Raw genomic sequence first — 57671 nt, forward strand, 5'->3', positions numbered from 1 at the left:
GTTCATTTTTGCCCCATCTGAGCCTCTTGCGTCGCGCCCGAAGCAATGACGGGTGATTGATATTGAACACGACCACACGCGCATGGCGGGAAAGGCTCACGCAGCGCGACCGCAGCGGGCAGGCTCGACAGTCTTTGCTGCTCGCGTGGAAGTGTTGGAAAGAGCCCCGTTGCAGCTTGCCTTTGGGACGCAGGATCTTGCCGGTTGGACAACGCACCAAGTTGTGCTTGGCATCGAGCTTGAAGCGCCTCGTCGGTATCACCTTGCCAGGCAACTGTTCGGTTTTTGCCGGCACAATGGCTTCGATCTTACGGTCCTCGAGCGCCCGGAAAACCTTGGCATACGCATAGCCCGCATCCATGGTCGCCGTCTTGATATCGACGCCGGTTGTAGCGGCGATTGCATCTAGCCGAGCCTCGATCGCCATTCCTTCGTTCTCCTCGCCTGTCGCGACCTCGACATCAAGAACAACGCCCGCCAGATCGTCGACCGCTGTGTGCTGCTTGTAGGCAGGCTCCAGACGACGATTGCGGCTGCTGGTGGCCATGGTCGCATCGGGATCGGTTGTGCAGATCTTTTTGTGTTTGCCGCTCTGACGATCCTTCCATTCGAACTCGGATAGGTCGGCTGCTTCGACATCGGCGATATGGCGCACCGCCAAGGCGTCCCAACTCACGTTCGCGCGGATTAACGAGGCGTCGATGTGAACGATCTCGCCGGCCGCAATCTTAGCTGCGATGCATGCCTTAACCGTGCGTTTGAAGATGTTGCGGAAGCGCTCAGCGCCCCAGCGCTGGCGAATGCGCGTCAGCGACGAGTGGTCGGGCAGCACCTCGTGCAGACCATAGCCTACGAACCAACGGATCGCCAGGTTGACCTGCGCCTCGCGCAGCAGCCGTCGGTCATGGATGATTCCCAGCAGAAAGCCGGCAAGCATAAGCCGAACAGCCACTTCCGGGTCGATCCCCGGGCGTCCGTTATCTGTGCAGTAGAGATCGGCGACCTCGTCACGCAGCCACGAGAGGTCCAACACGCGATCGACGCGAGCGAGGATGTGGTCGTCTGGAACGAGCTGTCGCAACGAACCGGTGATGAACAGCTCCAGCTGATCGCGCTCTTTCCGACCCAGCATCCTGCCCACCTCGCAGATCAAAGAGAACCGGCGGGATCAGTGAATCGACGACCGCAGACTTCTTCAACGACCCCAATGCAGGTCTGCACCACGGTCTGCGGATAGACCGATCGCCTCGGGAAAGCCCTTGAAACCCATCGACCACCGCGATCAGGATATTGTTGACGCCATGCGTCTTCAGGTCGTTGATGACCTTGAGTCAGAAATTGGCGCCTTCGGTCTGCTCAATCCACAGGCCCAGAACCTCCTTCTCGCCGTCCGGATTGAGCGCCAGCGTGACATAGACGGCCTTGTTCTTAACCATGCCTTCATCGCGAATCTTGACCCGCAGCGCGTCGAAAAACACCACCGGTTAGACCGGGTCGAGCGGGCGGCTTTGCCATTCCCGGACTTCGTCGAGAACCGCGTCGGTCACCCAGCTGATCAAATCCGGCGAGACTTCGGCCGCATAAAGATCAGATAAATGCCCCTTGATCTCGCGCACCGTCATGCCGCGCGCGTAGAGGCTCAGGATTTTGTCGTCGAAGCCGTCGAAACGGGTCTGGCCCTTGGCGATCAATAGCGGCTCGAAGCTGCCGGCCCGGTCGCGTGGCACAGCTATGTCGATCTCGCCGTCCGCGGTCAGGAGTGTTCGCGCTGGTCCCTTTGCGGCTATTGCCGCTGCCGCGGCCGGCCAGTTCCCCCTTCTCGTAGCCAAGATGATCGCTCAGCATCTCGCTCGGCTCATCCCAGCCCGAAATCAGTTCTTCGCCGTCGACTAGATAGATCGACCTCGGCTAGGAAGTGCGTCGCGATCCCAGCCGAGACGAATGTCGCTGAACGATGGCCGTGGATGATGCGGTCACCAAAGCGAGACCCCTTCTCATATCGTCACTAAGCAGTTCCAGGCTCGTTCATTTACTAGTCGGCGCCGCGGTTGCTTGGACAAGAACCGCCATATTTCCAGGCTCGTGCTGGTTCCTCCACATTTTGCTGTGTGCGCGCGGAATTTCGGCCCACGTGAAGACTTCGGACAGACAGGGATCTATGCGCCGTTCAAAAACAAGGCGATTCGCTTCCCACGCTTGATATGGATTCGCGTAGTGGCTGCCCTGGATTCTTTTCTGCCGCATCCAGATAAAGCGCGCATCCATGGTGAAGTTGTAACCTGAGGTCCCACCACAGAAAACAACCATTCCGCCTCGTTTCACGACTAAGCAACTAACTGGAAATGTCGTTTCTCCTGGGTGCTCGAAGACAATGTCTACGTCGTTGCCCTTTCCTGTGATCTCCCAAATGGCTCTCCCAAACCGGCGCACCTCTTTCATGTAATCACTGTAAATGGCATTCTTTCCGATATCAGGAAGCCGCCCCCAACACTCGAAATCCTTTCGATTTATTACACCCTTGGCTCCCAAAGAGTTCACATACTCACGCTTCGACTCGTGAGAAACGACGCCGATCGCATTGGCCGCCGCCACGGTGACAAGTTGAACTGCCATCGAGCCAAGCCCACCAGACGCTCCCCACACTAATACGTTTTGACCTGGTCGCAGGGCGTGTGGGTGATGACCAAACAACATCCTGTATGCAGTGGCCAGCGTGCCCATATAGCAGGCGCTCCCTTCCCAACTTAGGTGCGTTGGCCGAGGTAGTAACTGACGCGATTGAACGCGTGCGAATTGCGCAAACGATCCGTCCGGAGTTTCATATCCCCAAATCCTCTGAGAAGGCGAGAACATGGGATCGCCGCCATTGCACTCGACATCATCGCCGTCGTCCTGATGACAATGGAGAACTACTTCGTCACCAACCCTCCATCTTTTCACGCGATCTCCGACCGCCCAAACAATTCCCGCAGCATCGGAACCGGCTATGTGATGAGCATGCCGATGCATGTCGAAGGGCGAGACCGGCAGCCCGAGAGCCGCCCATACACCATTGTAGTTCACGCCAGCAGCCATAATCATGACCAAGGCGTCGTCTGGTCCTACCGCCGGCGTATCAAGCACCTCCACTTGCATTGCGGTCTGCGGATCGCCGTGCCGCTCCCGGCGTATGACCCAAGCATACATTTGCTTTGGTACATGACCCAATGGCGGAATTTCCCCGATCTCGTAAAGATCCTTTGCGACTACCCCGACGTAGTTCGCCACGGCCGGGTAGGAGCCGCTGTGTTGACTGATTCCGCTCACGTGTACCTCGATACAAATTAAAATGGACAGCCGCACCGATGAGTCCGGCTAGTCACGCTCGACTCCTCGCACCCACGTCAGGCGACCGCGCCTGATCACTCGGATGGTTGCACGTCACAGCCGCAGCACAATGCCGAGATCGCCCTCAGCGGTTCAAGCTCCGGATATGAAAACAGCCGCGAGCGCTTGCCCGCAACATGTTCATGAGCCCGTGCGACAGCGCAACGACTGTTTATTGGCCTCCGAAGCCCAACATTTATCGGCGAGAGGCCAAAGCAACCGAATTCGGTTTTCAGACGAACGGCGCTCCCTGCAATCCAATGCAAATTCTATCGGCGAGCGCTTCCGTATCTAGGGATACGAGTAATACGCAACTGTGACTTTCGCACATCTCGATCAGGACCATCCATCCTCCGACTCTGGGCGAGTTGCATTTTCCTGAGAATTTCGGAAATGCCATCTCAGAGGAGAAGAATAGAACAAAATTGATGGGAGTCTGCTCCCGTTTCTGGTAGGAAGCAAAACAACCGCTTCGCCTTGCATATTCGCTCAAATCTTCTTAAGACTGGAAAGTTGGAGCTAAATGGCTCCTGCCACTACTGCGTTCACCTGAGGAAATTACCTCGTCGTTTCGCTGAGTGCGACAAACTTATGTATCAAAGCACTCTCCCACCAGGATCAGCCATATGTTACTGTCAAGCAGTTCGCGAACATTGTTTGGCGAAGCACACCATATGCCGTTCCGCTGGCGTGTCGCGAACCTAACGCGTGCGCTGGTGTGCGACTCCTTGCTCATGGCTTAAGCAAATGACCGGTCGCCATGGTCAATCCGAGAAACAGCGCGACGTCCGCGTACCGGGCGCATCGTCGGCGAGGTCGACGTGTCGTTCACTGCACCTTCGGATCGTCAATCTTTTTTCCACGCATGGCGTATGCGCAGCACAAAAAGCCTCATACCATTGTACCATCAGCTTCCGCCCATAACGTCAGAATGACGATCAGCCGTGGCATGTTGGCCATCAGCTTCGCCGCATCTGAGAGCGAACCGCGGATCCGTCAACAGATAGGGGCGACGATGGCTTTCGTCAGGGGCGCCAGCTTCTTGGGCGTGACGGTGAGAGCAAATCACGTGCCGCTGGACACGGTACACATTCAATGGCGCATGGCGGGATCCTTGCGATCATCTCCACGCGATCACGATATCAATGGTGCCAGCGAGGTCGTTTTGAGCTACAAAAGCCTTGAACGGGTCGCGCTCGACGGCGTCATAGGACCTTCGTTTCGTCGGCCAAGTCCACCGAATATTTGAGGTTGCTTGCATGGTGTCACCGCGGTAACGGCAAGGTTGTATCAGCACTTGCAGAGCACAACGAGGAGATGAGAAGATTTACCGAGAACTGGGAGGTTCGAGGGACATCGACCGTCTGCGCGCGACGGGGCCGCGAGTATGTCTCTTTAGATTTTTTAAAGCGCAATCACAGGACGAGATTGCTGTCAGGCAGCGGCCGCCAGCTTGCAGAATTGTGTACGGTTCAGATGATCGTTCACTCGCCGCTGCGACGAGTAGATGCCGCCCGCGTAGCAATGCAGACGCACCGTCATCATCATCCGCGGCTCGAAGAGCGGCTGGCCGAGTGCGCTGAGGTAGCGCGGAAATTGCCACAAGATCAAGCCCCTCCCGCACCAGACCATCCGCGACAATGGTCGTTAGCCTGCACGCCGGGCGGCGGAAGCTGCGCATCGTCAACCTTCCAGGCAAAAATCCGTGCTCATAGCTCCGCAAGCAATCAGACTCGCCCGAACTGACCAGCGACTACCTGGGCAGGCTCCTAGTTGTCTGTGATTCTCAGCGCTGGCCGTCGGGTATCCGCACCCGGAGGTCGCCCACCGCGTGGGTTATCCGGATCTGGCAGGCAAGCCTCGAATTTGATTCTGCCGCTGATGCGAAATTCAAAAGCTCCTCGAAAACGGATTAACTATGGCCAAATGTCTACCTCACGTTTTGCGAGTAGACTGAGCAGCAGAGCTGGTCTCTGGTAATCGACAGGTCGTGCTCACGGTCGATCATCGCTTTGCGCTCAGCAATCCGCCTTGGTGAGCGCACCTTCTAATAAATCGTTCTCCAGCGTCAGCTCTCCAATTTTGGCGTGCAGCGACTTCATGCCAATGGCGGATAGCGCCGCCGCCGCGCTGTTGCTCCACGGACCGAACACATCGGCGGCCCCGCCCTCAAGTTGGGCTTTCCACGACGTGATCTGATTGGGATGCACGTCGAACTGCTCCGCCAATTGAACCAGCAATTCGATCGCCCTTCACGGCGGCCAGCGCCACCTTCGCGTTGAAAGCCGGTGTGTGGTTCCGGCGTGCTCGTCTCGTCATCGTCTCTCCTGATTTGCAGCCAATCTTGCCCGCCGTCAGACAGAACTCCAGTTATCGCCCTGTTCAGATTTCCGGAGCCGGCTCTCCTTGCGCTATCGGCGATGAGCTGCGTCATGAGCTAGTTATGAGGATAGTACGGCATTAACAAGGATCGAGACACTACCTACTTTCGGTGAGGAATATTGCATTCTCTATTTGAGAAAGGGGTGTTGGATGTATCAGCATTCAACGACTGCAGCGTTGACATTGAGCGATAGCGCGATCGATGGGGTGCGGCTTCCGGCGGATGACGTTGCCTGGCCGGTTCGACGATCCCGGAACCGCTGTCGAGCACCCTCTTTCACCAACCGCATGGGCAGGAAGGCCTGCCACGCACTCCCTGCCACTATCACCACCGCTTTCATCGACGACACGAAGGATTTGGAGATGCCCTGATGTGAAGCTCGCCGCAGCGTTCAAATCATTCGCGAGACTCCCAACGTCCTACCGGCAATCGTCAGACCCCGAACGCTTGCAATCTCAAAACACCCGCTCAACGGCTTGGGCACTTTTCACGAACGACTGCTTACACCTGCGTGAACTGATTGAGCGGCTGTTTAAGACCGAGGTTCTCCCTTAATGTTTGTCCGGAGTACCCGGATCTGAATTTCCCGCGTAGCCGCAATTCGGGGACGACGAGCTCAACAAAATCTTTGAGTCCGTCGGGAAAGGTTGCCGGCAACACGTTAAATCCGTCAGCCGCATGTTGATCAAATGCATCCACCATTGCGTTGGCAATTTCGTCCGGTGTTCCAACAACCATGAGGTGTCCAAGGCTGTCCGATGCCAAGCGGATCAGTTGTCTCCAGGTGAATTTGTGGCGTGCCGCGAGGTCGAGGAGGAGGTTCTGACGACCCTTGGCGAAATTCGTCTCCGGCAACGCCTCTGGGACCTGTGCGTCGAGATTCGTTGAACGCAGGTCGATAACAGACCCTAGCAACCGATTGGCCGTCCCAATTTGTACATCGATGTGGGTATACGATTGTAGTCTGTGAAGCTTCTCAGACGCTTCCTGCTTGGTCCTCCCAACGATCGGGACAATGCCCGGCATGACCAGCACCTGATCGTCCTTCCGCCCAAGTGCGCGCGCTTTCTCTTTGAGAGTTGCGTAGTATCGTCTACCGTTCTCTAAACAAGGTTCGGCCGTGAAAATGACCTCGCCGACCTCCGCAGCGAGCGCTATTCCGGCATCGGATGAACCGGCCTGAACCAAAACGGGATAGCCTTGCGGCGGCCGTGCGATGTTGAGTGGCCCCCTGACTGATAAGTAGTCCCCTCGGTGGGCAAGCACATGCAGCTTCGTGGTGTCAGCGAAAATACCACTTTGCTTGTCACGAATGAAAGCGTCGTCTTCCCACGTATCCCAAAGACCCTTAACAACTTCTACGAATTCTCTCGCTCGAGCATAGCGCGTGCCATAATCTGGAAGTTCCTTTTCGCCGAAATTTGCGGCTTCGCCCTTGAATCCCGAGGTGACAATGTTCCAGCCCGCACGTCCCCGCGATAAGTGGTCAAGTGAGGCGAACATGCGTGCAAGATGATACGGTTGGTGGTACGTCGTCGTCGCTGTCGCGACAAGGCCGATGTGTTGTGTTCTCGATGAAAGCGCCGACAACATCGTGATTGGCTCGAACCCCGCGCTCCGGCTTACACGAGCTATGGTTGCATGATCCTCATATATGACGCTTGGGCTATCGGGGAGAAATACGAAGTGAAATGCCGCCCCTTCGGCAAGTGCTGCAAGATGGGCATAATAGTCGATATCAACTGCGCCATTCGGTGGCACGCTCGGATCGAGCCATGCACCCTCGTGATATCCCAGCGACCAGAGCATCACTCCGAGCTTCATTTCACTATCGCGCCGCATGTCGTACCTCCTTTGAATTGGACGATCCTCGCGCACCGGTTAGACTGGTGGGTCGAGTTCATTGGCGTCACAGAGCGGCGTCCCTCAATGCTCAACTTCTGTAGCCACCAGAGATCCCAACGAGCGTGCCTTCCGACAAAGTCGCTCCGACACACATCCTCTGACGCCACGGTTTAAAGGGGCTCCGATCAAAGATTTTCCAAAGATTGTCAAACCTCCCCTTTCGACTTTCGAGAGAGACTGTCGCAGAAGGCATCGCCGCGCTGCGCGATCGCTTCAAAGAGAAAGTACAGGTTGCGTTTGGAGCAGGCCTAAGCGCGCAGGATTTCTGCAGGTAGCGGGCGAGCGCATCGATCAGAGCCATTGGCGAGAACAGATTGTGGTCGATGCTGCATTCCGAACTCCTTCCAGGTAACTTTTGACCCGCCTGACCGTTGTATAGCGGGTAGGTGACATGGTTCTGTATCTAGATCAATTACTAGCGCTGGTAGTTGACCGGCCGCGAATTGTGCTTCTTGAGCCGGTGGCCGGCAACGTTTTTCATCACCCGCACATCGGTGGCGGTGTCGAGCGCATCAGACACAAGCCTTGCGGTCCGCTAGTCGTTGTTCGCAAAACTCACCGCCTGCTGGGTACCTGCAGCGAATTCGCGAGATTCGCACTGCGTACGACGTCCTACTTATTTTCGACGAGGTCGTCACCGCGTTCGGCAGGTGCGGTGCGCTAAAGCATTAGAAGGAAATTTACAACACCTTCATGGCAGCCGGTCTTCCTGAGTACACGCCGGAATTTCCCACGATATACGTATTCTATACGTATTCTGCGCACCTGGTCGCTTGCGCAGCCGGTATAGCTGCACTCGGTATTCTGCTGCGCGACAGACTTATAGCCCACGTGAGCTCGTTAGCGCCCTACTTCGAAGTGGCTGTGCACAGCCTCAGGGGCACCAAGCATGTCAAGGATATTCGCAACTATGGAGCGACAAACAGGGTGAGAGCGGCGCGTCAATCAACATGAGACGAGGCGGCCGAGTAAGGCGATGTTTGACGCTGGCCGCCGGTTTGGCAAGCTTTGATTGATGCTGCGCGACAATCAAGCAGCATTGCTGGCGTCAATGACCGCTCTGTCGAGCTCGGATGGAGTTGAGTGGACACGTGGCCGACCTGGGCCGCGCCTGCGATCGAGGACAACTCTCGACATTCATCTCGAGGATCGTGGCGTGGTGCACCAGGCGATCGATGGCCGCCAGCGTCATTGCTTGGTCGGGGAAGAGGCGCCCCCACACGCCGAACGGCTGATTGGCCGTGATCAGTAGCGAGCGATGCTCGTAGCGCTAAGCGATCAGCTCGAACACTACGCTGGTCTCCGCCTGATCCTTGCTCACATATGTGATGTCGTCGAGGATCAGGAGGTCATAGCGGTCAAGTTTGGTGATCGCGGACTCCAGCGCCAGTCACGCCGCGCCACCTGCATGCGCTGCAACAGATCGGTGGTGCGCGTGAAGAGAACACGCCAGCCGTCCTTGACGAGCCAGGCCGATCGCTGCCCCGAGACGGGTCTTGCCTCCGCCAGGTGGACCAAACAGCAGCAGATTGGCCCCGTTCTTCAACCAAACGTCGCCGGTGGCGAGCGCCATTACCTGCGCCTTTGACAACATCGGCACACTCCCGACGTCGAACATGGTGAGCGTCTTGCCGGCCGGTAGCCGTGCTTCCGCCATGTGTCGCTCGATGCGACGGCGGCACGATCCGCGGCCTCGTGCTCGGCAAGGGCCGCGAGAAGCGGGCAGCGGGCCAACCTTACTTGTCCGACTGCGCGGCGAGCGTCGGCCAGATTGCCTTGACGCCGGGCAGTCGCAGCTCATTGAGCAGCAACTCGACGCGCGCGGCATCGATGGAGGTCGCTATACCGATCATGCCGCTTCTCCCTCGTTCGAGCGAGCTGACACCATGCCGACGGAGGCCAATTCGTCGTAGACATCGAGCCGCACCAGCTTGACGGCGACAGTCGGGATCGAGGTCTTCTCAGGTCGGAAGCGATCGCGCAGCGAGGCAAGATCGGGTAACCGTCCGGCATCGAGATCAGTCGCGATCACCTCGGCAAGCTCGGCTTCGCAGGCACGCTCGTGGGCCAGCGCCAGAAGCTCGACCGTCACCTGCAGGCGCGCCGATCGTCACCGTGTTCCCGCAAGATCTCGAACAGACGTTTGTACGCCGTACGCGGGAAGAGCTGGTCGCGATAAACGAGGCTGGCGAGCGCCATCGACTTGCGCCACAGGGCATGGATGACGTGCCGGTAATCAACGACATGCCCGCCCTGGCTCTCCGATACAGACCGGCCGCGCCGCAGCGTACCGACCGACGTGACGCCGAGGAAGCATTCGAGCCGATCGTCGAAGATACGCACGCGCAGGCGATGTCCGATCAGTCTTGAAGGAACAGTGTAGAACACGCGCCGCAGGATGAAGCCGCCTGACGACGTCACCGGGATCACTTTTTCCTCGAAGTCGGTCGTGCGGCCCGTCGGCAGCGGCGCCAGCGCCTCCTTCTCGAGCGCGATCCGCTTGGCGAGGTTTGCGTTGCGCCGGCCGACAATTCGTCGACAAAAGCCCAGTAGGCATCGAGACCGGCGAAGTAGCGTGCGCCGGGCAGCAGCAGTGCATACTTGAGCGCTCGTTTGAGATCACCGTGCGCACTCTCGATCGCGCCGTTCTCGTGCGCGATGCCCGCATTGTTGCGCGTTGGCTTCATACCGTAGTGGCCCATTAGCGCGGCGTAGCGCTGTGTCGGATCCTCGCGCGCGTCGGCCGCGAGATTACGGAACGCCCCCGACAGGCTGTCGCTGCGATGCTCCCGCGGCACACCGCCGAGCGCCCACAGGGCGTTCTGCAAGCCCTTGGCCAGGGCAACGAAGCTTTCGCTGCCGAGCACGACATGCGCATGCTCGAAGCCCGAGAACGCCAGCCGGAAGTGATAGAGCCGGTGCTGGAGCGCCTCACTCGCGATGCTAATGCCGAGCGCGCTTGTGTCGGTGAAGTCGGACAGACCGAGACGGCCAGGCTCGTGCTCCTGGCGGAAGATCACGTCTTGTTCGGGGCCGTTGAGCGCCCGCCAGGCATTGATGCGCCGCTCCAGCGTGCGTCAGATGTTGGGGTGAGGTCGGGATGGCGTCAGCGCAGTTCGTTAAGTACGCCGATCACGCGAATGCCGGGCGCAGCCTTCAGGATTGGGATGATATCGGCGTCCCAGTAGGGGCGCGAGCGGATCAGGCCGTCGTCGGCCCCTCGGCGCCTTCTTCTGTGATGGCAGGCGCGAGTCGTCTTCTTGGCCGCGGCGGCCTCGGGGGACAGTGTCAGTTGGTAGTTCATGTACAGCCTCATCTGGTGGTCGGTTATGTGAAGGCCAGGCAAGGCATCGATTCCCTCTTGTCGAGACGAATCAACAGCTTGCACCAGCAGCACCCGGCCGCCAGACGAGTCCGAAAAGCGCGTCGCGGATGGGGCCGGTCCTCCGGTCGGGCTACACCCTCCGTTCGGTTCGGCCCCATCGGCGCAGTCTCACCCTGATTGGGTTCTTCCGCACATTTGGTGCAGCATGAGCGATCGGGGTTGGATAGGTTGCCCGGTCGCTCTCAAGCAGCCAGGAGGACGCGTCGACGCAATAGCGGGTAGCTTGCCCGGCCATACATTTGTCGTTTGATGGCTTTGATCCTGCTGATCTGGCCTTCGACCGGACTGGTTGTCCAGGAGGTAGTTATTGCCGCTCGGACCGCGTCGATGTCGCGCGCGATGCCGTTGGCGAAGCTCTTGAGCTCGCTGTTGGCTGCTTGTGTGATCCATTCATCGAGCTCGGCGATGTCGTTGCCACTGAGAAGGGACACAAACCGCTTCGCCAGATCGGCCGCCGTGGCGAGTTCCGGAGCTTGCGCAAATAGATGGCCGAGGAACAGCCTGGCTTCAGCATCGATCTGATCCGGATCCTGGCTCAAGTACCAAGCACAGCGACGATGCGTGGGAGCTTTCCAGGTCGGGTGCGGTTGTGCTGTTCCTCCCGCGTCTGCATGTGCACGCCTGTCAGCGGCCCATCGCGCGACGGTCACCCGACTTCCACTATAACCCCGTTGCTGAAGCTCCCGCCAAAGCTGCTGGCCCACCTGGCAGCCGGAGGCCCACCGCGCTTCGAGCCATGCCGCGAAGGGCGCGAGAAGATGTGAAGGTCGGTGAGGACGCGAATGCTCCGGTTCGCCGCCAGCGGCCAGCCAGCGCTGAACAGTGCGCCTGTTGACGCCGAGCAGTTGGGCGATCCTGAATGTCGGGCAACCTTGCTGGCGTAGGCGACAGATTTCATCCCAGCGTTCGCGTCGCGCAGGCCTTTCGATCCGCCCGCAACTGTGCAAGGCCGGGCGGCGGCGCGGAACTGCCGGTCTTCGCTCGTTGCGCGGACGCCATGATTTGCACGGCGGCGGCTACGTTGTGACGATGGCGGCCGACCGCGTGGCGCAGGGCCTCACCCAGACTGTTGAGCAGGTGCCAGGTGCCAGCGGTCCGCCACCTGCACCGCGTCGGGGACGCCGCAGCGTGCGCCATCAGCATAAAGTCCCGCACGATCGCGGGCGACGACCTTGATCTCCGGCCAGCGCTTCAGCCAGCGCGCAACACTGCCGGCGTTACGATCGGGAAGCAGATCGAGCACGCAATTGCGCTCCAGATCGCAGATGATCGTTCCATATCGCTGGCCACGACGCCAAGCCCAATCGTCGATGCCGACGACGGTCGGGGCAACGAAATCCGGCAAGGGAGCCGACTGAATCATTCGGAGCAAGGTGTCGCCGCTGACCGGCATGGCCAGTTTGCGCGACAGGCGAGAGCCGGGCTCACCGCCGACCGCAAAGCCGATCGCCAGCTGGCTCTCGCCGAGGCGGGTTGTGCGTCTTGCTTTCGGCCGCACCGTTGCCGGTAGCCGCTCAGTGAATATCCGACGCGGGCATTGCGGATTCGCGCATCGAAAGCGTCGCGCCTGAAGCCGGATTTCGACAACCCGATCCTGCCATGGCAGATCGGCTAAGCGTCGCTCGTAATGGCTGTGGACGCGACCCGTCTGGCCGCCGCAACAGGGGCAGAGCGAGGCCGCTGACTTCGGCCGAGCCACGAGCACCACCCTGTCGGTCTGGGGAAGGATCTGGACAATCGAAAGCTCGGGGGAAACCTGTGAGCGGAAGGCATGGAGCAAGGCGAATCACGGACGTCGACTGCGATTCCGAACTTATGCCCTTATTCGCAGTGTTCGTGAAGCCAGCACCCTGCACCAAATGTGCGGAAGAACCCCTGATTGTCGCTGAGTTCTCACCCTGATCGCCGCCGCCCATCGCAACTGCGGGCTAGCAGCCGGACTCTCCTTTGAGGCAGTGCCCGGCGAACCGGCACGGCGCCCGTTGAAGTTGCCATAGCATCCTGGCGCAAGGGCTTTTACGTTCGCTAAGGGGGCGACACCATCCAGCTTGCGCCCCGTTCATTACTGAGAAACACGCGATCGATCGGCTCGTCAACGCCTTGGGCAGCGCTCGTGGAAACCGGTTGAGGTTTGCACCATGAATATCGACCATCAGATTTCCGGAAAGGCAGTGTCCGGCCGTAGCGGCCGCGCCTCGAACGTAACAACTCAGCCACTGGCCGCGTGACCGAGCACTTGGCGCTAACAGCGAATGCCTTCGAAGTCGACGCCGCTGTGCACCGCCTTCCCCCGCCTCCATTGACAGCCCGCCTTTAATCAGCCGCTCGGGCGCCGGTGCCTGCACCACCGCCTGCTCATTTGCCGGCAGGCATATTTGGGGCGATGCGTCACCAGCACCCTGAACTGTCCCGGATCACGCCGAGCCGCTGCGAATTCTCTTCATCGATCACGAGAGCTGGGTCCACGACCCGTATTTCCAGTTCTTCACCGGCGAAGGGTTCTTCCAGCACGCTTTCCCGCACGAGCGCTCGGACCTCAGCCACTGGCGCAAGCGGCTCGGCGACAAGCTGGAGCTGCTGCTGGCCGAGAGCCTGCGGGTGGCGCATGAGGCGGGTGCATTGCGCAGAAGACCTCAAGCGGGTCACGGTCGGTCGAGTAGCCCCGGGGAATTGCACCCCGAGGCTCTCACGAAACCGGACGTGAACCTCTCGATTCATCCGGCTTCTATCTTCCGGCCGCAGGTCGAATGCCGACTCGCCACAAATAGAGTAGGTTCGGATCGCGCTGTGCGAGCCGTCCCAACCAATATACTGAGGCGACTTTCCGGCCTTTCAACCGCTTGTATTTCCGCCTCGTCCAACGGGCGAGCGCGTCGTTAACGTGACGAAGGACGTTGACACATTCCGTCCGGTAGAACCGTCCGTAATAGTTCAGCCATCCTTGCACGACAGGATCAATCAGCTTGGCGAGTTCTTCAAGACTCCAGTGGTTTCGCGTTGAACCCAGTCGCCATGAGCGAATGGTTTGTCGGATTCCTTTGGCAGCCTTGTTGCTGATTGCCGGGAGGAAGTTGAGGAACTTCTCGCCCTTTCGATCGCGAGCGCTGCGCGGCTGGAAGGTGTAGCCAAGGAAGTCGAACGAGATGTGTTCGCATTCCTTTCTCCGTTTATTATCCTTGCAGTAGACGATCCGGGTTTTCTCCGGGTGGAGCTCCAGACCGCATTCCGCAAGACGTGTCCGGATCGCCTCCATCACGGTTCGAGCCTCGCTTTCAGTTCTGCAATGGACTATCGCATCGTCAGCGTATCTTTCGAAACACAAACAAGGGAAGGTCCGCTGCATCCAGTGATCGAATGCATAGTGCAGAACCAAATTTGCGAGCAGCGGTGAAACCACTGAACCCTGAGGGGTTCCGCGTGTTCTCTCCACAAGGATTCCGTCTTCTTTCTCCACGGGAGCTTGCAGCCACCGCTTTACGTAGAGACAGATCCAGCTCAGTTCCGTATGGTGGGCGACGGCCTTTTCGATCAGGTGCCAAGGGATCGAGTCGAAGAACGACTTGATATCAAGGTCGATAACCCAGTCGAATTTCCAGCAACGCTTTCGCGCTGTCCCCACTGCGTCAAGCGCCGAACGGCCGGGCCGATAGCCGTAGGAGTCGGGATGGAATATTCGTTCCATCGTCGGCTCCATAACCATCTTTGCAACCGTCTGAGCCACGCGGTCAGCTATAGAGGGCACGGTTGCGTCGAACTGCACTTCAGCCCCGTCAGGATTTGGGTTCGGCTGAGATAACCCATCCCTTCCATGTACTTCGTGGTCAGCGATTTGCTGTCCTCAAGGTCAGAGAGGTCTCTGGCGTAGAGACTTTGAGCCTGCGCCACGCCGAGATCGGATCGCTTGCTGTCCCACGCGACTGGACGGACTGGGCGCTTCCAGGTGCTCGGAGCGAGCCTATCAATGGCCAGCAGCCGTTGCTCATTGACGCCCTTGGTCTGCTTGCGCTTGCCGAATTCGCCTCTTCGTTGAAGCACAAGAAATGAGGCTTGACCAATGACTCAGCTTCTGAATCACTCGGACATCAATTCGATTCGGTCCGCAAATGAAGAAGCCTTCTTCCGCGGCCCTGCGAAAGCGCCGCCATCAGCTCTTGCGTGCCCTGCCGCCGATCGAGCAGATTGTGCGCGGGTCGCTCATCGAGACCTACAAGCGCTGCGGCCGACCCAGCTGCCACTGCGTCGACGGACCGGGACACGGCCCCAAGCGTTACCTGTCCACAATCGCTCGAACCGGCGAACGCCCGCGGCTCGGCTATGTGCCGAATGGCGCGTATCCTCAGGTGGCCGAGTTTCTCGCCAACTACCGCAAGCTCCAGGAGATGCTCAACGAGATTTGCGCGATCAATGCCGAGCTTCTGCGTCGCCGCGAAAGTCTCGATTAGATGGATCCGGCGGTCGCAGCCCTCGACTTTGCCGAGGCGGGCGCCATCATCGCCAACATGATCGACTCCTATCTCGCTGCAGGCGCTCCGCCGCCCGATGTGGAAGGACCCGATCATGATCAATCCCAAGATTGCCGATCATCATCTCGCGCGGCAGGCCTGCATCTACATCCGTCAGTCGACGATGGGGCAAGTCCGCTTCAATCAAGAGAGCACAGAGCGCCAGTACAACTTGGCGGACCAAGCGAGGTCGCTCGGGTGGACTCCGGAGCAGATCCGGATCCTCGACCGGGATCTCGGTCACTCCGGCGAGCAGGCGACCAATCGCGACGACTTCAAGACGCTGGTCAGCGATGTGGCAATGGGCCAAGTCGGCGCGATCTTCTCTCTGGAAGCCTCGCGCCTGGCCCGCTCGAACAAGGATTGGCATCGCTTGCTGGAGCTGTGCGCGGTGACACGCACATTGGTGTTCGACGGCGATGGCTGCTACGATCCGGCGGACTTCAACGACAGCCTTGTGCTTGGCATGAAGGGTACGTTTGCTCAGGCAGAGCTGCACATCATTCGCGCGCGCCTCCACGGAGGCAAACTCAACAAGGCGCAGAAAGGTGAATTGCACTTCCCTCTGCCGGTCGGTTTGGTATTCGACGGCGATAGGATCACCCTCGACCCCGATCAGGAAGTGCAAGGCGCGGTTCGAACAGTCTTCGAACTATTTGAACAAGAGAGCAGCGCCTACGGCGTAGTTAAACGGTTCAATGAACTCGGCCTTGTCTTTCCACGCCGAGCCTATGGCGGCGTCTGGGACGGCAAGCTGATCTGGGGACGACTTACGCATTCACGCGTGCTCGGTGTCCTTGCCAATCCATCTTACGCCGGCACTTACGTGTTTGGCCGATATCAATCTTGCAAGCAGGTTGGCCCTACCGGTGAGATTCAAACTCAGTTGCGCCGCATGCCACAAGATGAGTGGCGTGTTGTCATTCCCGATCACCATGCTGGTTATATTACCTGGGATCGATTCCTTACCAACCGCGAACACTTGGCGGCGAACAGGACCAATAGCGAAGTTATCGCCGGACCCGCTCGAGAGGGACTTTGTTTGCTGCAAGGTTTATTGCTTTGTGGCGCTTGCGGACGGCGTCTAAATGTGCGCTACGCCGGCAATGGCGGTCTTTACCCGATCTATGAATGCAATTGGAGGCGTCGGGAGGCACTGGCGCCGCAGCACTGCATGTCTCTGCCATCAAAACCGCTTGATCACGCCATTGCAGAGCGCCTGTTGACCGCCGTCACGCCACTGACGGTTGAACTGGCGTTGCAAGCGCTGACAAGCTTGGAGGAGCGCGATAGGTCAATTGCTGCGCAATGGCAACGAAGGATAGACCGGGCCCGTTATGATTGCGACTTGGCAGAACGGCGCTATGAAGAAGCAGACCCCAGCAATCGGTTGGTTGCCAGTACGCTCGAGAAGCGCTGGAACGATGCAATGGAACGGCTTCTCGAGCTCGAGACTGAATTGGCCAATTTTGAGCGCCAGAACCTGCGTAGCATCACAACCGAACAGAGGCAGCAAATACTGCAGCTTGGCAGGGACTTCCCCCGACTGTGGAAGGCTTCAAGCACTTCAGCTCGTGACCGCAAGCGCATGCTCCGCCTGTTGATACGCGACATCACCGTAGCTAAGGGTCCAGAACCCAAACTGCTGCGATTGCAAATTCGCTGGCAAGGTGGGGCTACTGAGACAATTGAGGTCCGGCAGCGGCCGAACCGCCCCGAAGCAGTTCGTTATCCCGATGAGTTCGTTGCCAAAATCCGCGCGCTGGCGGAACTACATGATGATCATGAAATCGTCGCGCAACTCAAAAGCAATGGCCAGACAAGCTCGACCGGCAGGCCGTTCACCGTCAGCATGATTCGATGGATCCGCTACAAGCATCGTATCACTGGCCCATCTCTTCCCGCCGGAACGTTGAACGTCAGCCAGGTTTGTGAGAGATTTGGCGTCAGCCTGTGGGTCGTCCATTACTGGATCGAACGTGGTATAGTCTCGGCGCTGCAACGCAAGCCGAATGCGCCATATGCAATCACCATCGACGATTACGTCGACCGGCGTCTCCGAAAATGGGTTGCGACTTCAAGCCATCTTGACCCACCATCCCCAACGCAAACTGTATGAGGTGTATTATGCCCGGCGCGTCGGTATTCCTAACGGACGCTTCCCTCCATTAGCCTTGGGAATTTCCACGAGACGGACGGGAGGCGGAAAGTATGTCCCCGACGACATTCGATTCCAGATCTTGTAGAGGTTTCTCTTCAAGTCCTTTTCGAATTCCTCGATGGAGACCCCGTCCACACCCGCTGACCCGCGGTTCGCTTTCACCTGTTTCCAAGCTTCCCAAACGAGATGTTTGGGGATCTGATACGACTTTGCCTCAGCCATCGGCTCCTCCCGTTTCCGGTTGGCCTGTGACTTTGGCTGGAAGATCGGGTCCCTTCGCTCCGCCCGTATTACCGGGCCTCATCCGTCATTCCGCTCCCAGCGTCTCGATCATCGCGGACGATGTCAGATCCGTGCTGTCACACTGCGCGACAACAACCGTCCGATGCAACAAAAAGTCTATCGTGATCTCCGGCGAAGCGCGTTTGGTCTCAACTCTTCCCCGATGCGCACATCTCGTGTCTCTGCCTCACGCGCCGAGCCAGCAGATCGGGCCTTGCGATCTCAAACAATCCCCATAGCGTAAAATCGCGCATAGCCTCCCGCGCCTTCGTTCAATCCGGCTTCAATGAGGTCGCGTCATAAGCGCCTGCCGCGCCCTCGCGTGAGCGCGACCTCACAGAACCCTCCAGATTCCTTGCAAATCTGATTCGTGATTCTGTGGTCGCCAAGGACTTCGGACGAGGGAGCGATGCGACCCAAGGAACGACGAGAGACAGGGCAGACCGATCTGCTGCGCTCGCGGCTGGACGCGATCATCGACATGAACCATGCGCTGGTGAAGCTGGCGCGGACGATCGACTGGTCGTTCCTGGAGCAGCAGTTCGGCGCGGTCTACGAGGACAAGCCGGGCCGGCCGCCGCTGCCGACTCGTCTGATGGCCGGATTGGCCATTCTCAAGCACACCTACGACCTCTCCGACGAGGTGTTGTGCGAACGCTGGCTGGAGAACCCCTATTACCAGTTCTTCTGCGGCGAGGAGTTCTTCCAGCATCGCCTGGTGTTTGACCGCTCCTCGCTGACGCGCTGGCGCCAGCGCATGGGTGAGGAGAAGCTGCAGGCGCTGCTCCAGGAGAGCCTCTCGGTCGCCACCAAGACCGAGGCGATCAAGCCGTCCGACCTCAATCGCGTCATCGTCGACACCACGGTGCAGCCCAAGAACGTCATGTTCCCGACCGACGCGCGGCTTCTGAACCGCGCCCGCGAGATCCTGGTGCGGCTCGCCAAGGAAGCTGGCATCAAGCTGCGTCAGTCCTATGGGCGGATCGGCAAGTTCGCCCTGATTAAGCACCAGCTATGCCCACGCCAAGCAGTTCAAACGCGCCAATCGGGCCTTGAAGACGCTCAGAACCTATCTTGGCCGCATCATCCGCGACATCGCCCGCAAGCTCGAGGGCAATGTCGACTTGCTCCATGAGATCGCGCTCGACCGTATGCTGACACTGGCGCGACGGGTGCTTGACCAGAAACAGCACCAGCGTGGTCCGAAGGTCTATTCGCTGCACGCGCCGGAAGTCGAATGCATCGGCAAGGGCAAGGCCCACCGGCCCTACGAGTTAATGGCATGGACCACGCCCGCTCTCAGAGGCAACGTGCTACCCCGCGGGCAGCAGCAGGAGCGCAAGCCATGTCGAATACGAACATTATCACAATCGGTATCGATCTCGGGAAGAACACATTCCATGTCGTTGGTCTCGATGCCACCGGCGCAATCACGTTACGCAAGAAGCGATCGAGAAATCAGCTTGACCAGTCGCTGAGCAATGTTCCGCGTTGCCTAATCGGAATGGAGGCGTGTGCAGGAGCACATCATCTGGGGCGCAAGCTCGAGAAATTAGGCCATCAAGTACGGCTCTTGCCGGCACAGTACGTCAAACCATACCTCAAGGGTCACAAGAATGACTTTCGGGATGCTGAAGCGATCGCCGAGGCTGCTCAGCGGCCGACAATGCGGTTCGTCCCAGTGAAGTCGGCCGAACAACTTGATTTACAGGCACTCCACAGAGTTCGCAGTCGATTGGTGACACAGAGAACATCGGTCATCAATCAAATTCGGGGCTTTTTGCTTGAGCGAGGCCTACCAGTGCGGCAGGGAGCGGCAGCACTCCGATTGGCAACTCCCCCAAATCCTCTCGATGCCTTCGGAAAGCCTATCACCTCAGGTGGTTCGGCTCATCCAGGACTTGGCCGAGGACTGGCGCTATCTCGACCATCGCGTCGCGTTAGTCACCAAGGAGATCAATGAGATCGCGGAGCAAGATGCGCATTGTCGCCGCCTGATGAGTGCGCCGGGCGTCGGGCCAATCATCTCAAGCGCGATGATTGCCGCGATCGGAACTGGTGATGCGTTCCAGAAGGGCCGCGACTTTGCGGCATGGCTTGGCCTGGTACCAAAACAAATCTCGACCGGTGATCGAACCATTCTCGGTCGCATATCAAGACGCGGCAACCGTTATCTACGAACACTGTTCATTCAGGGAGCCAGAGCCGTATTACTGAGGCGCCAAACCTGGGCCAGGCACGGCTTCGGAGCCTGGCTGGAGGCCGCATCGAAGCGGCTCCACTCGAATGTACTGGTTGTTGCCTTGGCCGCAAAACTCGCGCGGATGGCCTGGAGCATGCTCGCAAAAGGCCGTGACTACGAAGCGAGTTTCCTGGGCCACGCTGCATAGCACGCCCGACCCGGGAAGGAAGGAAGATCCAAGATCCGATCGGAATAGCACACTATCCCGCCGAGGTTTGCGAGACGGAAAGGACGAATGGAGAAACGGTTCCACCGACACTTCTGAAGCCTGGTTCGACTCCATGGTCCTCCTTGAGGCCGGCGAGTTATTGAGGACAGAAGTGGCGCGGATATCCATAATGGCTCGGGGCGACAGCCTCAAATCGAAGCCGGATAGATTGGCGCAAACCGCTTCATCCCTTTGTCGATCCCTCTTGCAACGCGGGCGTGGTCCATAGATCGGGGTCAAGGTCTCCGTTGCCACGACGTTATCGCACGCCAAAGGCGGCCAGTTCGTCACCCACGTGAAAGCGCTGCCCGGCAACCCCTATGACGGCCATACGCTCAAAACCGTGATCCCGGAGATGGAAGCGCTGATCGGCAACATCATCGAGCGCCTTCTTGGCGACAAAGGCTACCGCGGCCACAATGCGCCGCCCGAATACAAATTCAGGGTGTTCACCTCAGGCCAGAAGCGGCGGGTGACGCCCAAGATCAAACGCGAGTTGCGCCGGCGCTCCGCGATCGAGCCGGTCATCGGCCATCTCAAATCCGAGCATCGAATGGGCCGGAATTACCTCTGGCACCGCCAGGGCGATGCCACCAACGCCGTCCTCGCCGCCGTCGGCTACAACTTCCGCCGCCTCATACGGTGGCTGAGGCTCTTGCTGTTCAAAATCCTCATCCCGCTCACCGCTCGACTTCAGTCTAGCCCAGGTTGAAATCCGCGTTCTTTACGCACGACTAGTTAGTATGCCTTCCTGTCGGCGGGGCCCCGGATACTCGGCGGTGTGCGGGGCAGCGTCGCAGAGCGTCTCGCGGCGGGCGGGATGGCTCCGTTCACCGGCGTCGGGCCGGGAGAAGCCGACAACCTTCTGCCTCAGCCCTCAAACTCCTCGCTGTCCGAATGTGGATCAATGCGTGCTGAGCCCGCCGCCTAGATCAGGCGCCAGCACAACGAGGCGTTTGGGATGAGTTCAGCCACACGACTGCCTCCATCTTGCCAGAACGCCATCTTCATCTCGCCTCCTTAGTACGCAAAACTCCTTCTGGACACGTGAGCACCTTACGCCATTTTTGTGCAGAAACGCGGCGACTGGACGCCCTAGATTGGTGATATTCTGCGCGTATATCAAAGTACGCTTCACACATGACATCACACGCTCAACGCACGCTCGGAATTCTGAGAACTGACCGCATGACTCCGCCGGAGGCCCAACCTCTAGGCCCGTTGCCGGGGTCCATGCTCAACCCCGCCACCTTTGACTTCCCTATCATTTCGGAAGTTGCCGAAGGAGCACATATAGAAAGAGTTCTCCACGGGGACCCAGCGCTTGAGGGGCCATACGTTGCAGCCGCACGGCGTCTAGTCGAACGAGGGGCCGTCGCCATCACTTCGACCTGCGGCTTCTCCGTCCGGCACCAGGCAGCGGTTGCAGCATCCGTAAATGTGCCGGTGGCAATGTCGAGCTTGCTTCTGATTCCGACATTACTGCGACAGTTGGCCCCCGGGGCCAAGCTCGCAGTTCTCACCTATGACTCGACGTTCTGCACCGAAGAATTTCTAGAAATTAACGATCCGACTGATAGGAAAAAGATCGTAATCGGTGATATCCGTGGTGGCCGATTTTGGCATGACGAGCTGAAACGTCCACCGCCCGTCCCGGAGATCGAAACGATCGAGAAGGAAGTATGCGCTAGCGTTGCGCAACTCCAGGCAGCAAATCCGGAGGTCAGTGCAATCCTGTTTGAATGTGGTGCATTCCCGATGGTCGCGCCGTCGGTTCGCCGTCTGGCAAAGGTTCCAATCTACGACATCACGACTGTCTGCCGGATGCTGTTCTCATCGGTCGGATAGAACGACGATACCGCGGCAAAGGGCGTTCTCTCGTATGAGAGGAAGCACGACTTAACGTGGTCCTCTAAGGAATATGCATGCCATTGCGCTCGTCATTGCCCCCGTCCTCGCCGGTCATCGACAAAGCAGATCCTCGATCTCCTACCTAAGGCCTACATCGCCGCCCCCCGAGCTCAGGGCCGCGGCCCGAGAACATCGCTTTGATGTCCGCTGTCAAGGTTTGGAACGCAGGAGATACGAGGAACGGCTGCTTATGCTGATAATCGCGTATGGATGGAGGCGGAACTGAAGGAACGTCGATGACCAAGCTCTGATGCGTGGATTGGCTGCCGCATACCCGATTGTGCGTCCGGCGTTGTTCCTATTCTACAACCGATCGAGTGGCCGCTTGAGACCGAGGTTCTCTCTTCTGTCCGGAGTATCGGGATCTGAATTCCCGCGTCGCAATCCGGCGACTGGCGTCGTGCCCGTGTGGCGCCGGATTACCATGTCGAAAGTTCAGGGGCACTTCTACTCGCTGCCATCCCGCATGATCCGTCAGGTCATCGAGGTGCGGGCCACCGAAGCTACCATCGAGGTGTTCCATCGGCGAATCGCGATTGGAACGAAAGTATCGCAGCTCTGCATCCGGCTTGCCCAGGATGCGCGACCCGGTCAACTCGATCTTGACCACGCCACAGGCGGCTGCCGGGGGCGCAGCGATCTCCACAAGCGCGTCTGCGCCGACGAAATACCCCGGGTTTGCAACTGCCCCGCCATCGCTTTCCATCACAATTGGGATCGGTACGAAGCTGGTCGACTTGCCAGTTACCGCTGCCGCAAGCAAGCGCCCAACATCCTGAGCAGCCCCGGGCAACGCCATTATCAGAATGACCCGGTCATTCGGTCAGCCCGACAGTCTGAGATAGAAGGCCCCCTCCGTGGAAAGATCTTGACGACTGTCGGCGGAAGCTGGTCAGTTGCTGCGCGGCCCAATTTCAGGTCCACCACAGAACAAGGTCCGGCCGCGCAAACCCGAAGAAGCTATTCAGCAGAACGCGACGCTTTCCGTTGCCTGATTGTCGGGTGACTCCGTGAATGAACCCGCCGTCGATCAGGGCGATATCCCCGGCCTTAAGCTTAAGGTCGTGAGAAGGAAAGGGCTCAAGATAAGCTTTCGAATAGGGATAGCCCGTGGTCTCCACACCCTGCGACTTTCGATCGGTAACTGTAGGCTTATGGCTCCAGATCCGCAGATCGCCACCTTCCTCAGGCATACTGGTATACAGGTTAAGCGCTACGACAGTGTTGTTAGCCACTGCGGGAAGCTCGGAATCATTTCCGGCACATAGAACTTGAGCAACGTCGTCGTGAGGCTCCAAGGCATACAGGCCCCTCCCAGACCAACAGAAAGCGCGACAAACATTGGCCTGACCGTGCTCGCAACGGGCTAGCCGCAATTCGATGCCTTGATTGTGAAGCTCGCGCTTCAACGCTTCGAATAATCCGCGGACCGGATCAACCAAATCGCCAAAAAGGGCGTCGATGAACGGTCGTGCATTTTCTGACCCTGCGAAATAAGTGGCTGCATCGTTCCTATAGTGAGATGCTCCAATATATTCTCCAGGAACGCCGTCCTTCCGCTCCTTGCGCCCGGCATTGCGAACAAAATTCGCGGTGATCTCCTCGGCTACTTCGATACTGAAGGCTTGCCTGATGTGCAGTGCGGTGATGTCACCTTTCAAGACTGAGATGATCTCTGCAGTGCTGATCGCGCCGGTTCGTTCTCTGATCACAAGAGGTGACATAGCTGGCGATTGCGATACTTGATCAGTCACCATTGGCTTGCTCCTTTAGTGCGTGATTGAGGATGGCGATGCCATGATCGAGTTCGTCATCGGTGATGGTTATCGGTGGAAGTACTTTGATTACATCGCGATTTGGCCCTGAAGATTCGATAAGAAGTCCGTTTTCGAACGCGACATCATGCACACGGCCCACAAAGGCCTGTGAACGGCACTTGAGGCCAGCCATCAAGCCGCGGCCGCGCTTTTGTTCGATGCACTTTGGAAAATTCGCAACGAGGCGATCAAGGTGTCCTTGCAATTTGAGAGCTGTCCGCTGGACGCCCGCAATAAATTGCCTGCCGGACCACATTTTGCACACGGCCCCTGCAGTCACGAACGCGAGATTGTTGCCTCTAAACGTCCCGCTATGTTCTCCGGGTTTCCATATGTCTATGTCAGGGCGAATCAGGACAATTGAGAACGGATTACCTGCGCCGCTTAGGGATTTCGAAAGGCATACGATGTCGGGTTCTATTTTCGCGAACTCGAACGAGAAGAAATCGCCCGTTCGCCCCGAACCTGCCTGGATGTCGTCGACGATAAAAACAACGCCGTGCTTACGGCAAATGCGCTGAATCTCTGTGAGCCAAGCCGCGGATGCGGTGTTCATGCCGCCTTCTGCCTGGATGGTCTCCAGAATGATTGCGGCGGGCTTTTCTATGCCGCTGCCTTGATCGCATAACAAGTAATCGATGTAACTCGCAGAATCGAAAGCTCGGTTCGGAAAGCCATCGTAGGGGATACGGATCACGTCGTGGCGAGCAACGCCGCCTAGCTCCCTCGTCGACGCCGCGCCCGACACCGCCAGGGAGCCAAGTGACATGCCATGGAATGCATTTGTGAAGGCCATGACGCTCGAGCGGCCGGTATATTTTCGCGCCAGCGCCAGTGCCGCTTCGTTGGCGTTTGTGCCAGTCGGCCCAGGAAACTGTATCTTATAAGAGAGGCCTCTGGGTTTCAGGATTGAATGGACAAACGCTTCAATGAATTCACGCTTTGCCGCTGTATACATATCGAGCGACAAAAGAATATTCCCGCCGGTGAGATATTCGATTGCCGGTGCAATAATACTCGGGTTGTTGTGTCCGTAGTTGAGCGCGCCCGACCCCACAAAGAAGTCAATATAAGACTTGCCGGTCTCGTCCCGGATTGTCGCCCCCAGGGCCTTCGTGAAGATCGTGGGAAACGACCGCCCATAGCGACGAACGTTAGACTCATGAGCCGCGAAGGTGTCGGTATTCATCTTAAGGTCCATCTACACTAAGCACTGCCTCCGCTCATCTACCTGAGAAACGCGAACAACGAACCTACCGACGCTGGTAGTCCTCTGTGATCGAGGTAGGTATGCATCCTATCACGTAGGCGCGCCATCGATTTTGGAAGGCTGAACGCTTTTCAGCGTTTCGCTGAGCGGCTTCCGAGCGCCTCGTACAGCCTAACTGAAACCGGCGTAGGCGTCAGCCTGCATGTTTCGCGGATCGTGAGCACGGATTTCAGGGGATCGTGAGCATGGATTTCGCGGGAGCGTGAGCAACTTTTCAGCGGCTCAGCCCGCTTCGGCCGACAACTCAACCGTCTTAGGAACTGCCTCGTCAGTGAACGAGGAAGGCCGATGCCCACCCAGAGATTGTCGATGCGCCGGATCAAAGAGATTCTCCGCTTAAACATGTTAAAGGCTTGCCGGAGCGAGCCATCGCGCGCACCCTGGGCATCAGCAGCGGTGCCGTGCACAGCTATCTGCGCCGAGCCGGAGCTGCCTGCCGGGCTGAACTGGCCGTTGCCGGCCGGAGTGACCGACGAGGACCTGGAGCTGCTGCTTTTCCCTGCGCCAAGGCCTGCTTCGCAGAGCCCAGCGGCCGGTTCCCGACTGGGGCATGTCGATAAGGAGCTGCGCCGGCGCAACGTGACCCGCCGGCTGCTGTGGGACGAGTATCGCGCCACCCATCCCGCGGCTACACATGCTTCTGCACGACCTACGAGGCCTGGAAGGGCGTGCCCGGCCTTCGATGCGGCAGACCCATCTGGGCGGCGAGAAGGTTTTCGTGGATTCGCCGGCGATACCATCGACGTCATCGACCCCTCAAATGGGGAAGTGCAGTCGATGAAGCTGTTCGTCGCGGCGATGGGTGCGTCCAAACATATCTACGCCGAGGTCTGCCCCAGCGAGGGGCTCGCCGACTGGATCAGGGTCCACATCAACCTTTTTGCCTTCCTCGGCGGCGAGCCGACATTCGTGGTCTGCGACAACCTCAAGGCCGCTGTCACCAATCCCGACCGCCACGACCCGGCCTCAACCGAACCTATGCCGAGATGGCGAGCCATTACGGCACGGCCATTCTCGCAGCCCGGCCGCGGTGCCCAAAAGATAAGGCGAAGGTCGAAGTTGCGGTGGAAGCCGCCCAGCGATGGATTCTAGCGCGGTTGCGCAACCAGCGCTTCTTTTCGTTGGCGGAGCTGAACGCAGTCATCAAAATACTCGTCGTCGAACTCGATGCTCGGCAGATGCGCGACTTTGTCGCCAGCCGCGCCGGACTGCTCGCCGAGCTCAACAAGCCCAAGCTGACAAATCTGCCGGACCAGGCCTCCTCTTTCGCGCCTGGAAGCAATGTCAGGTCGGCCCCGACTATCATATCGAGATCGACGGACACTGGTATTCCGCGCCGTATCGGCTTATCCGTGAGCTCGTCGATGCGCGCATCGATGACAGGAAGGTCGAGATCTTCCACAACGGCCGCAGGATCGCCAGCCACGCCCGCGCACCCAACCGGCGGGGCCACACCACCATCACCAACCACATGCCCAGCGCCCATCGGCGCTACGGCCAATGGACGCCCGCCAGAGTGATCGCCGCCGGCGAGCGGATCGGTCCGTCGACCGCCGCCTTCTTCCAGGCCGTGATCGCGGCCCGGCCACATCCTGAGCAAGGCTTCGCACCTGCCTCGGCATTCTGTCGCTGGCCAAAAGCTACCCAAAAGCTACAGCGCGCCGAGCGCGTCGACGCGGCCTGCCGGCGCGGCATTCTGATCAAGGCGCGATCCGTCGCCTCGATCCGCTCCATCCTACAGAACGGCCTGGATCGCACCTTTCTCGACGAGCCCTCCGAACACCAACCCCTGCGCCACGGCAACATCCGCGGCCGGGATTATTTCCACTGAAGCCAAGGAGACCTGTATGCTCACCCACCCCACCTAAGAACGCCTGATCGAGCTCGGTTTGGACGGCATGGCCAAGGCCTTCGAGGAGCAGCGACGATCACCTGATCTCGAAGCTTGCCGTTCGAAGATCGCATCGGGGTCGACCGGGAAGCCGCTGAACGCGACACGAGGCGGCTCACCACGCACCTCAAGTTGGCCGCACTCCGCCAGAATGCCTGCGTGGAGGACGTCGATTTGCGCACGCCGCGGGGTATTGACCGGGCCGTCTTCGCCAAGCTCGTCAGCGGCGACTGGATCGATCGCCACGAAATTGCTGATAACCGAAGCGACCGGATTGGGCAAAAGTTGGTTAGCGTGTGCCCTCGGCCAAAAGGCCTGCTGCGACAATCGCTCGGTTCTCTACCATCGCGTCCCAAGATTGTTCGAAGCGCTGGCGCTCGCGCGAGGAGATGGACGTTATGCCGTTTGCTTAAAACCCTTGGCTGCGCCCAGCTTCTGATATTGGACGATTGGGGACTGTCGGTGCTCACCGTCACCGAGCGGCGCGATCTCCTGGAAGTCCTCGAGGACCGCCATGGCCGCGTCTCCAACATCGTAACCAGCCAACTCCCTGTGGACAAATGGCACGAAGTCATCGGAGCCCAACCTACGCCGACGCCGTCCTCGATCGCCTCGTCCATAACGCGCACCGCCTCCAGCTGGCCGGCGAAAGCATGCGAAAACGCCAAAACCATCACCCTTGACGAGCAGCCAGAACGCTGACTCTATCACCGCCTCGGCCGGAGCGGGCTGCTCACGATCGTCTGAATTCAGCGCTCATGATCGCGCGAAATCACTGCTCACGATCAGCGAAATATGCAGTCAGCCTGCATCAGCCCGGCATAGCCCTCCAAATAGTCGCATGGAAGGATGAGGATAAGAGAACGTCGTGCCAGTCACAGCGATATGGATCGGCGAGGAGTAGCCGATCGCGCACATTCTGACGGAGGAAGGGCACCACTCGCCATGGGAAGCGGACAAAGGCCTGCCCGTCGCGGTCCAGCGCATTCGGGCTCAAACGCCGCCTCAAGGTGCAACAAGCTCGGATCAGCGGCGCCACCGATCGTCTCCACCACTTCAAGTCGTTCGACTTGGGCTGCGCTTATCACTGTCACCGGGTGCATACGATGAGGCGAGCCGGACTAGTGTCTTCCCATCGGCTTGCGTCTTGCCCGACCGTGGTGCAAAGTCTTTCGCAATCTCTTGAATCCTGCGCCCTAGTGTAGGGAACTCTCCCTTGAACGCGAGCTGGATGGGCACCGTCCAGATTTTCTGAGTGCTCGCGAAGAATCACGATGTTCAGGAAGAGCCGCTGCCTGGACCTGCCAGGGCCTCACGGACGTCCTCTCCATGGTGGGAATACCAGATCGCCTGTCGCCCGAGATCGGATAACCACGGGATGCTCGCCGGCTTGCATGCGCGGGGCCGGAAGAAGGCGGCCAAATCGTCTCGCGCGCTCTCGTCGACGACATGGAAATCCGATGGGCTGGCGACGCCGTCCTCAGACGTCCTTCGCCCTGGGCGCGGGTATCCAGCCCGACGAGTAATGAGATGTTCTCTCATGCCTTCTGAAAGTCTGTCGTTTCGGTGTTGATCAAGGGCATAATCTGGGCAGACACAGATCTGCCCCATAAGGCGGGACGCTGTCTCATCGATGATCGGCAACCGCAGATCTGGAGGCGACTGTTACAGGAAAGTCTGGTCACGCGCACGCAAGCGCGCGCCTGTCGACATTCCTCAGAAGGGCTACCTGGGTCGGGCATTGGGTGCAGCCGCTGTTCGCTCGATAGTTCTTGAGAGCCGACGAGGTTCGCCAAGCAGTCTCTAGGTCAGATCCCGGCGACCGGATGTTGCCGACGCGGAAACGGTGCCTGTCGGGGTCCCCAACCACGTAGAAGCAGGGATAGAGGTCGCCGTTTGAAGAGAGATAGCCCGAGGCGACACCACAGTTGCACCCGATATATTTCACGTTCGGTCGCCGCTCCGCTGTGTCAGAGAAAATCGGAGGCGGCAATTCGAGGCGCGTCGACGTGTGCGCAGCCATTGCGATCAGGGCTTCCTGCAGCTCTCTAATCTCGTCAGCTGAGCCCAAGAGTGCATCTTCGTTGTCGATGGCAATACCTGAAACGAACATAGGCCTGACCTCGAACGAGTCGACGCCGATCGACGACAGTAGTCGATAGGCGTCCAGCGCTTCACCAATGTTGTGCCGATTGGCAGTCATCCTAGCCCGCACCAAGGCCCCGCAATTGACTGCTTCGGCCATCTGCCGGAGTGCGGATTTGTAAACGCCTGCTTTGCCGCGAAAGCGATCCACCGTTTCCCTCTTCGCACCGTCGAAGCTGAATTGGAACATTAGCTTCTCGCGATCATCGAAGATCGAGGCGACATCACGAATTGCAACCTGCCCGAGCCCTAGTGTATTCAGCTGAACGTCAAGGCCTCGCCTATTCGCATAGAGGATCAAGGCTGCGGAGCGCGGAAAGACGGCTTTTAGAAGCGGCTCACCACCAGCTATCGTTATCTTTCTCAAGAAATATTTCTCGACTAGAAGTTCGAGAAAATTTGTTATCTCCGCGATAGACAACTGTGACGGCTCCACAAGCCTCCTGTATTGATCTCCGTACTCTTCGGGAACATAGCAGTGTTCGCAATGAAGATTGCAGTAAAATGATACAGCGATTCTCACGTGATCGAAGAGAATGGAACGGGGGTTGTCGAGTGACATAGCACCCTCCTGGGTTTGTCTCACGGAGACCGAAGCAGGATTTGGGCCAGTGCTATGTAAGGAACACTGACGATTTTTCGGGCACAGTGTCGCGCTCTAAACACCTTGGCGGGTTCTAGACATCAGGCGCGTTCGCTTTCAGACAGAAGCACAGCCACGCCAAGCCGATTTGCAAGTCCCTGACAAGCGGCCGGCCGCTACAAGGGTATGTTATCGCCATGGCATCGGCAGGATGAGCATCTATTTCCATACGCTCGAACGGACATCGTTCGCCCGCACAGACCACAACATATCATTCGGAGAGTAGAGCCGAGGTTGACGTTATGGAGATCTGGCCCTGTTGGCAAAGTCACTCACGCATTCTAATTTCCCTCTTCAGTTCATTTGAAAAACCAGTTGCCGACACGTGCCGCCTCCGCGTCGGATTGAGTGGTCAAGCATATGCGTTGGTGAATATTTCTGGACAATAGAGTAAGCCGCATCTGCTGTGATCAGTGGACGCGAGCGTACCGAATCACCGAGACCGAGCGCAGCAGACCTTGCCCCACGGCCTAATCCAGGTTGAAGTTCGCTCTGGCCCACGACAAGGACCAGAGCATGAAGCGCAGCCGCTTTTCGGAAGAGCAGATCATCGGGATTTTGAAAGAGTACGAGGCCGGCGTTTCGGTCGCCGATCTGTGCCGGAAGCACGGTGTCAGCGACGCCAGCATTTACAATGGACAGCCAATTTCGGCGGAATGGAGGTCTCGGAGGCCAAGCAGCTGAAGATGCCGGAGGATGAGAACACGCGGCTGAAGCGGCTCTTGGCCGACGCCATGCTGGACAACGCAGCCTTGAAGGATCTCTTGGGAAAGAAATGGTGACGCCCGCAGCCAAGCGGAAAGCTGTCGCCATCTGCGGGAATCCTTCGAGATGAGCGAACGGCGGACGTGTAAAGCCATCGACTGTTGCCGCATGACCATGAGGTACCAGACGATCAGGTCGGACAATGCCGGCCTTCGCCAACGCATGCGAGCGATCGCCCACGAGCGCCGCCGTTTCGGCTACCGGCGCCTGCATGTGCTGCTCAAGTGGGAGGGCTATCTGGTCAATCACAAGAAGCTGTTCCGGCTGTACCGGGAAGAGAAGCCTGCGGTGCGTCGCCGTGGCGGCCGCAAGCGGGCGATCGGGACGCGGGCACCGATGACAGTGGCGATGGCACCGAACGACCGCTGGTCGCTCGACTTAGTCTCGGATCAACTGGCCGACGGCCGCCGCTTCCGCATCGTGACCGTGGTCGACGACTGCACCCGCGAGTGTCCGGCGCTGGTGGCCGACAGCTCGCTCTCCGGCACTCGGGTGGCGCGGGAATTGGACCGGCTGGTGATTGAGCGCGGCAAGCCGACAATGGTGGTCAGCGACAACGGCAGCGAGCTGACCAGCACTGCTATCCTGACCTGGGCCGATCAGCGCGTTGTAGCACTACATCGCGCGGGGTAAGCCCATGCAGAACGCCTTCATCGAGAGCTTCATGTATAGACGGCCCCGCGGATGAAAGGGATTTTAGCCGCACTTTGGATGAACGGTCGGGTGCGTTCATGTATACGGCCTGTTAGTGCGACCGATGCCATGGCCGCTGGCCCTGATGGAGATTGCGGATCGAGGCCTCATCAACGGGTCGCGCTTGTTGCGCTTAAAGCTCTTCGGGCTTGCTCGATCCCCAGCTCCGCCGGTTTCCATCATGCTGTCATTTGCCCTCACATCTTTCAGGTGACCAGGTTGCGCGGCAGCTCAGGCCGCGAGCTTAGGCGATAGAATTCCCCGGTCGTCATCCTCGCCCCGACGATCCGAGCTAACTTGTTGGCAACGGCGATCGCGACGACCATGGGCCGACGTCGCTCAAGTAGAGCTTCGATCCAGGCCGCCTCCGACCCGTGAGCGTGCCTTCGGATATCGAACGACGTTCCGTGTCCGATGACAAGCAAGTGCCTGAGATAGGAATCGCCCTGTTTCGTTATGCGGCCGAGCCGATCCTTCCCGCCGGTGGAATTCTGCTTAGGCATCAGGCCCAACCAGGCCGCGAACTCTCGCGCCGAGCGGAACATGGTCGGGTCCGGCACAGTCGTGGCGAAGGCCGTGGCCGTTATGGGACCAACGCCGGAAATCGAGGAAAGCAACTTCGCCATCGGATTTCTCTCTGAATGTCAGCCAGCTCCCGTTCGATCGCCTCGACCTGCCGGTCCAATTCCTTCCGTTGGTTCACGAGAACAGTCAGTGCGATGCGGGCATGGGCGGGGAGCGTCAGTTCCTCGTCATTCAACAAGTCCACCAGACCATCCACCCTTTGCCGGCACTGACCGACAATGATTCCGAACTCAGCAAAGTGAGCTCGGATAGCGCAAGACGTCATGGTTCTCTGGCGGACCAGCAAGCCTCTCGCGCGATGAAGCATCAAGAAGCCTCGGTTCTCGACGCTCTTGATTGGAACGAACCGCATATTGGGGCGGGTGACGGCTTCGCAGATCGCGGCCGCGTCAGCGGCGTCGCTCTTGGCTCCTCGCCGCATGTAGGGTTTTACATAGGCTCGCGGAATCAATCTCAGATCGTGTCCGAACCGCCGAATCTCGCGCGCCCAGTGGTGAGCGGGCGCAGGCCTCAATGCCGACCAGGCGACTTCCCAAGAATTGGCTGGCAGTCGTGCGCTGGATCGGCGTGCCTGCGTCGGCTCAGTGAACCACATATCTCATGAAGAACAATGCTTCTCGAAGTGAGCAATGATTAGCTCCGCCACCTGATCCGAACGATCTACCCCGGAAACTAGCTTTGCGCGATATAGCCCGCCCGGGTATGCAAGATTAAGTTCGAGTATATAGGGATAAGCCATGTCTATCCCGATGAAATTTATTCCGTGTGCCATCAGCTTTTGACCGATCAACTCGACAAGCCCGATTTCATCGGAATGCAAATCGACCGAATTCGACGTTCCGCCTTGCGTTAGATTTGACCTGTGATCGTAAGGTTGCGCTTGCCGACCGTGCCAGGCGACCGCTTTCCCGCAAGCAACGATGACGCGCTTTTCGCCTTGGGCTACTTCTGGGATGAACTTCTGAAGAATAGCGTACTCAGCTTTGAACCCACCTACTCCACCATAGTCGACTTCCTTTTGCGCGACAGTATTTCCGGTAAGGCATTGGAGGATTGTTCGAACATTTGGTCCGTTTGGAGAAAGTAAGAAGACGTTTTGCCCGCAGCTGGCATTGGGCGGCTTGGCCACCCACCACTGGTCTGAGGTCTGCCGATAGTACTCCCAGAGTAACGAGACATCATTGGATATGTATGAAAATGCTCGGTTTTCTTTTGGTAGAATATAGCCCAATGCATGTTTTGTATTGAGAAATACCAGGCCTTCAATGCTGTTAACGAAGGCGGTATGTCGGGAAGCCAGCCACAGCATTTGCCAGACATCGCGGGCCACGCGATGGTGGGGAGAGCCCATGACCCAGATCAGCTGGCATTCGTCAAGAAAATATGTCCCTCGATTCCCCACTGCTGCAGAGCCCAGATCGTACGGCTCGCCCTTTTCCGGTACCAACACTCCTCGTGTGAAATAGCGATAGTCATCTGCTGCAATAGCATTGATGTCGCCGAGAATTACTTCACAACCGCAACGACGGAACGCGTTACTGAGAAGTGCAGCATTTTCCTCTAAGCAATCGAGAGTGTTTACGAGTATGAGCAATCTCATCACGTTCTCCTAGGCAGTAAGACCACTGCGCACCCTTGAAGCAAGAGCCGGGCCAAATGCGCAGGGCTGTACGCGCCGGGGCGAATTGCCGAGAACTCGCAGACCAACTTGACGCGCTTGTCCGAAAGCAAACGCGTCATGTCCAGACCCCCCAAGTGTTTGGGGACACGTCATTGCGCTGAGGCGGACAGTGTAACGGTATGCGGCTCCCCGCACCTGGGACGCCGAACGAAGGCAGCAGATAGCGCTCCGCCGAGCAGGGTTGCAGGAGCATCCAATCGGAACTCTTCCGGCTATCCAGCGAAGACCTGCTGCTTTCCCGATCCCAAGTCACAGGTGCCTCGCCTCCCAGCACACGTCACGCAAACCTCGCGGAACATTACAGCCTGACCCGCGCGTCAAACTTCAGTCAGCCCTCGCCGGCGCGATCAAAAGATCCGTGCAGGTCCGAATGCTTGTGCATAGGTCGGCCACGACCTGGCCGCGATGACGGTCCGACTGCAGAAGAACCCCATCGGCCGCATTCGACATGAAGCTCATTTTCGACCAGAACTCGGCGTATGGTAAGCGCCAAGCTAAAGTCGTTTAGGCTTTGAGCTGCAGAGCATGAGGGCATCGATCTGAGAGATCGGCCAGCCCCGTGCGATCCGCGCGAGAGTTTGTGTGAGCTAGGCATGCGGATCGACGTCATTCATCGTGGCTTTTGCAGCAGCGTGGCGATGGTTCGCCAGGTCCGGCCGCCGCCATGCGAGGCGACGCCATGGTTCCCGGAGTCTGGGGCTTGAGATCGAAGTCTTCTACCCATTTCACCCTCTTTGCGGACGGACCGCGACGATCGTCGGCGACCAGATCCATTTGGACGGCACTTTAATCTGCGATCGGAAGGTGGCTCCTCGTTTCTCGTCCCGGCCTGGATGACGCAGGCACAAGCAGGGACTGTCAGATCGTTCAGATTTCATGTCTTTCGTTGACGTCAATTCTTGATTTTCGAGCACTGATCGTTTCGCTTCTAGCCCTAGGTAGCGGAGATGCCCCCTGATGATGGAGGCATGGAACGCGATGCGTCGGACCTTTCCACAAGCAGATCTATTCGAGGCGCGACCGCCTCGATGACACTCACTCCGGCAGAACGAGCGAAGTTGGTGGATCGTCAGAGATTGCTGGTGATGGAGGCGATAAGGCCGCTGGCCGCACACATCAGAGGCGAGCAATGACTAAAATCACGCCTGACTATCTCGCACGCGGCGCCTTTGTTTACGTTCGTCGATCGACACTATGCAGGTCACTCATAACTTAGAGAGCCAACGCCGGCAGTATAGCCTGGCGTACCGTGCCCGCCACTTGGGTTGCAAGTATGCTAAAGTAATCGAGGACGATCTGGCGGCGGTGTCCGTCGTCCGGAATTTGAGAAACCGCTCGCTGCGATTTGCGAAGGTCGCGTCGGCGCTGTGCTTTCGGTGGAAACCTCTCGCTTAGCCCGCAATGAGCGCGACTGGCATATGCTGTCGGAGCTCTGCCGGCGTGGGCACGATTATTATCGATGAGGACGGAGCTTATGATCCGGCCTTGAACCGCCCCGGGTTTGCCAGAGGCTGCAACTCCTGAGAGGATGGAGCCATGACAAGCAAGACACGAACAGGTTTTCACCCGAGGTTCGGACCCGTGCGGTTCGGATGGTTCTGGATCACGCGAGCGAGCCCCCTCGCGCTGAGCGGCGGTGACTTCGATCGCGGCCAGGATTGGCTGCACGCCGCAGACGCTGCATGACTGGGTCAAGAAGGCGGAAGCCGACAGCGGGCAGCAGGCCGGCGTTTCGATCGAGATGGCCGAGAAGCTGAAGGCCCTGGAACGGAGAAACGCGAGCTTCGGCAGGCCAATGAGATTCGCCGCAAGGCAAGCGCTATTTTGCGACGGCGGAGCTCGACCGCCGGTCCAAGCCTGATCGCTTTCATCGACGATCATCGTGGGGCGCAGGGGTGGAGCCGATCTGCAAGGTCCTGCCGATCGCCCCCTCGACCTACCACGCTCATGTCGCCAAGCGGCGCGATCCGGCCAAACTGTCGGCCCGCGCCAGGCAGGATGCTGCCCTGAAGATCGAGGTTCGGCGCGTCTTCTATCAGAACTTCTCCATCTACGGCGTGCGCCATGGTCTGGCGACACCTCAAGCGCGAAGGCTTCGATGCTGCTCGGTGTACAGTCTCACGACTGATGTGGAACGTGGGTTTGCAAGGGTAATCCGCGGCAAAGCCGTCAAGACCACGATCAGCGACAGGCAGCGCCATGCCCGCTGGATCACGTCAACCGCCAGTTCAGGGCGCCAAGGCCTAATGTCCTCTGGCTCTCCGACTTCACCTATGTCGCTACCTGGACCGGCTTTGTTCACGTCGCCTTTGTCATCGACGCTATGCCCGCAGGATTGTGGGGTGGCGGGCCTCTCGCACAGCGCACGCCAGCTTCGTGCCGGATGAGGGGAACATGCTCTGCATGATCGACGGCCGGTTCATCGTGGCGGGCTCGTTCACCACAGCGACAGGGCAGCCAATACGTATCCATTAAGCACACCGAGCGGCTGGCTGAAGCTGATATCGAACCTTCCGTCGGCAGCGTTGGAGATCCTATCACAATGCTCTCGCCGAAACCATCAACGGCCTCTACAAGGCCGAGGTGATCCATCGGCGTGAACCATGGCGAAGCTTCGAGGCCGTCGAGTTCGCGACCCTGGAATGGGTGGACTGGTTCAACAACAGGCGCGGCTCCTGGAGCTCATCGGCAACATCCCGCCGGCCGAAGCCGAGCAACGCTACTACGCCATGCTGGAACAATCCGCCATGGCGGCATAACTTAAACTAAATGGCCTCCGGCAAACCCGGGGCGTTCAGCCTTGCCTAACGATCGGCCTCTTCTTGGTATGAAAGGTACGATGAGCAAGATGGAGCTTTCGGTTTTTCGACGGCATTCCCTCGAAGCCATAAAGCAGAAGGCACGGCGGGTGAGCTCTTCCGTGGCCGTGGGCTATGTTAAGTCAGGGCCCGACAGGATCGAGAAGGATCCCGATCGGAGAGTTCAGGAAGCGATCGCCCTTGTATTCCGGAAGTTCAACGAGCTGCATATGATCACCGGCAGGGTTTGGTGTGGCTCCGGCAGGAAAACATTCCACTTCCCGTATTGAGGTTAGGGACCGCGATTGCGGCCCGCATGCCAATATCCTGGAACTTCTAGAATAGTTTGGGCGCACCAAGAAGGCAGCGACGCTGGCAGAGCTCGCCGATCATTTCAGCTGGCGCCGTTCGTCGACCTTCAATCTGCTCTTCACGCTTTCGGAGGAGGATTACCTCTATGAGCCGCGCCTGAGGGGCAGGCTAGTACCCTATTCCGCGCCGGCACACTCGGTGTCCGAAGGTCGCGCCCTTGGCAGCATGCACGCATGCGCTGATTGCCGACGATTACCAGAGCTTCGGCGACTACAGACGCGTCTGGCGGCGCGGCGATACCGCCGCAGATCGGAGACCGCCGGCTTTGGCGTCCTCGAGGGCCTGATTTCCGCATCGCCCCCAAGCAGGCCGAGGTTGCCGTCCTGATCCGGCGGCTTGCCGAGCGGCACCGCCCAAATAGCGCCTCGCGCGAAGTCTACAACCGCGCCGCTGGGAAGAGGTGACGCCCGATGGCAGCGGCTGCAGAGCGCGATTAGGACGCAAATCTCCTCGCACCCCAGACGCTCGTATATCGCGCGGGGCACTTCCAGACTATCGGAGCGTTTGGCGCAGCCTCCTCGAAGCAGAGGCGGGATCGGTTCTTAGCCTCGGCCAGCGCGCCGAGGCGGGCGGGTTTTTCCACTGCTCGCTTGCGATGCAATGGTAACGCACGGCTCGCAACTGCGAGTGCGACCTATTCGTAAATGGAAAATTGATTTTCTGGCGAATCATACGGCTCTCAAATAGCCAGCATTGCTCAGACCGTCGTTCGCAGGCCGGACTGATGGCTGTGCCGCGGAACGGGCGAGAGCCTCGCGTTGACCGTGCCATCGAGTTTGGGCAAGACAATAATATTGAGAATCCTGATGACGCTTGAGTCCTGAGACTCGGGGCATATTAGGATCACCTGGCAGACGTACGGGGGATGAAACGCAACTTTGCAGAATGCGCGTCAACGTCACTTTTTTGTTCCAACTTTTCAATTTGTTTCCGCACAAGTCGGTCCTCGACAACATCACGCTGGCCCCAATACATCCGCGCCGCCTACCGCGTCAGCATGCCAAACGTCGCGCCAGCGACATGCGGGAGAGAGTCGGCTTGGGCGCCAAGATGAAATACCAGCGCAATTGTCCGGCGGCCAGAAGCAACGCACAAGAATTACGCGTTCTGCAGGCAGACCGTTTTCGACTCTCGCGTGATTTGACGCCGCAGCCGGAGGAGGCTTAACACGGGCGTCACTAGGCATTATCGGCGCTGGCAAGTAATACGTCGTGCCAATCGGTTAAAGCTCAGATCGTCTAGGTCAGCGTTTTCTTGGTTTGAATCATATCAGGCGGCGTCGGCGAGTTTGTAGGACCACCTGTGGATGACCGGATGGCGATTGACGTCGTCGATACCGGCCATGATGCGCTCCTTGAGTTCGTGTTTTGAGGCCACCCGGATGTGGCGGAGGACTGAACGGGCGAACTTGGAGAAGAATCCCTCGATGAGATTGAGCCATGAGCCGTGCTTGGGCGTGAAGGTGAGCTCGAAGCGCCCGCTTGGTCGAGTGGCGAGCCAGGCTCTGGTTTCTCGCGAGATGTGCGCGGAATGATTGTCGAGGATCAACTTGATCGCAGTGTTCGGCGGATAGGCGTCATCGATAAGCCTGAGGAGTTCGACGAACTCTCGACTGCGATGGCGATCTTTGACAAGGGCGTGGACCTTGCCGGTGAGCAGATCAATCCCAGCCAACAGGCTGAGCGTGCCATGGCGTTTGTATTCATGATCGCGCGCAAAGGTGGCGTGGACGCCAGGCTTGGGCGGCAAATCCGGCGCCGTCGTTGCGATGGCCTGGATTCCCGGCTTCTCGTCGCAGGAGACGATCGTCACCGGCTTTCCCCGCTTCTTCTTTCCCTTGGCAGAGGCTTTCTTCAGGACTTCGACTTCCCGATAGACGCACAGCACCTCCGCCATCTTCTGTTCGAACTCGGCGTCGCGATTTTCAAGATAGTAGCGCACCTTGTGCGGCTTGATTTCCTCTCGGCCGAGGATCTTGCACACCGTTCCCTGGACCAAATTGGCCAAGCACGCATGCCCCGCCGCCGGCCCGTGTTCGCGCGCATGGCGTGCCAAGAGCCGCGTCGTCCACAACTCATGTGGATAGCCGTGGTCCTTGGCCTTGTCGCAGGCCAGCGACACCAACCAGGCTTTGGCCTCAGGCGTGATCGTCGGCTCCTTGCCCGGTCGCGGGCGATCGTCGAGGGCTGCCAGCGGGCCATCGGCCAGCGCCCGCTCGACACAGCGCTGCACCGTCTGATGATGGACCCCAAGTCTCTGGCCCACCGCGCAGAACGAAGGATTTTCCCGATACGCCAGCAGCATCTGCGCCCGCGACACCCGGCTCGCCAGTTCGATCCTCGACCGCGAAAGCGTCGTCAAGGTCGCTATCTCTTCATCACTCATTGCCAATTCGACCGCTCGCCGCCATCCTGCCATGATACAGCTCCTCGTTTCGCCGACCGCAAACGAGGAATCCCCCAACAGCCCGTCCGTTCCACCAATCCACCTAATCCATGACGCAGATTTCATGGAATCGGTCGTCTAGCGTGCCTCCCTCGCGTAGGATCGAACGCCAAGCTCGATCACATACGAACTTCGCATTCCCTGAATAAGGAGCACAATTTCGGCCCTGCAAGCTCAAATTAGGGAAATTCAGGCTTAACATGCTGTTAATCCTTGACAAGAAGATGACCGTCTCAGGGCGACCAAGGTCACGGAATTTATACTTGGGAGGAAACATGAGTGCGAACCGCAGAGGCGTCATGCAGGCGAGCTCGTCCGCCCTCACGGTTGGTGCACTGGATTTTATCAGCGGCCGCCCTTTGGCGGAGGCAAGATCAGAATCTTGGAATACGTGGCGATGCGAACCAAGCGCCATTCGGCAATTGATGCCAGCTACCACCTGCCATACCGCCTCGATCAGTCCGAGCAAACGCCAGCGCATGAATAGAGGACCACCGTCACTGCGGGCCGGGCTCCATAGAGCGGGCGCACAAGCCCGACGAGTTCGTCGACCCCGCCCAGCGCGGGCCTGCCTCCGCATGGTTGACGCCCTGCTGGCTCTTCTCACCGATTCCCCCACGTCGCGCCGCGACAGGAGACCTTCGCACCATGAGCGCAACCGTCCGTGCCACTCCCCAACGGTCAGGCTGGCTGAGGACGGCCGCCGGCGCCGAAGCTCCCGACGGTCGACCGGCATGTTATCGCCGACGTGATCATCGTCGGGGCCGGCTATACCGGCCTCAACGCGGCCCTACGCTTAAACGAACTCGGCCAGCAAGCGGTCGTCCTAGAGTCGCAGGATGCCGGCTTCGGCGCATCGGGCCGGAACGGTGGGCAGGTGATCCCCGGTCTGAAGTACGACCCGGAAGAGCTCCTGCGCATGTTCGGCGAACCGCGGGGCGCGCGCCTGGTGGATTTCACCGGCAAGGCTGCGGAACGGACCTTCGACGTCATCGAGCGCTACCAGATGCGCTGCGACGCCCAGCGCTCCGGATGGCTCCAGCCGGCGGTCGACGAAGCAACCATCGAGACCGTGACCCGGCGCGCCACCTCCTGGCAGGCGGTTTCGGGCGTGCCGATCCGTCTGCTCAACGAGATCCAGATCCGCGCGGCGACCGGGACCGGCTTCTACAAGGCTGGCTGGATCGATCCCCGCGGCGGTCAGCTCCAGCCGCTGAGCTATGCCCGTGAGCTGGTACGCGTCACTGTCGCCGGTGGTGCGAAGGTGTTCGCGCACTCGCCCGTGACGGACCTGGCCCGCCGAGACAACCAGTGGGAGGCTACGGTGAACGGGTACGTAGTAAGAGCCCCGTTTGCGCTCGTCTGCACGAACGCCTATTCGGGACGGCTCGTGCCCGGCCTCGAGCGCAGCATCATCCCGGCATCAAGCATCATTTGCGCGACCAAACCACTGCCGGACGCTCTCCAACGCTCGATCATGCCCGAGCGGCTGCCGATCTCCGACGCCAGGCGTCTCATGAACTACATGCGGTTCGATGCAGCCGGCCGGTTCCTGATCGGAGCCCGCGGATCGTTCGGACTGCATGAGCCGGAGAGATATTTCCGCCGGCTGCGGGAGACCGCGGTGAGGATCTTCCGTCAGCTCGATGGCGTCGAGTGGGAGGACGCATGGGGCGGCCGCGTCGCCTTGACCGTGGACCACGTCCCGCATCTACACAACCCACAGTTGGGCCTCTTCGTCGCTCTTGGATGCAACGGAAGAGGCGTCGCCATGCTGTCTCAGCTGGGCAGGGTCCTGGCCGACCTGATCGGCGGTCTTCCCCAGGACGAGGCGCCGTTACCCGTTGAGGGGATCCGGCCGATCCCGCTTCACGCATTCCGCCGCCCCGGCCTGGAGGCCGTGACGCTCTGGTATCGCACCCTCGACGCTGTTGGCCGGTGATCCCATGGTTTGCTCTCAGCCCAAGCCCTCCCCTGGCGCCTGTCGCGAGCAAGCGCTCGCCATTCTTCGCTCCACCTTCACCGCGTCCATCGTCGACGAGCCCGGAGCAATGCAGGTGCGTACGGATGGGGATGCCGCCCTGCAAAGCGATGACGAACACGGCTCCAGCTTGCCGCTTCCCCCCTTCGCCTGTAGCAGCCGCCGCCTGGATGAGCGTCGCGCGTTGTGGAAACCGAAGTCCATTCTCTTGGTAAACCGAGTTGCGTTCGCCGCTCTCGCCTTCGGTTTCGACTCTGCGCATCATGTTCCGCGAGCTCGTGCCCAACGCGATGGCGCCGATCGTGCTGGCGCCCACCCTCAACGTTGCCAAGGCGATGTGTTTGAATACTATATTAGTTTATCTCGGCTACGGCAGCCAGCCGCCGGCTGCTAACTGGGGAAACATGCTCAATAGCCCAGATCCATCTGACAGCGCGCCCTGGCTCGCGAATGCGCTGGGTGTTGCTTCACGCTTGCGGTGACCAGCTTTAACTTGCTCGGGGACGGGCAGCGCGACGCCCTCGATCCAGGGATGAGCGTCCCATGAAGAGCCAGTGGGCTCCGTTCAAACTTATTGCCAGGAGTGTCTCATGTCCCGCGCTCAACCATATAGCAAGCGGTCGAAAAGGGACATGCCGGCGCGGAGAAGTCGAGCTGCAATTGGCAGTAGTGCTGCCAGCAGGCGGGCGCGTGCCGAAATTCTGCTTGCCCGCGAGGCGCTGCGCTTGTGGGAAGCATGCAAAACGACGCCGGCGTCGACGCAGGCTTTCGGCGCAGCAGTATCCTGTTCCGGACCAAGCATCCGGAGAAGCCGGCTGACTGGGAGAGTTGGGCTGCACATCTCGCGTGCGAGCAGCAGGTTCACTCGTCGATCCACATACCGGCCGAAATTGCGGAGCGCATGCCCGGTAACGTCACGCCGGAATCGACGGCCTGTAGACGCCGAGCGACGGGCGCGCCGAGCCATCGATGGCGGTGCCCGCGCTCGCCACGGCCGCGCGCAAGCACGGCGTGACCATTCATCGGGATTGGTCCGCGCCCGGGCTCGAAACCAAGGGCGGATGGGCAAGCGCATTCGACACAGAGAAGGGGAGCATTCGCGCACAGCAGTCCGTGCTGCTTGCAGGCACGTAATTATCGCTGTTCTGCCGGCGTCATGATATCGAGCTGCCGATCGGCCTTGTCAATGCGACCGCGCGCCGGACCACGCTCGCGCCGGAAATCACGGCCGGCGCTCTCGGCACCGACTTCTATTGCATCCGCGCCGCTTCATGTTCGCGCTCCTCAACCGGGAAACGGTGGAGCGTCGTCCGATCCCTTCCGTTATGCCGCATCTTCTGGCCGACCTGCATCACCGGGACGTACTGAAGCTGTCGTTCGGAAAGTCATCCGGAGGCCTCCGGGCGCTCCCAAAACCGTGCATGCCCATCTCGAGTCACATGGCCCCGATGTTCGGCCGTTGCCAGGACATAATGACCGAGGTGAAGTGGGGTTGGCCGGCGTATCCGGTGAAACCAATCTGCACTTTTGGTCTGGTGGCGCAGCCGCTTGAACTTACGACGCGCCTACCGAATGATATAGGCGTCGATTCGTTGCAGGGTCGGACGCAATTGGCTCTAGTAGGCGATCCAGCCACGAATGCACGAATTGTACATCCGAGTGGTTCGGTCGCAGATTTGTCGATGATGCAGCGCCCAGCTGCATGTCACGCGATTGATCCGCGTAACGCCTTCGGACTAGGCCGCGGGCTGGAAGCTGTACGCGAGAATGCGCCTGCTCGGCTTCGCTCACGTGATCTTTCTGGCTCGAAACTGGAAGCCGAGAAAGTCAAAGTGGATGTCGTGTTGCCCCGCCGGTTCACATCCTTGGTGGTCGACAATCTTCGTTTTCTGCTGATGTAGCAGCTCGCAGATCGGGAAAGCGTCCGCAATCGCTGCCCAGAGTGCCGCGCCTCGTCGGCGCCCTTGCAGTGACATTGGCCCCGTCGTGTTGTGGCCATCCGCATGCCGAACGCATGATCTAGGAGCCTGTCCAGTTAGCTTTGGGAAGGCAGTTTTATCTTGATAATGGCGGCTCAGGCGGCCCTTGCGAGCTTGACGAGGTTGTGAGCGGTGCAGATGAGCGCCCATTCTGCGCTGACCTTTTCGATGCCGCGCAGCAGGAATTGCCTGAACCCTCTTGCCTGTTTGATCTGTCCGAAGACGGCTTCGACGATCTGCTTGCGCAAGCGGTAGCGACTTCGGTAGCCGGCGCGCTTGAGCTTGGTGCTCATCCTGGCGATCAGCGAGCCGGGTCTTGAAGCCTTTTTCGCGGTGGCGGATTTGGTGCCGTGCTTCTGCCTTCCGGTGGCGATGTAGCCCTCGATGCGCCGCCGTTTGATCGTGCGAAGATTGGTGTCGGAGCAGTAGCCGGCGTCGGCCGATACTTCGTCGGGATTGGTCCCCAGATTGGCCCTGATCCCGTCGAGCAACGGCGCCAGTTGCGCCTGATCGCTGGAGGAACTGGTCAGCGTCTGCGCCACGATGATCTGATGGGCACCATCGACCGCGGCCTGGGCGTTGTAGCCCTGGATGTAACCGTCCTTGGTCTTCAGGATGCGGCTTTCCGGGTCGGTGAAATTGCGTTGCGCCTTGCCGTCGGGCTCCGTGTTCGGCGGCGCGGACGTCTTGCCGTTCTTTTTGCCCCCTTCGGCGATGCGGCGCTCCTCGGCTTCGGCCCGCGCCTTGCGCTCCGCCTCGGCTGCGGCCTTGGCTTCGGCCTCCAGCGCGGCCTTGGCCTCGCGGATCTTCTCAAGCCGCTTCTGCTTGTCGGCCACCCAATCGGGCATCTCGTCGCCGCGCTTGTCGCCGTAGAGCTTATCCTCCTGCGCATCGGCGGCCTCCGCCGCCTTGAGCCAGCGGTCGACCTCCGCTGCAAGCTCCGCTTCCCGCTTCTTCATGCGATCATAGCTCATCGCCTTGTGCTTGGACGCGTTCGCCTTGATCTTGGTGCCGTCGAGCGCAACGTGCCCGAGCTTCACCAACCCGGCCTTCTCGGCCAGCTTCAACACCTGCACGAACAGGTCGGCCAGCGCCTTCAGGTGCCGCCGCCGGAACTCTGAGATCGTGCGGAAGTCCGGCGCATCGCCCGCCACGATCATCATGAAATCCGCCCGCTCCACCGCCGCCCTGGCGATCCGCCGCGACGAGTAGATACCGCTCGCGTAGCCGTGCAGAAGCAGCGCCGTCAGCATCCGAGGATCGAACGGCGGCTGCCCCAGCCCGCTTCGGTAGCTGCCTATGATCGCCGATAGATCAAGGCTTTCCCTGACCAGCGACACGATCAGCCGCGAAACGTGGTCCCTCGGCACATAATCCTGCACGCTCGGCGGCAGAAGCTGGGCCTCGTCGATCTTCCAGGGGCGAAATTCCTTGCTCATGGCTGCGCAAGGAATCAGACTCGCTCCCTCTTGACCAGTCACTACTCAGACAGGCTCCTAGGAATAAGGTTCGCCAGGAGCGGACTGATCACCCTCACGCGGCGTTTCACGCTGTGCGCGGCATTATGCTGCCGTCCTCCATCGGTACGAATGCCTTTGGCCAGCGCTCGATGTAGAGCAGCACCACACGGACAATCCGTATGATGGCGGACTAGGTTAGGCAGAAGCTTTCAATCGATGCTGTCGAAGAAGCCCGGCGTAGCGGCGATTGAAGCCGAACTGGCCAAGACTGGTGGCAAGGACAAGCCGAAGCGCACGCCGCGGCCGCGCAAGGAATTCGGCGCGCATCTGGAGCGGGTCGAAGTCGCCATCAAGCCCGAGGTGCCCCTGGTTGCGAAGGGTTACAGAGGGTCCTGGTCGGAGGAGGATGTGTCGAAGCGCCGGACGTAACGCCGGCGAAGATCCGCCTGATCGTCACCCGCCGCCGGAAATACGCCTATCGCACCGTACGCCGCCATCGAGCGCTCCTGAGTGACGGCCGCATTGACTCCAACACCGTCGAGCGCGCGATCCGGCGACAAATCATAACAATAACAAATGCGCCGGACCCGAGCGACCATCGCCACGCTGCTGCAGGTCGCGAAGATGGATGAGGTCGATCCACATGCCTGGCTCATGGCCAACTCTCGAACTGATCGCGCAGGGCTGGTCGATCTCATGCCCTGGAACTTCAAAGCCTGAACCGTCTCAGCTTGGCGGCTTACGCCGCTTGCGCCGGTCGGCTTGTTCTGCGGTGCGCGCCCCGGATCTTCCCGACTCTGGCCCGAAATCGGCGATCCCGCCGCGGAGGTGCGCTATCTTGCGGTGTGGACGCCGCCGGACAACATCGCAGCAATCACTGCCATCGAGCTCAGACCGCTCCTGCTCGAACACTTGGTCGCCGGTGGTTCCAAGGTCTAGCTTCCTCCAGATCGCGTGCGATACGGACCAACGTGGCCTCGTCGCCAAAGCGGCTTACGATCTGAACGCCGATCGGCAGCCCGCTCGCACTTTGTGCCAAAGGCAAAGATACTGATGGATGTCCAGTTACACTGAATACTCCAAGGTACTGATAGAGGGCGGCATTCGCCTTCCTGAATTCTTTTGCGGAAAGCGTCGGGTTAGTCGTTCGATATATGCCTTCATCATGCGGTAGCGCCACCATCGGCATCGTGGGAGTCAGCAAAATGTCAAAGGGATGGATCGCCTGGCCGACGCGGAATCGCATGCTCCGCAATGCCTCATGTAAGTCCCCAGCACGCGACATTTTTGAATTTCGGCCAGCTGCATAAAGCTTGAGATTCATTGGCTCCAGGGTATCCTCGGCGATTGCGCGTGCCATTGTCCGCGCAGCGTCTTCAAGTGAGGCGATGCTAAGACTCCGTCGGCCTTCCAAAATTCGTATGCGCTCAGCCGGGTCGAACGGCCGTTCGATGTCCGTCACAACGTGACCCATTTCCTCGAGAAGTGTGGCCGTCGAATTGACGGCATTCAAAACTTCCGGCTCGACCTTGATCTCACTCCATTGGGATCTGGCAACCCCCACTTTCAGCGTGCCAGTGGGCCGCGAAAGCTCTCTGACGTACGGACCGTCCGGTTGGACGATAATGAAGGGATCGCCGGGGTGGGGCCCGGAAAAGACGTCGAGCGCGGCGGCCATGTCGCGCACACTCCGACATAGGACAAACTCGCGACCGTGGCCCAACGATGCGTCTTGGTTGCTCGGCCCCCGGAAATACGTCCACGGGACGGGTTCAGCCCGACAAGGCCGCACCACGCGGCGGGGACGCGAATTGACCCACCGCCATCATTGCCATGTGCAATAGGCGTAATGCCGGCGGCCACGGCCGCTGCCGATCCAGCAGACGAACCACCTGAGGAGCGTTCCAAGTCCCATGGATTGCGGGTGATGCCATTAAGAATGGATTCACTCATTCCGGAAGTTCCAAGTTCCGGTGTTGTCGTTCTTCCTAGCGTCCGGAGCCCGCCGTCCCGAGCACGGCGAAAGAAATAGCTTTCGGTGTCGCTGCGATAGCCTTTGAAGAGACGGCTTCCTTTTTTCCTGAAGGCGGCCAGCCTCGGTGGCACCGATATCCTTGCGAAAGAACGGCACGCCATGGAAAAGTCCTTTGTCCTCGCCCGCAACGGTGTCAGCGCTTTCATAGAACTCGATGACGGCATTGATCTGAGGATTCACCTCCTCGTATGCCTCGCGGGCTAGCCGTGTCAGCTGCAAGGGCGTCACTTCGCCCGCTTTCACGAGAGAGGCCAAACCGGTGGCATCGTAATCGACATATTCACTCAATTTCATCTGGGTAATCCCTTACTCGGCGAGCTGAGTCACGTTCGTGACTCGCATCTTTTTTACCTCCGGAAAACGCGCGCGATCAGGGCTCTGGTTCGTCGCTATAAGGTCTCATTTTTCGCCTTCGGCACGGGTTCCTCATGCGCGGCGTGTATTGAGTCGAGCGCTCTTATGCAGCCTTGCGAAGCGAACGCCGCGACTGCACGACTAGTTGGATTTAGAGCATCTGCTTTGTATTTTCGCTGCAAGCGATCGAGGTCTTCCGCCCGGATATGGCAACGAATGACATGGCCGGGAGCGGCTTCGGTCAGCGAAGGTTCCGTTGTCTCGCAGATCGCACCGAGCTTGCGTGCGCATCGATTCTGGAACACGCAACCAGTAGGTTGCTTCGTTGCGGAGGGAATTTCCCCGGAAAGCCGAATGCGCGAGTGCTGAGTGCCGTCCAAATTGGGCACAGCGGAAAGGAGCGCCTCGGTATAGGGGTGATTCGGTCCTTCGAATACGCGCTCTGATGGCCCCATTTCCATGATTCGCCCGAGGTAAAGCACGGCGATCCGGTCGGAAAGATAACGCACGATGCCAAGATCGTGAGAGATCAGGACGTAGCTGACAGCCCGGGCCGTCTGAAGCTCGGCGAGAAGATTCAGGATCGCGGCCTGAACCGAAACATCGAGCGCCGAGGTAGGTTCATCGCAGACAACGACGCGAGGATCGCCGGCAAAGCTTCGCGCGATGGCTACGCGCTGCTTGAGCCCGCCAGAAAGCTCGCGCGGGCGTAGAGCTAGATGCCGGGGCGTCAGGCGGACGGCGGCCACGAGCTCGTTGAGACGGCTAGACAAGTCGGCGCCTTGAAAACCACCAAGTCTGCGCAACGCGCGGCCAATGATGCGAGCGACAGAATGAGAGCGGTTCAGTGCCGAGTCCGGGTTCTGGAAGACCATCTGCACCGCCTTCACCTCTTCATCCCGACGATGGTCGAGACGGGCCGCAAGGGGCTTACCGTCAAGCTCGATGGTCCCACCGGGATCGGGCTGCACCAGGCCCAGGAGCATCCGGGCTAGCGTGGTCTTGCCGGAGCCGGACTCGCCAACCAGACCCAGTGTTTTCCCCGGCAGCAGGCTTAGCGAGACGTCGGCGACCGCACGGATTGCATGGCTGCCCTGGCCGTAAGTCTTCGAGAGATTGCTAACCCTGAGTACCGGCCCGGCCTGGGCTGCAGCCTGCGGTACCACCACGTCGGCCGGCGTGCTGCGCGGAAGGTCAGCCGCCCGATCCGGGTAATGGCAACGCACGAGCCGACCACCCGCATCTCGCTGCCCCGGAATTTCCGTCCGGCAGCGATCGTCGGCGAGCGCACAGCGCTCCGCGAAGGAGCAACCGGAGATCAACGTGCCGGGCGTGGGCAGGAAGCCGGGAATGGTATCGAGTCGTCCATGCTCCTTGCGCCGCCCACCCCGCGGTAAGCACCGCAGGAGCGCCACAGTGTAGGGATGGCGCGGTGAACCCAAGATCTCCCGCGTCGGTCCTTCCTCCACCAACATCCCCGCATAAAGCACGCCGACCCGGTCACACATCTTCGAGACTACGGCAAGGTTGTGGCTGATGAACAGGATCGAGGTGCCAAGTTCGCGCCGGAGATCGGTCACGAGGTCGAGGACCTCGGCCTCCACGGTGGCGTCAAGGCCGGTCGTGGGCTCGTCGAGGATCAGCATCGTCGGATCGCTCGCTAGCGCCATGGCAATCACCACACGCTGTTGCATCCCGCCTGAAAGCTGATGCGGATAGCGCTGCATGACCGAGCCGGGGTCAGCGATCCGCACCTTTTTCAGCATCTCAAGCGCACGAGCTTCGCGCTCGGCTGGAGGGACGCCCACGATCTCGAACACCTCAACCAGCTGCCGCCCCACCTTCATCGAAGGGTTCAGCGCTTTGCCGGGGTCTTGATAGACCATCGAGACCTTTTTTGAGCGCAGGTCCCTAAGCGCCTCGGGCCCGAGCCGCATCACATCCGTCCCGTCGAGCATGACCGCCCCGCCGGTGATCCTGCCGTTCCGCGGCAGATAGCGCACGACTGTCAGCGCCACGGTGGACTTGCCACAGCCAGATTCGCCGACCAACCCGTAGGCCTCTCCGCGGGCGATCTCCAAGCTGACGTCCCGCAGCACGGCGCGGTTCCGCCCGCCGGCGCGGTAACCAACCGAAAGCCGGTGTAGGCGCAGAGCCGGCTCAGCCATCGACCGCCCCATGCAGCCCGTCAGCAGTCAAATTGATCCCGACCACGAGGCTAGCGATAGCCAGAGCATCGAACAGCACCGTCCACCAATAGCCACCGCCGATCATCGCGTAGTTGGTCGCGATCGACAGCCCCCAATCCGGCGAGGGTGGCTGCAGGCCGAAGCCGATGAAGCTCAGCGTGGCGACTGCGAAGATCGCGTAACCGAGGCGGACCGTGGATTCGACAAGGATGGGGGGAGAATGTTGGGCAGGATTTCGAAGAACATAATATGGGCGGCATTCTCGCGGCGGAGCTTGGCCGCGGCGACGTAGTCGAGCTCCCGCTCCGATAAAACCGCGGAGCGGACGGTGCGGGCGATGATGAAGCCGAAGGATAGACCGATGACGATGGTCACCGCCGTCTTGGAGGTGCCAAGCGCTATGATCGCGAGCAGCGCGACCATGACCGACGGTATTGCCATCTTCGCCTCGATCAGACGCGAGATGACGTCATCAACGATGCTTCGGAAATAACCGGCGAGAAGGCCGAGCACGGTGCCCACGACGGTTGCCAGGACCGTCGCGAGGGGTGCGACAGTGAGAATGTCGCGCGAGCCGACGACGACGCGGGAAAAGATGTCGCGGCCCAGCTGGTCGGTCCCGAACAAGTGTTCTGCGGAGGGCGGCTCGAGCGCGTTCAGGATCTCCTCGGCTAGCGGGTCGTAGGGCACGAAGTGGGGCCCAAACAGGGCGCAGACCACCCAGAAAAGCACGATCGTCATGCCAGTCAGGAAGGAGGCGGAGCGGAGAAGCGCCGCGAAAATCTCGTGGCGCGGGCTGCTGGCGGAAGCAATGGCAACGTCAGTCATAGGTCATCCCCGAAGCGGATGCGCGGGTTGAGGACGGAATACAGCAGATCGGCGAGTAATGTGGTGACAACATAAATGATGCCCTTAACCAGGACGCACGCCTGTAGCATTGGAAAATCCTTTGCCCCGGCCGCGTTGAAGATCAGCGACCCAATTCCTGGGTAGCGGAACATCGTTTCCACAACCACAAGCCCCCCAATGAGGTAGCCCGCTTGTGTGGCGGTGACCGTGATCGTAGGCAGCAGCGCGTTCCTGAGCACGTGCCGCCAGATAACCCCACGCCAAGGCAGACCCTTCAGGATGGCGGTGCGAGTGTAGTCCGAGTCGAGCGCTTCGATCATGCCAGCGCGCGCCATGCGGGCAATGTAGCCAAACAAGAGGAGCACGAGAGGGATCGATGGCAGGATCAGGTAGTAGAGTTGCGTCAAGGGCCCCGCGCCATCCGGCCAAGCGGCGGATATCGGCAACCAGCGCAACCAGACACCGAAGATCAATATTAGCACGATGCCGCTGACAAATTCCGGCAGCACCGTTGCCGACAAGCCGCCGAGGCTAATGAGGCGGTCAAGTGGCCGGTTCACGTTCAGTGCCGCCACGACTCCGCCAACGATGGCGAGCGGGACAACGAGCAGAAAGGCCACCGCCGCCAGCTTCAGTGAATAGCCGAGCGCCTCAGTGACAAAGGGAGCGACGGGCGCCCGATACATGTAGGACTGGCCCATGTCACCCCGAAGAAAGTGCCATATCCATGCGCCATATTGCTCGAGGAGCGGTCGATCGAGACCGAGCTGGTGGTTCAGCGCATCCACAGCCTCCTGGTCAGCCAAAGGGCCAAGGATGGTTCGGCCGACGTTGCCGGGCAGGATCTGCCCGACAAAGAACACGAGGACACTCAGTATAAAGAGCGTCAGCAAGGAAAGAGTCAGACGCCGCGCAAGAAATCGGTACATGCGGTCCTGCAGTGATTGATTGGCCGGCCCGCCTCGTTCAAGCGAGCCGCCCGACTTATAGCTTTCCCGCATCCTGCAGGAAGAGCTGCCCCATGGCCGTGCCATTGACGCCGCCAATGCCCTTTTTCGTTGCGGTCAGCTGATCCGAGAAATAGCCGTATAGCATCGGCGTTTCTTGAAGCAGTAGCCGTTGGATTTGGCCCGCAACCCCTCGTTGTGCCTCCAGATCGAGCTCGCCGATGTAGGCCTTGGCCAGGGTGTCATATTCCTTGTTCTTAAAACGCGATGCGTTCCACCCGCCGTTGCTCATCAATATCGATGTGAGATAGACGTTCGGCACTCCCCGATGGCTGAAGTCGCTGATGCACATCACAGAGTCGAGCCAGGGCGACTTGCCAGGGATCGCCTCGCCGTAGAAGGAACCTCGGTCCATGATGTTAAGTTTGAGGTCGACCCCAATCTCCTTTACCCAGCTCTGGATGAGCTGCGCATAGGCCGGAATCTCCTGATGTTGCGATGCCGTGAGCGTTAGCTGGAAGCCCTTTTCCATGCCCGCTGCCTTCATCAGCTCTTTGGCCTTGCGGATATCCTGCTTACGCTGCGGCACCGTCGGGTCGCTCGAAGGATAGACAGAGGCCAAGGGGCTGTCGTTGCCAACCACGCCGCGGCCCTTCAGTAGGCCCTTTACAAGCTTCTCGCGATCCAGACACAGTGCCACTGCCTGACGCACACGCACATCATTGAACGGCTCCATGTCGCATCGCATATGGACCGGCTTATGCACCGTGGCCTTCCAGCTGATAACGTCGACTGTCGGGTCGTTCAGCAGCGCCACACCGGCGAACGCGGGAAGACCACGGATAATGTCGATCTGGCCCGCCTGCATCGCGAGGATTTTCGGCTGGATGTCTGCGAAAAAGCTGAACTCCGTCCTCGCTGGAAGCGCTTTCGAGCCCCAGTAATCGTCATTTCGCACGAAACTTGCTCCGACTTTCCGAGCATACTTCTCAATCTTGAATGGACCGGTGCCGTCCCAATGTTTCTCGAAATCGCCCGAATAGTTCGCCGGCAGGATGATGGCGTTGTAGTTGTCGGAGGACAGCAGGTAGGGGAAACTGCCGTTCGGACTATCAAGATGGAACTCGACCGTATAATCATCCACCTTCCGGGTGCCGCCCTTCTGCAAAATTCCCTTGAACACCGAGAGCGCACTTGAGGAATTCTTCGGATCTGCGAGACGATCTATGGTGGCGACGACATCGTCGGCCTTCATCTCACCGCCAGAATGGAATTTGACGCCCTTACGCAGCGTGAAGGTCCAGACGGTACCATCCTGATTGGGCTTCCAGCTCGTCGCGAGACACGGCTTCAGCAGCAGATCCGGGCCGTCAATGCAGAGGAACTCGCCGACCTGCTGCAGCATCACGACCGCGCCGGGATTGCCCGAAGTGACAGGGTCGATCGCGTCCGTCGGAGCTTCGCACGCGACCCGAATCGTAGCACCCGGCTTAACGCTGGCTCGTACCCGCGAAAGTGCTCCGCCTTCGTCGGCCGCCAGCGCAACCTGCCCAAGAAAGGGCAGCGAGAGGCCAAGCAAACTGCCCTGCCGTAAAAAGTCGCGGCGACTCACGCGGCCGTCGACGTAACCGTCAATTAGATGATTCTCAAGGGGTGTGAGGCTGGAGCAGATCCCGTCGAGCAAGCTAGCGCTTCGTGCCATGGCGTTTCCTCTTAGCAGTAACTATTCACCCTCGCTCTTATCCGCGAGATTGTTGGTGCACAGCTTGGGAAAGTCGTGCTGCTGAGCATAATGAGCAAGTCGATGAAGGTTTTCCGGCTTAATTCAGTGTTCTAAGCCGAAAATCTGCGCTGAACGCGTCTGCATCCGCGTTCCGCGCGCTTGTGACGAACAAACTTCCTAGGGCTGTCTCGCGCCGGACGGCCAGGGTCAAGGGAGCCTCGACGTCGACAACGCGGTCTTCACAAGAAGCTCGGATGGACGCGCCTACTGACCACCGACATATGCTAAGCGATGCACGCTATTTTTCGACGAGTTCAACCGCGCTTCGGACGTTTGGCTGCCCAAACCTCACGCGCGCCAAGTCGCCGTGAACGCGCACTTGCGTGAGAAGACGCGGCGGCACATGCGCTCGCAACCGGCAACACGGAAAGCCAGAATCGATGACCATGCAATTCGACACGGTGGTGCTCGGCGGCGGCAACGCACCGTATCGGTTGCCGTGCATCTGCAACGGCGCGGCCGCGCGGGCGTGCTCGTCAACCGCAAACTTCCGGGCAGCGAGACCTCGTTTGGCAATGCCGGACTGATCTTCCCCCGAAAAAGTGGACAGCTTTAAGCGGCTTTTAGCTCCATCTCGATCGGGGCGATATATCCGATGGCGGAATAGAGCCTTGTTCGGTTGTACAACGAGGTTTGAGAACGCCCACAGGACCGTTCTTCGCGAGGTTCTTTATCGATATCATCCTTGGTTTGGTTGCCGAGTTTGCGTTCATGGGGCCGTCGACAAGGCTGGCGATGTCGCCTTCCGCTGCACGCTGGATGGATCGCAAGCAGATCGTTGGCTGGAGGTTCCAGCATGGATGTTCGACCGGACGGCATGCCCTGAGGCGGAGCTTTTGGCAGCTCGGCCATTTGTCAGCATAACCGCACTTGCAGCGCTTTCTGCGCTTCTCGATCTGGCGTTGATGGATCGAGCGCCATCAGCTGCCCTGCTTTCTAGCGCATCCAGAGCCTCTCACGACCAGAATCGGGGAGCGACTCATGTCACGCGAGACGGCAATGCCAGGGAGCGGATACCGACACAATCGACAACCGCGGTCGCAGCCGCAGATGGATCTGTTCGGGAGCGGCCTGTCGAACGGCGCCCTCGGCGCGCCAGCATGGTCGGAACTGCCGGCGGAAGCGCGGGCGGCGCTGACCAGTCTGATGACGCAGTTGATTCTCGGCCATGCTGCGACGACAGCGACGCCGCGCGCGAAGGAGGTCGGCCATGATCTCTGACAAGATCAGGCCTCATCATCTCGAGCGCAAGGCGATTCTTTACGTGCGTCAGTCCTCGGCGCATCAGGTGTTGCACAATCGCGAGAGCAGCGCGTTGCAATACGCCATGCGGGACCGGCTGACGGCGCTCGGGTGGTCAGAGATCGACGTGATTGATGATGATCTCGGTCGTTCGGCCGCCGGCGGGGTCCAACGCGCCGGCTTCGAGCGGATGGTAGCGGAGGTTTGCCTCGGTAAGGTTGGTGCGGTTTGCGCCCGCGAGGTCTCGCGCTTCGCTCGCAACAGCCGAGATTGGCAGCAACTCATCGAGATGTGCCGCGTGGTCGATACCGTTCTGGTCGATCAGGAGACCATCTATGCGCCAAGGCACGGCAACGATCGCCTGTTGCTCGGGCTCAAGGGCAGCCTCAACGAGTACGAACTGGATCTGTTGCGCCAGCGCTCGCTCTCGGCCCGCTACGAGAAGGCGCGCCGGGGCGAGTTGGTGGTGGCGGCGCCGGTCGGGTTCGTGAAGTCCGGCGACCATTATGAGAAAGATCCGGATCGGCGGGTCCAGGAAGCGATCAAGCTGGTGTTCGACAAGGTCGAGGAACTGGGCAGCGCGCGACAGGCGCTCTGCTGGCTCCACGAGTACAATCTCGATCTGCCGGTAAAGCAGACCAATGGCGACACGGCCTGGCGGCGACCAAGCTACTCCGCCATCCACCGGATCATTGAGAACCCGGTCTACGGCGGCGCCTATGCCTATGGTAAGACGGCTGTCGCGACGGGATACGGTGCCGAGGGCGTGAGCGTGAAGATCCGCCGCAAGGCGCGGAACGAATGGTTGGCGCTGAAGCCCAACACCCACGATGGGTACGTGAGCTGGGAGAGGTTCGAGGCAATCCGCACCATGGTCAGCAACAACGTTCCCACCAGTCGGTATCACGGCGCGCCCAAGCATGGTGACGCGCTGCTGGCCGGTCTGATCCGCTGCAGGCGCTGCGGTCGCAAGCTCACACTCCGGTACTCCGGCATGAAGCGCCATATTCCGCGCTACAGCTGCAGCCGCGCCTGGATGGACAATGGCGGCCCTCATTGCATCGGCTTCGGCGGACTGCGCGTTGATGATGCCATCGAGGAAGCACTGCTCGGCGTCGTCGGTCCGGGCGCTATCGCCGCGGCGACCGCTGCCGCCAAGGAAGCCAGGGAACGGCGCGATCAGGTGCGCGATGCTCTCAGTCGCGACCTCGAAGCGGCGCGCTATGCCGTCGACCGGGCCTTCCGGCAATACGATGCCGCTGATCCCGCGAACCGGCTGGTGGCGGGCGAGCTTGAAGCGCGCTGGAACAGGGCGCTCGCCCACGTGGCGGAGGTCGAGGGCAAGATCGCCATGCATGATGCGGCGATGCCCGCCCCCATTGCCGATCCAGCTTCGCTTGGCGTTCTGGCCTCGAACCTCAAAACGGTCTGGGATGCGCCGACGACGGATGCGCGCCTCAAGAAGCGGATTGCGCGCACCGTCATCCATGAGGTCGTGGCCGATATCGACGATGCGGCCTCCGAGATCGTCCTCATCGTCCACTGGGTCGGCGGCGTTCACAGCGAGATACGCCTGCCCAAGCGCCGGCGCGGGCAGCGCAACAGCACCTCCGCCAACATCGTCGAAGCTGTGCGCCAACTGGTGCTGATCGCCAGCGACGATCTGATCGCCGGCCTGCTCAACCGCAACAGCCTCAAGACCGGTAACGGCAATCGCTGGACGCGCGAGCGTGTCACCTCGATGCGCTCGAACTATCGCATCCCGGTGTTCAAGCCCGCCGAGGACGGGATCGAGCCCTGGCTAAACCTCAGCAACGCGGCAAAGCTCCTCAAGATTGCGCCCAAGACGCTCCGGCTCGCCGCCGAAGCCGGCGAAATCGCAGCCATCCATCCGCTATCGGACGGCCCGTGGATTTTTTGCTCGCGCCTTGCTGATAACAGCTGCCGCTCAATCTATCGCCGAACGAGCGCGACAGAACCCAAGATACCCCACGGGATCACATCCCAATCAGCAAAGTCTCTTCTCTTCAACAACATAGACAGATGGGTGTTCTGATGCGCGGTTGTAGAAGCCCTCGATGAAGGCGAATATATCGCGCTGGGCCTCGGCGCGATTCTTGTAGTTGCGATGCGGTTATGCCGGCGCCCGAGAGAGCGTCGCGATAAGTGCGTGAGGCATACTGGGCGGATTCAAACGGTCGCCGCAACACCAGTTGTTTCCACTCATGACAGCAACTCATCAAGCGCCTCCGCCGGCGTTTTCCAGCCCAGTGCCTTTCTCGGTCGGGCATTGAGGGCCGCTGCCACGGCGGATATCTCGTCGGCGGTGTGGATGCTCAGGTCTGTGCCGTTCGGGAAGTACTGCCGCAGCAATCCGTTGGTGTTCTCGTTAGTGCCGCGCTGCCAAGGGCTTTGCGGGTCTCAGAAGTAGACCTGGATACCCGCATCGATCTTGAGACGATCGTGCTGAGCCATTTCGGCTCCCTGATCCCAGGTCAGCGAACGACGCAGTTCTTCGGGCAAGGTGATGATGGTGCGCGTGATCGCGTCGCGCACGGCTTCGGCCCCGTGTCCCGCGAGCGCAGGCCCGTTCTTCGCGCGCGGAGCTTCGCCATGCCCCGCCAACCGGGGAAGGTGCAACAGCATTGTGAAGCGCGTTGTGCTTGATAGATGGCTTCATGGCTGATGCGCATCGTCTTGTCGTCCAGGAAGTCGATCGGCAAGCGTCGGGCAATCTGCTCAGGGCTCCAGGCCTTGGCCCATCGCCGATCCTTGCGCGGGCCATGCCGGCGGCCCTTCCACGGAACGGCGGGACCAGGAACGGGAGCGCCGCTCAGGGCCACTACGACACCGGCAAGTCGCTCTTCCACATAAGTGCGCAAGGTGACGTTGAGCACAAGCTTGGCCGGTTTGGGGCGACGGGCCGATCGTGGCCGCATTGCGCCGCAGTTCGCGGGAGATTGTCGAGGCAGCCCGCCCGAGGCGGCGCCCAATCTCCTGTATGGAATGGCCCTGCACCTTGAGAGTGCGATCTCCTCGCGCTCTACCAATGACAGGTAGCGCCCAGAGAGCGGCTTTGCCGAAAATCTGAACATCGCTGGTGGCATGCCGCCCGCCTTTCGGAACAACCTGGTTCCGACAGGTTGTGACACTCCAGCTTCGAGCGCAGCATCCTCACTGCTTAGCCCCGTGGCGATCGCTCGCCAGAATCTATTTTGTTCATCGCGCGCTGCAACAGGCGGCCGTCCTGGCAATGGCAATGGCGCTCGTCCTGACAGTGCTGATCGCCGCTTTCGAATGTTCATCGCAACCTCCAACTTCAGAGTGTTGCGACGACCGTTTGAATCCGCCCTGCACGTCGCGATCAATCCCGCTGGTGGCCCTTGCTGCCGGATAGCCATC

General features: G+C 59.7%; 33 protein-coding genes, 19 pseudogenes and 1 other annotated feature (1 of these 53 cut by a window edge). Of the genes and pseudogenes, 25 read left to right on the forward strand and 27 right to left on the reverse strand.

Annotated features, from left to right (window positions below):
• The 3 genes and pseudogenes from ACFXS9_RS21425 to ccrA form a co-directional block, all read right to left on the reverse strand.
• Positions 1-1132, reverse strand: partial view of a transposase gene (locus ACFXS9_RS21425; protein WP_392691829.1) — the 5' portion only. 308 nt of this gene lie to the left of the window's left edge; the window shows 1132 of its 1440 coding nt (coding positions 1-1132); its start codon is at positions 1130-1132; its stop codon lies beyond the left edge, outside the window.
• Positions 1133-1206: 74 nt separating this feature from the next.
• Positions 1207-1842: pseudogene (locus ACFXS9_RS21430) on the reverse strand (IS256 family transposase); the annotation flags it as partial.
• Positions 1843-2025: 183 nt separating this feature from the next.
• Positions 2026-3297, reverse strand: a complete 1272-nt coding sequence (ccrA, locus tag ACFXS9_RS21435) for a crotonyl-CoA carboxylase/reductase (RefSeq protein WP_392699927.1) — start codon at positions 3295-3297, stop codon at positions 2026-2028.
• Positions 3298-4231: 934 nt separating this feature from the next.
• Here ccrA and ACFXS9_RS21440 point away from each other — a divergent pair.
• Complete coding sequence (locus ACFXS9_RS21440) at positions 4232-4615, forward strand: hypothetical protein (RefSeq protein WP_392691831.1); 384 nt, start codon at positions 4232-4234, stop codon at positions 4613-4615.
• Positions 4616-4800: 185 nt separating this feature from the next.
• On the opposite strand, the gene ACFXS9_RS21445 is transcribed toward ACFXS9_RS21440, so the two are convergent.
• The 8 genes and pseudogenes from ACFXS9_RS21445 to ACFXS9_RS21480 form a co-directional block, all read right to left on the reverse strand.
• The gene (locus tag ACFXS9_RS21445) at positions 4801-4971 is read right to left on the reverse strand and encodes a hypothetical protein (protein ID WP_392691833.1); all 171 of its coding nucleotides are present in this window, start codon (positions 4969-4971) and stop codon (positions 4801-4803) included.
• A gap of 367 nt (positions 4972-5338) precedes the next feature.
• Positions 5339-5685 (reverse strand): annotated as a pseudogene (locus ACFXS9_RS21450) (transposase); the annotation flags it as partial.
• Positions 5686-6250: 565 nt separating this feature from the next.
• Complete coding sequence (locus tag ACFXS9_RS21455; RefSeq protein WP_392691836.1) at positions 6251-7591, reverse strand: LLM class flavin-dependent oxidoreductase; 1341 nt, start codon at positions 7589-7591, stop codon at positions 6251-6253.
• Between the two features lie 1111 nt (positions 7592-8702).
• A pseudogene (gene istB / locus ACFXS9_RS21460) lies at positions 8703-9507 on the reverse strand (IS21-like element helper ATPase IstB).
• Positions 9504-10970 (reverse strand): annotated as a pseudogene (istA, locus tag ACFXS9_RS21465) (IS21 family transposase). Before istA (ACFXS9_RS21465) ends, istB (ACFXS9_RS21460) begins: the two co-directional pseudogenes overlap by 4 nt.
• A gap of 251 nt (positions 10971-11221) precedes the next feature.
• Positions 11222-11578, reverse strand: a complete 357-nt coding sequence (locus ACFXS9_RS21470) for a transposase (RefSeq protein WP_392691839.1) — start codon at positions 11576-11578, stop codon at positions 11222-11224.
• A gap of 518 nt (positions 11579-12096) precedes the next feature.
• The gene (locus tag ACFXS9_RS21475; protein ID WP_392699929.1) at positions 12097-12747 is read right to left on the reverse strand and encodes an ISL3 family transposase; all 651 of its coding nucleotides are present in this window, start codon (positions 12745-12747) and stop codon (positions 12097-12099) included.
• A gap of 583 nt (positions 12748-13330) precedes the next feature.
• Positions 13331-13499 (reverse strand): annotated as a pseudogene (locus ACFXS9_RS21480) (IS66 family transposase zinc-finger binding domain-containing protein); the annotation flags it as partial.
• Between ACFXS9_RS21480 and ACFXS9_RS21485 the strand changes: the two are divergent.
• Positions 13491-13689 (forward strand): annotated as a pseudogene (locus tag ACFXS9_RS21485) (IS5/IS1182 family transposase); the annotation flags it as partial. The pseudogenes ACFXS9_RS21480 and ACFXS9_RS21485 sit on opposite strands and share 9 nt — an antisense overlap.
• Positions 13690-13764: 75 nt before the next feature.
• Here the strand turns inward: ACFXS9_RS21485 and ACFXS9_RS21490 are convergent.
• Positions 13765-14721 (reverse strand): reverse transcriptase domain-containing protein, encoded by a 957-nt coding sequence (locus ACFXS9_RS21490; protein ID WP_392691842.1) that lies wholly within the window; start codon positions 14719-14721, stop codon positions 13765-13767.
• Between the two features lie 95 nt (positions 14722-14816).
• Here ACFXS9_RS21490 and ACFXS9_RS21495 point away from each other — a divergent pair, with 95 nt between their 5' ends.
• The 3 genes from ACFXS9_RS21495 to ACFXS9_RS21505 all read left to right on the forward strand — a co-directional run bounded on the left by ACFXS9_RS21495 (position 14817) and on the right by ACFXS9_RS21505 (position 17660).
• A complete protein-coding gene (locus ACFXS9_RS21495; protein WP_392690118.1) occupies positions 14817-15083 on the forward strand; it encodes a DUF5372 family protein in 267 nt (88 codons plus the stop codon).
• A gap of 59 nt (positions 15084-15142) precedes the next feature.
• Positions 15143-15481 carry a DUF6788 family protein gene (locus ACFXS9_RS21500; protein ID WP_376960332.1) on the forward strand — a complete coding sequence of 113 codons (339 nt, stop codon included), beginning with the start codon at positions 15143-15145 and terminating at the stop codon, positions 15479-15481.
• Between the two features lie 115 nt (positions 15482-15596).
• Positions 15597-17660, forward strand: a complete 2064-nt coding sequence (locus tag ACFXS9_RS21505) for a recombinase family protein (protein ID WP_392691845.1) — start codon at positions 15597-15599, stop codon at positions 17658-17660.
• A gap of 18 nt (positions 17661-17678) precedes the next feature.
• Here the strand turns inward: ACFXS9_RS21505 and ACFXS9_RS21510 are convergent.
• Positions 17679-17924, reverse strand: a pseudogene (locus ACFXS9_RS21510) (group II intron reverse transcriptase/maturase); the annotation flags it as partial.
• 469 nt (positions 17925-18393) lie between these two features.
• Between ACFXS9_RS21510 and ACFXS9_RS21515 the strand changes: the two are divergent.
• The 4 genes and pseudogenes from ACFXS9_RS21515 to ACFXS9_RS21530 all read left to right on the forward strand — a co-directional run.
• Positions 18394-19258: pseudogene (locus tag ACFXS9_RS21515) on the forward strand (IS5 family transposase); the annotation flags it as partial.
• Positions 19259-19329: 71 nt separating this feature from the next.
• Positions 19330-20374 (forward strand): annotated as a pseudogene (locus ACFXS9_RS21520) (IS110 family transposase).
• Between the two features lie 292 nt (positions 20375-20666).
• Positions 20667-21146, forward strand: a pseudogene (locus tag ACFXS9_RS21525) (IS5/IS1182 family transposase); the annotation flags it as partial.
• A gap of 521 nt (positions 21147-21667) precedes the next feature.
• A complete protein-coding gene (locus ACFXS9_RS21530) occupies positions 21668-22282 on the forward strand; it encodes a hypothetical protein (protein WP_392691848.1) in 615 nt (204 codons plus the stop codon).
• Positions 22283-23259: 977 nt separating this feature from the next.
• Here the strand turns inward: ACFXS9_RS21530 and ACFXS9_RS21535 are convergent.
• Positions 23260-24102, reverse strand: coding sequence for a hypothetical protein (locus ACFXS9_RS21535; protein ID WP_392691851.1), 843 nt, complete (start codon positions 24100-24102; stop codon positions 23260-23262).
• Positions 24092-25351 (reverse strand): diaminobutyrate--2-oxoglutarate transaminase, encoded by a 1260-nt coding sequence (gene ectB / locus ACFXS9_RS21540; RefSeq protein ID WP_392691854.1) that lies wholly within the window; start codon positions 25349-25351, stop codon positions 24092-24094. Before ectB ends, ACFXS9_RS21535 begins: the two co-directional genes overlap by 11 nt.
• Positions 25352-25720: 369 nt before the next feature.
• On the opposite strand from ectB, the pseudogene istA (ACFXS9_RS21545) reads away from it, so the two are divergent.
• Together istA (ACFXS9_RS21545) and istB (ACFXS9_RS21550) are read left to right on the forward strand one after the other, a co-directional pair.
• Positions 25721-27263 (forward strand): annotated as a pseudogene (gene istA / locus ACFXS9_RS21545) (IS21 family transposase).
• 67 nt (positions 27264-27330) lie between these two features.
• Positions 27331-28006 (forward strand): annotated as a pseudogene (gene istB / locus ACFXS9_RS21550) (IS21-like element helper ATPase IstB).
• A 998-nt stretch (positions 28007-29004) separates the two neighbouring features.
• On the opposite strand, the gene ACFXS9_RS21555 reads toward istB (ACFXS9_RS21550), so the two are convergent.
• Complete coding sequence (locus tag ACFXS9_RS21555) at positions 29005-30030, reverse strand: radical SAM protein (RefSeq protein WP_392691856.1); 1026 nt, start codon at positions 30028-30030, stop codon at positions 29005-29007.
• 597 nt (positions 30031-30627) lie between these two features.
• On the opposite strand from ACFXS9_RS21555, the pseudogene ACFXS9_RS21560 reads away from it, so the two are divergent.
• Positions 30628-31540, forward strand: a pseudogene (locus ACFXS9_RS21560) (IS3 family transposase); the annotation flags it as partial.
• 235 nt (positions 31541-31775) lie between these two features.
• On the opposite strand, the pseudogene ACFXS9_RS21565 reads toward ACFXS9_RS21560, so the two are convergent.
• The 3 genes and pseudogenes from ACFXS9_RS21565 to ACFXS9_RS21575 all read right to left on the reverse strand — a co-directional run.
• Positions 31776-32678 (reverse strand): annotated as a pseudogene (locus tag ACFXS9_RS21565) (IS110 family transposase); the annotation flags it as partial.
• Positions 32679-32752: 74 nt separating this feature from the next.
• Positions 32753-33754: a RimK family alpha-L-glutamate ligase gene (locus ACFXS9_RS21570; protein WP_392691858.1), complete on the reverse strand. Its 1002-nt coding sequence runs from the start codon at positions 33752-33754 to the stop codon at positions 32753-32755.
• A 575-nt stretch (positions 33755-34329) separates the two neighbouring features.
• A pseudogene (locus tag ACFXS9_RS21575) lies at positions 34330-34505 on the reverse strand (transposase domain-containing protein); the annotation flags it as partial.
• A 673-nt stretch (positions 34506-35178) separates the two neighbouring features.
• Here ACFXS9_RS21575 and ACFXS9_RS21580 point away from each other — a divergent pair.
• The 5 genes and pseudogenes from ACFXS9_RS21580 to ACFXS9_RS21600 all read left to right on the forward strand — a co-directional run bounded on the left by ACFXS9_RS21580 (position 35179) and on the right by ACFXS9_RS21600 (position 38172).
• Entirely contained in the window at positions 35179-35298 is a 120-nt protein-coding gene (locus ACFXS9_RS21580) for a hypothetical protein (protein ID WP_392699930.1), read from the forward strand.
• Positions 35299-35427: 129 nt separating this feature from the next.
• Positions 35428-36594: pseudogene (locus tag ACFXS9_RS21585) on the forward strand (IS3 family transposase).
• Positions 35653-35766, forward strand: a sequence feature (AL1L pseudoknot). (Overlaps the previous pseudogene by 114 nt.)
• A gap of 80 nt (positions 36595-36674) precedes the next feature.
• Positions 36675-36923 (forward strand): hypothetical protein, encoded by a 249-nt coding sequence (locus tag ACFXS9_RS21590; RefSeq protein WP_392691860.1) that lies wholly within the window; start codon positions 36675-36677, stop codon positions 36921-36923.
• An 82-nt stretch (positions 36924-37005) separates the two neighbouring features.
• The gene (locus tag ACFXS9_RS21595; protein WP_392699931.1) at positions 37006-37332 is read left to right on the forward strand and encodes a hypothetical protein; all 327 of its coding nucleotides are present in this window, start codon (positions 37006-37008) and stop codon (positions 37330-37332) included.
• A gap of 558 nt (positions 37333-37890) precedes the next feature.
• Positions 37891-38172, forward strand: a complete 282-nt coding sequence (locus tag ACFXS9_RS21600; RefSeq protein ID WP_392691862.1) for a hypothetical protein — start codon at positions 37891-37893, stop codon at positions 38170-38172.
• Between the two features lie 102 nt (positions 38173-38274).
• Here the strand turns inward: ACFXS9_RS21600 and ACFXS9_RS21605 are convergent, their stop codons facing one another.
• Positions 38275-39423, reverse strand: coding sequence for an IS630 family transposase (locus ACFXS9_RS21605; RefSeq protein WP_392691775.1), 1149 nt, complete (start codon positions 39421-39423; stop codon positions 38275-38277).
• 775 nt (positions 39424-40198) lie between these two features.
• Between ACFXS9_RS21605 and ACFXS9_RS21610 the strand changes: the two genes are divergently transcribed.
• The 4 genes from ACFXS9_RS21610 (at position 40199) to ACFXS9_RS21625 (ending at position 43332) form a co-directional block, all read left to right on the forward strand.
• Positions 40199-41392: an NAD(P)/FAD-dependent oxidoreductase gene (locus tag ACFXS9_RS21610; RefSeq protein ID WP_392691865.1), complete on the forward strand. Its 1194-nt coding sequence runs from the start codon at positions 40199-40201 to the stop codon at positions 41390-41392.
• A gap of 302 nt (positions 41393-41694) precedes the next feature.
• Entirely contained in the window at positions 41695-41913 is a 219-nt protein-coding gene (locus ACFXS9_RS21615) for a hypothetical protein (RefSeq protein WP_392691868.1), read from the forward strand.
• Positions 41914-42400: 487 nt separating this feature from the next.
• Entirely contained in the window at positions 42401-42565 is a 165-nt protein-coding gene (locus ACFXS9_RS21620) for a hypothetical protein (RefSeq protein WP_392691871.1), read from the forward strand.
• A 338-nt stretch (positions 42566-42903) separates the two neighbouring features.
• Positions 42904-43332 (forward strand): hypothetical protein, encoded by a 429-nt coding sequence (locus tag ACFXS9_RS21625; RefSeq protein ID WP_392691873.1) that lies wholly within the window; start codon positions 42904-42906, stop codon positions 43330-43332.
• Positions 43333-43505: 173 nt separating this feature from the next.
• Here the strand turns inward: ACFXS9_RS21625 and ACFXS9_RS21630 are convergent, their stop codons facing one another.
• Positions 43506-44849, reverse strand: coding sequence for an IS1182 family transposase (locus tag ACFXS9_RS21630; protein WP_392691875.1), 1344 nt, complete (start codon positions 44847-44849; stop codon positions 43506-43508).
• Between the two features lie 237 nt (positions 44850-45086).
• On the opposite strand from ACFXS9_RS21630, the gene ACFXS9_RS21635 reads away from it, so the two are divergent.
• On the forward strand, positions 45087-45299 hold the full coding sequence (locus tag ACFXS9_RS21635; RefSeq protein ID WP_392691878.1) for a hypothetical protein: 213 nt from the start codon (positions 45087-45089) through the stop codon (positions 45297-45299).
• A gap of 147 nt (positions 45300-45446) precedes the next feature.
• On the forward strand, positions 45447-45590 hold the full coding sequence (locus ACFXS9_RS21640; protein WP_392691881.1) for a hypothetical protein: 144 nt from the start codon (positions 45447-45449) through the stop codon (positions 45588-45590).
• A gap of 169 nt (positions 45591-45759) precedes the next feature.
• Here the strand turns inward: ACFXS9_RS21640 and ACFXS9_RS21645 are convergent.
• From ACFXS9_RS21645 to ACFXS9_RS21665, 5 genes and pseudogenes are all read right to left on the reverse strand, one after another.
• A pseudogene (locus ACFXS9_RS21645) lies at positions 45760-47069 on the reverse strand (amidase).
• A 225-nt stretch (positions 47070-47294) separates the two neighbouring features.
• Positions 47295-49427 carry an ABC transporter ATP-binding protein gene (locus ACFXS9_RS21650; protein ID WP_392691884.1) on the reverse strand — a complete coding sequence of 711 codons (2133 nt, stop codon included), beginning with the start codon at positions 49425-49427 and terminating at the stop codon, positions 47295-47297.
• Positions 49420-50276 (reverse strand): annotated as a pseudogene (locus ACFXS9_RS21655) (ABC transporter permease). Before ACFXS9_RS21655 ends, ACFXS9_RS21650 begins: the two are co-directional and overlap by 8 nt.
• Positions 50273-51226: an ABC transporter permease gene (locus ACFXS9_RS21660; RefSeq protein ID WP_392699933.1), complete on the reverse strand. Its 954-nt coding sequence runs from the start codon at positions 51224-51226 to the stop codon at positions 50273-50275. Before ACFXS9_RS21660 ends, ACFXS9_RS21655 begins: the two are co-directional and overlap by 4 nt.
• A 55-nt stretch (positions 51227-51281) precedes the next feature.
• Entirely contained in the window at positions 51282-52946 is a 1665-nt protein-coding gene (locus ACFXS9_RS21665) for an ABC transporter substrate-binding protein (RefSeq protein WP_392691887.1), read from the reverse strand.
• A 1131-nt stretch (positions 52947-54077) separates the two neighbouring features.
• On the opposite strand from ACFXS9_RS21665, the gene ACFXS9_RS21670 reads away from it, so the two are divergent.
• Together ACFXS9_RS21670 and ACFXS9_RS21675 are read left to right on the forward strand one after the other, a co-directional pair.
• Complete coding sequence (locus tag ACFXS9_RS21670) at positions 54078-54248, forward strand: hypothetical protein (protein ID WP_392689527.1); 171 nt, start codon at positions 54078-54080, stop codon at positions 54246-54248.
• On the forward strand, positions 54238-56325 hold the full coding sequence (locus ACFXS9_RS21675) for a recombinase family protein (RefSeq protein ID WP_392691890.1): 2088 nt from the start codon (positions 54238-54240) through the stop codon (positions 56323-56325). Before ACFXS9_RS21670 ends, ACFXS9_RS21675 begins: the two co-directional genes overlap by 11 nt.
• A gap of 167 nt (positions 56326-56492) precedes the next feature.
• Here the strand turns inward: ACFXS9_RS21675 and ACFXS9_RS21680 are convergent.
• Positions 56493-57574 (reverse strand): annotated as a pseudogene (locus tag ACFXS9_RS21680) (IS30 family transposase).
• Positions 57575-57671 lie beyond the last annotated feature (97 nt).

The sequence above is a fragment of the Bradyrhizobium sp. RDI18 genome, assembly GCF_043203335.1.
Classification (GTDB): domain Bacteria; phylum Pseudomonadota; class Alphaproteobacteria; order Rhizobiales; family Xanthobacteraceae; genus Bradyrhizobium; species Bradyrhizobium retamae.

Coding starts and splice junctions, on each gene's coding strand:
- ACFXS9_RS21440 (WP_392691831.1), top strand. CDS start 4,232: ATGGCGTATGCGCAGCACAAAAAGCCTCATACCATTGTACCATCAGCT.
- ACFXS9_RS21455 (WP_392691836.1), bottom strand. CDS start 7,591: ATGCGGCGCGATAGTGAAATGAAGCTCGGAGTGATGCTCTGGTCGCTG.
- ACFXS9_RS21490 (WP_392691842.1), bottom strand. CDS start 14,721: ATGGAACGAATATTCCATCCCGACTCCTACGGCTATCGGCCCGGCCGT.
- ACFXS9_RS21500 (WP_376960332.1), top strand. CDS start 15,143: ATGAAGAAGCCTTCTTCCGCGGCCCTGCGAAAGCGCCGCCATCAGCTC.
- ACFXS9_RS21505 (WP_392691845.1), top strand. CDS start 15,597: ATGATCAATCCCAAGATTGCCGATCATCATCTCGCGCGGCAGGCCTGC.
- ACFXS9_RS21530 (WP_392691848.1), top strand. CDS start 21,668: ATGCTCAACCCCGCCACCTTTGACTTCCCTATCATTTCGGAAGTTGCC.
- ACFXS9_RS21535 (WP_392691851.1), bottom strand. CDS start 24,102: ATGGTGACTGATCAAGTATCGCAATCGCCAGCTATGTCACCTCTTGTG.
- ectB (WP_392691854.1), bottom strand. CDS start 25,351: ATGAATACCGACACCTTCGCGGCTCATGAGTCTAACGTTCGTCGCTAT.
- ACFXS9_RS21555 (WP_392691856.1), bottom strand. CDS start 30,030: ATGTCACTCGACAACCCCCGTTCCATTCTCTTCGATCACGTGAGAATC.
- ACFXS9_RS21570 (WP_392691858.1), bottom strand. CDS start 33,754: ATGAGATTGCTCATACTCGTAAACACTCTCGATTGCTTAGAGGAAAAT.
- ACFXS9_RS21590 (WP_392691860.1), top strand. CDS start 36,675: ATGAGCAAGATGGAGCTTTCGGTTTTTCGACGGCATTCCCTCGAAGCC.
- ACFXS9_RS21600 (WP_392691862.1), top strand. CDS start 37,891: ATGCGCGTCAACGTCACTTTTTTGTTCCAACTTTTCAATTTGTTTCCG.
- ACFXS9_RS21605 (WP_392691775.1), bottom strand. CDS start 39,423: ATGGCAGGATGGCGGCGAGCGGTCGAATTGGCAATGAGTGATGAAGAG.
- ACFXS9_RS21615 (WP_392691868.1), top strand. CDS start 41,695: ATGTTCCGCGAGCTCGTGCCCAACGCGATGGCGCCGATCGTGCTGGCG.
- ACFXS9_RS21620 (WP_392691871.1), top strand. CDS start 42,401: ATGGCGGTGCCCGCGCTCGCCACGGCCGCGCGCAAGCACGGCGTGACC.
- ACFXS9_RS21625 (WP_392691873.1), top strand. CDS start 42,904: ATGACCGAGGTGAAGTGGGGTTGGCCGGCGTATCCGGTGAAACCAATC.
- ACFXS9_RS21630 (WP_392691875.1), bottom strand. CDS start 44,849: ATGAGCAAGGAATTTCGCCCCTGGAAGATCGACGAGGCCCAGCTTCTG.
- ACFXS9_RS21635 (WP_392691878.1), top strand. CDS start 45,087: ATGCTGTCGAAGAAGCCCGGCGTAGCGGCGATTGAAGCCGAACTGGCC.
- ACFXS9_RS21640 (WP_392691881.1), top strand. CDS start 45,447: ATGCGCCGGACCCGAGCGACCATCGCCACGCTGCTGCAGGTCGCGAAG.
- ACFXS9_RS21650 (WP_392691884.1), bottom strand. CDS start 49,427: ATGGCTGAGCCGGCTCTGCGCCTACACCGGCTTTCGGTTGGTTACCGC.
- ACFXS9_RS21660 (WP_392699933.1), bottom strand. CDS start 51,226: ATGTACCGATTTCTTGCGCGGCGTCTGACTCTTTCCTTGCTGACGCTC.
- ACFXS9_RS21665 (WP_392691887.1), bottom strand. CDS start 52,946: ATGGCACGAAGCGCTAGCTTGCTCGACGGGATCTGCTCCAGCCTCACA.
- ACFXS9_RS21670 (WP_392689527.1), top strand. CDS start 54,078: ATGGATCTGTTCGGGAGCGGCCTGTCGAACGGCGCCCTCGGCGCGCCA.
- ACFXS9_RS21675 (WP_392691890.1), top strand. CDS start 54,238: ATGATCTCTGACAAGATCAGGCCTCATCATCTCGAGCGCAAGGCGATT.